Genomic DNA, 44,260 nt, shown 5'->3' with positions numbered 1-44,260 from the left:
AGCCAGACCATCAGCGAGCCCCGGCGCTTCAGGGCTGCATTGTAACTCGACCAGTTCGTGGTCCGGAAATCAGCGACAGGCTTGCTCATGGCGCCAACCTAACCCGCTGACTCACAAACATGAATCCGTAATCCGACGGGGTAGTGAAACAAAGCCGGGCTGGGAGTGTCAATCCTGACGGCTGTCTGTGCGGGAATCCGCCTTGACGGGCGCTGCTCCGCCGAGGTGGAGTCCGGTCTTGCCAATGTCCGCGTTTGCGCATTCAGATGCCGATGATCCGAGGAAAGTCCATGACCCAACGCAAACGCCCGGCCCCCGCGCCGGAGGAGGGCCGTGCCCCGCGCCCGGTCGAGATCTGCGCCGCGCTGGCGACCGGCGGCCTGCTGACATTCATGCTGTTCAGCAACAGCACGATGGCCGCTTATACGACGCCGCTTTTCTCGTCGCTGGTGGCGCATGGGGTGGGGACCGTCGCCGCCGCGGTTGCGCTGGTTCTGATTGGGGCCCTCTGGCGGCCCGGAGCCTCGTCCAAGGGTGTGCGCGCGCCGCTCTGGGCCTATCTGGGCGGCGTGTCCGGGGCGCTGACGGTCATGCTGACCTCGATGACGGCGAATTCTCCGCTCGCGCTGACGGGGACACTGGCGCTTGGCCTTGTCGGGCAGGTGGTGCTGGCGCTGGTCTTCGACCGCTTCGGGGTGATGGGGCTGCGGCGCATGCCCACGCGCAACGATCTGATGTCTTTGGGCCTGATCGTGGCGGGAACGCTGCTGATCATCTTTTCGCGGGGGTAGGGGATGGCAACGGTTGTCCTGCTGGCCTTTGTCGCCGGCATGCTGGTGACGCTTTCGCGGCAGATCAACGGGCGGCTGGCGGCGGCGACCTCGGCGCTGACCTCGTCGTTCTGGAACCATGCCGTGGGTCTGGGGGTGCTGGTGGCCTATACGCTCGTCGCCGGGCGGTTCTGGCCCGAGGGAGCCGCCGCCGCGCCCTGGTATGCCTGGGCCGGAGGCATCGCCGGCGTGGTCTTTGTTGCCGGTGGCAGCTGGGTGATCCATCGTCTGGGGGCGGCGCTGACCAGCGGTCTTCTGGTCGCCGGACAGATGCTGTCGGGCGTGATGATGGACCTGATCCGCGGGACCGAGGGCAGCGGCCCGATGCGGTTCGCCGGTGTGGCGCTGATCCTTCTGGGCGTGTGGATGAGCCGGCGGGGCGGATCCCGGCGGGAATGACCCGGCGGCGGAGGCGATCGCGCCTTTCGCCGCGGATTTCCGGTGATAGGCTGGGCCGGGCAGGCCGTCCCCCAAGGCCCCCGGAACCATGACCGTGAAAGAGACCGACCCATGACCCCGCTGATCCCCGCCAAAGACAAACTGCGCCTGTGCTTTGCCCATGCCGCCTTCGACATGAAACCGATCTTCGACGGCTTCGGCCGGGGGATCGAGACGGTTCAGGTCTTCAACCGGGACGATCTGCTGGCCTGCCTGCCCGAAGTCGATGTGCTGGTGATCTCGGCCCTGTGGAAGAACGACCTGCTGCCCGTCGCGGGGCGGCTGAAATACCTGCAGTCGATCAGCTCGGGGATGAACCAGTATGATCTGGCGGCCTTCCGCGACAGGGGCATCTATGTGTCGAGCGGGCAGGGGGTGAACCGGAATGCCGTGTCCGAACATGCCTTCGGGCTGATCCTGTCGCTGACCCGCCGCCTCGCGCTGGCGCGCGACAATCAGCACAAGGCATTCTGGCGCCCCGATCAGACCGATCCGATGCAGCGCGAGGATGAACTGCCGGGCAAGACCCTGCTGATCGTCGGTCTGGGCACCATCGGCGACCGCATCGCGCGTCTGGCGAAGGCTTTCGACATGAAGGTGATCGGCGTCCGCCGCGATCCCGCGCATGGCGCGGGCGCGGCGGATGAGGTCCACAGCTTCCACGACCTGAAGGTGCTGATCCCCCGGGCCGACGTGGTGGTGCTCAGCTGCCCGCTGACGGAGGAAACCCGCAACCTGATGGATGCCGGGGCGATCGGATTGCTGAAGCCCACGGCCTTTTTCATCAACGTGGCCCGCGGCGGCTGCGTCGAGGAAGAGGCGCTGATCGCGGCGCTCAAGGCCGGGCGCTTCGCCGGGGCCGGGATCGACGTGACGGCGGTCGAGCCGCTGCCCGCCGACTCGCCCCTGTGGTCGATGCCGAATGTGATCCTGACGCCCCATGCGGCGGGCGAGACGCGCAAATACGAACGGAACGTTCTGGAGATCCTGACCCGCAATCTCGACAGGCTGTGGGCGGGGGACGATGCGCTGGTGAACCGGGTGGCATAGGCCACCCGGCCCCAGTCCGGCGCGGACTCAGTCCAGCGCGGTTTCAGTCCAGCGCCGCCGGGCCAAGCTCGGGATACAGGTCCCCGGGGCCTGGATTGGCGGGATCGGTCGCACCGCCGAAGTGATGCAGGATCCCCCAGACGGCGTTGAGCGCGGTCTGCACCGCGCCTTCGACCCAGGCGGGGGTCCAGCTTATCCCGTCGCCGGCAAGGAAGATGCCCCTTTGTCCGGGCGGCAGGGCGTCTTGCATGAAATGGCCATACATCCGGTGGTTGTAGCGGTAATGCCCCGGCAGCGCGCCCTTGAAGGCGCCAAGGAAATTCTCGTCCGTTTCCCAGCTGACGCAGATCGGATTGCCGCGGATATGGCCGGCGATGTCGACGCCCGGATAGATATGGCCAAGCGCCGCCAGCGCCAGATCCACGCGCTTTTCGGCGTCATGCGGCAGCACCTTCAGCGCATCGGTCATCCACGAATAGGACAGGCAGATCACCCCCGGCCGGTCCGGCCCGTTGTCGAAGAAATAGGTGCCGCGCGTGATCCGGTCGGTCAGCGTCATCGACAGCAGCGGCCGCCCCGTCGCCGGATCGATATCGTTCCAGAACGGACGATCCACCATGACGAAGGTCTTGGCCGCCTGCATGTAGCGCGTGCGGTCGAGCGCCATCCACAGCTTCTGGTCGAACAGATCCTCGTCTGTGGCGATCGAGGTGGTCAGCAGGTGGCTCTGGCAGGTCACCAGAACCGCGTCATACAGATCGGTGCGGCCCCATGTGTCGGTCACCGCGATCCGGCCCGAGGCGTCGCGCCCGATCCGCGCCACGCGCGAGCGCGTCGCCCCGCCGTTCAGGTCGGCCAGCGTCGTGCGCCCCCAATGCGCGCAATCCGCCGGATGCCGCCACAGCCGGTGCAGGACGTTTTCCACCCCGCCCTTGATATACCGCTGATTGTCGTCGAGCCCGCACAGGTTCACCCGCAGGATTTCCAGCATCGAATTCGGAAAGTCGCTGTCCCAGCCGCCGGTGCCGAAGCCGACCTGACCGAAGACCTCGCGGTGGCGGAAGCTCAGCGCGCGGAAGGCTTCGGAGGAGGTGATGAAGTCGTAGAAGGTCCGCTCGTCCCATGCGGGCACGAGCCGGTCCCAGATCGCCTTGACCGCCTTGGCGTCGCGCGCCCGCATCGCCGCTTGAAGGTCGGAAAACCGCGCGCCTTCCTCGAGCGCGGCGTCATAGGCGCGGGCGACCTCGCGATACAGTTCGGGCAGATCGTCGAGGCAGCGGGCGAACAGGCTTTCGCCTTCGAGGTCGATGACGGTCGATCCCGCTGCCTTGGTCAGCGGGTTCGGGAAGGGGGCGCTGTCGCAGCCGGTCAGATCGACGTAATGCCAGAAGCCGCGGGAAGACACCGGGAACCGCATCCCACCCAGTTCGGCGATGATATCCTCGGTGCCCTCGAAGACCTCCGACCGCAGCCGCCCGCCGAATTTGGCCGATTCATACAGCACCGGGCGCAGGCCGAGTTTCATCAGCTCGTGCCCGGCGATCACCCCGGCGGCGCCTGCGCCGATCACCGCCACCTCGGCCCCGTGCCGTCTGGCCGGGATCGCGCCCAACCCCGCCGGATGGCTGATCCAGTCGTCATAGGCGAAGGGGAAATCGGGTCCGAAGGCGGAAAGGTCGGTCATCTGTGGTCCAGTCGTTGAGCGCCCCGGCGAAGGCCGGATCGGATGGACCCAAGCGCGAAACGCGGTCCTGCGCAAGCCTTGGCCTGTTTGGGCGGCGCGGCTGCGTCCTTCTGTCCGGTCCGATCGGTTGCATTGGTTAAGGAATGATGAAATCATGACGTCACTGTTTCAGGGGATGATGCATGGCGAAAGACAGGAAATCCCGGGACGGCGAGGACAAGAAGAACACCTCGCTGCGGCTGGAGGCGAAGACGCTGAAGGCCCTGAAGCTCCGCGCGATCGAGGATGACACCAGCGTGCAGAAGATCATCGAGACCCTCGTCGAGGATTACCTGCGCAAAGCCCGAAAGAAGGACTGATGTCTGATACCGAAGCCACGCGCTATCATTTGCCGACCGGTGCGGCGGGCCTGCTGACGGATGGGGATATGGGCGGGCTGCGGCCCGTCGTGACGCTGGCCGAAGCCGTTCCCTTCACCGTTCTGGACTGTTTCGACCAGAGCCTGCGGGAGGCGGGGCTGCTGCTCTTCGCCGCGCGGGACCGGCTTGACCTGCTGCTGCCGGACGGGCGGGATCTGTCCCAGACCGGCGCGGCGGGCTTTGTCGGCGACCTGCCCGAAGGGCCGGTGCGCGACGTGCTGGCCGGGATCGTCTCGCCGCTGCGGCACCTGCTGCCGGTCGGCTCGGGCGAGCTGCGCGAGGGCACGCTCGCGCTGCTGGATGACGAGGGCAAGACACAGGCCCGCGCGCTTTTACATCTGTTCGCCGGCACCGGCGGAGCGGATGTGCTGCTGGCCACCCCGCGCGGCCTGCGCGGCTATGATGCGGCGCTGATCCGGCTGCGCGAAAGGCTCATCGCCTGCGGTGGCGCGGCGGTCGAGGGCGATGCGCTCTACCGCGCGCTGTTTCCGGATTTTCCGCTCTACACCAACAAACCGGCGCTGCGGATCGCACCCGACGAAACCGCGTTCCAGACCGCCCGTGCGATCATCGCCAGCCTGATCCCGGTCCTGCGCGCGAACGAGCCGGGGATCATCGCCGATCTCGACACCGAATTCCTGCATGACTACCGCGTCGCGCTGCGCAAGATCCGCTCGGTTCTCAGCCTGTTCCGCGGCGTCTTCGACCCTGACCAGACCATGCGGCTGAAGACGCGGGTCTCGGCGCTGATGACGCCCACCGGGCGGCTGCGCGATCTGGACGTCTACCTGCTGGAACGCGAACAGATCGAGGATCTGCTGCCCGAGGGCCTGTCCGGCGGGCTGGATGCGATGTTCGACCTGTTCGCCGCCGAACGCGCCACCGCGCAGGCCCGGCTGGCGAAACATCTGCAAAGCGGCCGCTATGCGCGGGAAATCGAGGCGCTGCGCAAGATCTTCTCGGGTGGCAAGGCGCTGCGGCGGGGCGCGCATGCCGATATTCCCTCGCACGATCTGGCCTGCAAGCTGATCTGGAAACGCTACCGCAAGATCTGTCGGATGGCCTCGGACATCGGGCCGGATACGGCGGATACCGAGATCCACCAGCTCCGTATCCATTGCAAGAAGCTGCGCTACCTGATGGAATTCTTCGGCCCGGCCTTTCCGGCAGATGCCTTCGCGCCGCTGCTTAAATCACTGAAAAAGCTTCAGGATTCTCTCGGCCTGTTCAACGATTATTCGGTCCAGCAGGCCAGCCTGCGCGCCTTCGTCTCGGATCTCGGCGATCACCAGCCGCATGGGATCGCGATCGCGCAGAGCGTCGGTGCCCTGATCGCCGTGCTGCACCGGCGGCAGATCGAGGAACGTGACCGCATCATCGGGAGTTTCGAGACATTCAGCAGCCCGCAGGTGCGGCGGGCATTCCACGACCTGTTCCACCGGGAGGATGCCCCGTCATGAAAATCATCGCCTGCTATTCCAACAAGGGCGGCGTGGGCAAGACCGCGACCTCGGTCAACCTCGCCTATGCGCTGGCGGCGCGGGGGAAGCGCGTCTTGCTGTGCGACCTCGATCCGCAAGGCGCCTCGGGGTTCTATTTCCGGGTGAAGCCCTCGAAAAAACTGACCGAGGCGGATTTCTTCGAGGATGTCGAGAAATTCACCAAGGCGATCCGGGGCAGCGATTACGACAACCTCGACATCCTGCCCGCGAACATGACGTTTCGGGATTTCGACGTGTTCCTGTCGCGGATGCGCAACAGCCGCTCGCGGCTGAAAAAGGCGCTGAAGGCGGTGAAGGGCGATTACGACGTGATCGTGCTCGATTGCCCGCCGAACATCTCGACGCTGTCGGAAAACGTGTTCCGCGCGGCGGATGCGGTGCTGGTGCCGGTGATCCCCACCACGCTGTCGCAGCGGACCTTTGAGCAACTGCTGGATTTCTTCCACGACCACGACCTGCCGGTGAAAAAGCTGCACGGGTTCTTTTCCATGGTGCAGGGGGTCAAGACCCTGCATGGCGAAACGATGGAGGCCCTGCGTTCCGCCCATCCCAAGCGGTTCCTGACGGCGCAGGTGCCCTTCGCCTCGGATATCGAGCGGATGGGCGTGCATCGCGCCCCGGTCATGGCGACGGCGCCGGGCAGCGCCGCGAGCCATGCCTATCAGGCGCTTTGCGACGAATTCATGGCGCGGGTGGAGGAATGACCGTGCCGCTGGAAATCGAACGCAAATTTCTGGTGAACACGGCTCCGCCGCTTGGCAAACTGAAGGCCGTGCCGGTGCGGCAGGGCTATCTGACCTCGGCCGGGGATACGGTGGAAATCCGCGTCCGGCAGATGGGCGCGGCGTGGTTCCTGACGCTGAAATCCGGCGGCACGCTTTCCCGCGCGGAATATGAGGTGCCGATCGACCGCGCCCAGTTCGACACGCTCTGGCCCGCGACCGAGGGGCGGCGGATCGAGAAGACCCGCCATACAGGGCGGCTCGACAGCGGCGAGCTGTTCGAGCTGGACCTGTTCGCGGGCGCCCATGCCGGGCTGATGCTGGTCGAGGTCGAATTTCCCTCGACCGCCGCCGCGCAGGGCTTCGTGCCGCCCGACTGGTTCGGGGCGGATGTCACCAGCGACGGGCGCTACAAGAACAAGGCGCTGGCGGGCTGATCACCAGCTCCGCAATGGCCGCAGCAGCGAGGTCTTCTTCGCCATGTGTTCGTTCATGCGGCCCAGAAGCTGGTCGAGTTCCTGCATCGCCTCGAACAGATACGGCCCCTTGTTCAGCATCACGCATTCGGCGCGGGCGGCCATCGCCGCATCGGTCATTTCCCCGCGCGAGGGCGTGCCGGTCTTGAGATAGCTTTCCAGAACCTGCGTCGCCCAGATCACGGGGATCTGCGCCGCCTCGCACAGCCACAGGATTTCCTCCTGCATCTCGGCCAGACGGGCAAAGCCGATCTCGACCGCCAGATCCCCGCGCGCGATCATGATCGCGGTGGGCTGGCGCCCGGCGGCGCGCACCAGCATGTCGGGCAGGTTGCGCACGGCGCGTGAGGTCTCGATCTTCAGCACGAGGCCAAGAGCCTGCCAGTCGTCCGGGCGCTCGGCGGCCAGCGCCTCTTGCAGCGCCTCGACATCCGCGACGCTCTGCACGAAGGAAAATTCCACCGCATCGGCATGGCGCGCGACAAAGCGCAGCGCGGCGCGGTCGTCTTCGGTCAGGGCGGGGGTGTCGAAATCGGTTTCGGGGAAGTTGATGCCCTTTTCGGGCTTCAGCTTGTAGCCCTTTTCCGGGCAGGTGCCGACCTCCACCACGATGCCCCAGTCTTCGCGGCGCGCGACCCGGGTGCCCAGCTTGCCGTCGTCGAGGAAGATGCGCTGCCCGACCCCGGCCGCCTCCAGCGCCTCGGGCAGGGTGCATTCGATCGCGGCCAGCGATTTCGGCGCCTCGTTGAGCCGGCCGGGCAGGGTGATCGCCAGTTCGTCCCCCGCCGCGACGCGCTTGAGCCCCTTGCGGTCGCGCGGCGCGCCCGTGCGGATCTTCGGCCCGGCAAGGTCCATGAAGATCTTCATCCGCTGGCCGGTCGCTTCGGCCGCGGCCTCGACATGGGCGATCATCTTTTCCCACGCGGCCTCGTCGTCATGGGCGCAGTTGATGCGCACGGCCTCGGCCCCGAGTTCGGCAAGCCGCAGCAGGAAGCCCGCATCCTCCGCCGCCGTCGAGGGCAGCGTCACCAGCAGCCGCACCGGCCCATGCGGCGACAGCGGCCCGAAAATCGCGTCGCTCCGCGCGGCGATGCGCGCCTCGCCCGCAAAGAAATCCGCGGCGGGAACGGGGGTGAAGGCATCATGCCCCGCCGCCGCCCGCAACAGGTGCCGGATCGACTCGATCGCTGGCATCACCCGGCTTTCGGCCCGGCCAAGCGACGACAGCCCGAAGCGCATCAACTGCCGTTGCAGCGGCCGGATGTCGTGGCGGCGCAGCGCCAGATACTGGCCGAAGTTCTGCGCGCTCGGCGCGAAATCGTCGCGTTGGATCCAGTCCTGCCAGCGCCGCGTGGCGGCCTCGGCGCCCGCCGTCACCTCGGCGCGCAGGGTTTCGATGTCGTGCAGCAGCGTCTCGATATCCGGTTCGGCCATGATCGCCTCCTTCTCCTGCCCCGCAGATATCGCCACCGGATGACAGCCGCGTGACCGTGGGGTGTCGGGATACTGTCTTCCCTCCCTTGCCCCAACGTCCATCGGCTGCCAAGGTTGCCGGGTTATCTTGCGACCGGAGGAAATATGACCCAAGCGACCCATCCCGCCGCCGTGTCAGAGGATCCTGTCGCAGACCCCCATGCCCGTCCCGCCGAAGAGGTGCTGGCGGATCTGTCCTCCTCCCCGCAGGGGTTGACGGGCGACGAGGCCGCGCAGCGGCTGGCGCGCTTCGGTCCCAACGCCCTGCCCGAGGGACGGCGCAGGCATCCGGTGATGCGGTTCCTCTCGCAATTCAACAATGCGCTGATCTATTTCATGCTGGCCGGCGCGCTGGCGGCCGGGGTTCTGGGCCATGCGGTCGACGCGGGGGTGATCCTTGCGGTGGTGCTGGTCAATGCGATCGTCGGCTTCTTGCAGGAGGGCAAGGCCGAGGATGCGCTGGCCGCGATCCGCAACATGATCGCGCCGAAGGCCAGCGTGCTGCGCGACGGCGAACGGATCTCGGTCCCGATGGCGGATCTGGTGCCGGGCGATGTCGTGCTGATCGAGGCGGGCGACCGCGTGCCCGCCGACCTGCGTCTGATCCACGCGCGCAGCCTGCTGATCGATGAGGCGATCCTGACCGGCGAATCCGTCGCCAGTTCCAAGATGACGGCGCCCGTCGCCGCCGATGCGGCGCTTGGCGACCGCAAGCCGATGGCCTTTTCCGGCACGCTGGTCGCGGCGGGGCAGGGCGCGGGTGTCGTCGTCGCGACCGGGCTGCACACGCAGATCGGCCAGATCAGCCGGATGCTGGGCGAGGTCGAGGAACTGACCACCCCCCTCCTGCGGCAGGTCAACAGCTTTGGCAAGCGCTTCACGCAGGTGGCCTTCGTCGGGGCGGCGGTGCTGTTCGCCTTTGCCGTGACGCTGCGGGGGTTCGCATGGGACGATGCGCTGACCGCCGTCGTCGCGCTGGCCGTCGGGCTGGTGCCCGAGGGGCTGCCCGCCGTCATCACCATCACGCTCGCCATCGGGGTGCAGCGCATGGCCGCGCGGAACGCGGTGATCCGCCACCTGCCGGCGGTGGAAACGCTTGGCGCCACCTCGGTCATCTGCTCGGACAAGACCGGGACGCTGACCCGCAACGAAATGACCGTGCGCCGGGTGATGACCTCGGGCGGGCTGCTGACGGTCGAGGGCGCGGGCTATGATCCCGGCCCGCATCAGGTTGCGGCCGATGGCCCCGCTGGAACGCTGATCCGGGCGGCGCTGCTGTGCAACGACGCCCGGCTGCGCCCGGACGGCGGGCACTGGCTGGTCGAGGGCGACCCGATGGAAGGGGCGCTGGTGACGCTGGCGATGAAGGCCGGACTGGTGCCCGAGGCGGAGCGCGCCGCATGGCCCCGGCTCGACCAGATCCCTTTCGACGCGACATGGCGCTTCATGGCGACGCTGCACAGGCTGCCCTCGGGCGAGGCTGTCGTGCTGCTCAAGGGCGCGCCGGAACGCCTGCTGGAAATGTGCGACCGGCAGGAGGGGCTTGCAGGCGCGGAGCCGCTCGACCCGGCGTATTGGGAGGCGCAGATCGCCGATGCCGCGGCCGAGGGCGAACGGGTGCTCGGCTATGCCATGCGCCGGATGCCCGGCGATGCGACCTCGGTCGATTTCCCGGATGTGGCCGGGGGCCTCGTGTTCCTCGGCCTCACCGGCTTCATCGATCCGCCGCGGTCTGAGGCGATCCGCGCCATCGCCGAATGCCATTCCGCCGGGATCGGGGTGCGGATGATCACCGGCGACCATGCCGCGACCGCCGCCGCCATCGCCCGGCAACTGGGGCTGGCAAAGGACCCGCATGTGCTGACCGGACAGGATCTGGACGCGCTCGCCCCCGAAGCGTTCCGCGCCGCCGTGCGCGAAACGCAGGTCTTCGCCCGCACCAGCCCGGAACACAAGCTGCGCATCGTGCAGGCCCTTCAGGCCGACGGGCTGATCGTCGCCATGACCGGGGACGGGGTGAACGACGCGCCCTCGCTCAAACAGGCGGATGTGGGGATCGCCATGGGCATCAAGGGCACCGAGGCCGCCAAGGAAGCCGCGCAGATGGTGCTGATGGACGACAATTTCGCCTCGATCGTCGCGGCGGTGCAGGAAGGCCGCACCGTCTACGACAATATCCGCAAGGTCGTGTCCTGGACCCTGCCGACGAACGGCGGCGAGGCGCTGACCGTGATCCTGGCCATCCTTGTCGGATTTTCCATGCCGATGACGCCGGTGCAGATCCTGTGGATCAACCTGATCCTCGCGGCGACGCTCGGCCTCGTGCTGGCGTTCGAGCCGACCGAGCCCGGCGTCATGCGCCGCCCGCCGCGCCACCCAGATGCGGGGCTGCTGTCGCGGTTCCTCGTCTGGCGGATCTTCTTCGTCTCGGTCCTGTTCATGGCGCTGTCGCTGGGGCTTTTCTTCTGGGCGCTCGGGCAGGGGCGCGATCTGGACACGGCGCGGACGATGGTGGTCAACCTGATCGTGGTGCTGGAGATCTTTTACCTGTTCAACGTGCGCTACCTGCACATGAGTTCGTTCACCCTGACCGGGGTGAAGGGCACCGGGCCGGTTCTGGGCGCGGTGGGGATCGTGGTGGTGGCGCAGATCGCCTTCACCTACCTGCCGGTGATGAACGGGCTTTTCGGTTCGCGCCCGCTGACCCTGCTGGACGGGGTGGTGATCGTGGCGATCGGCCTCGTCTCGCTCGTGGTGCTGGAGGTGGAGAAGCATTTCCTCCGCGACCGGTTCGATTGAGGGGAAGCCGGTCTTGCCAGCACCCGCCCGGTTCTGTCACATATCGCGGATGCGTGACCGCGCCCCCTTCCGCCGCTTCGGGCTGATGCTTCTGGCCCTGCTCGCCCTCGCCTTCGCGACGGGCGCGCGCGCCGCGCCGGATCCGGCCGAGCTGCGGATGGAGGCCTATCTGCTGTCGGGTGGCTCCGTCGCCGACCTCTGCGCGCAGGACGGGTCGGACCCCGCCCATGCGGCAAGCTGTTCGCTGTGCCATCTGATCGCATCCGGCACGCTGCCGGACGGGGGACCGTCGCTCGTGGCCGTCGAACTGCACGTGTTGGCGACGGTCCTGCTGCCGCAACTGCGACGCGCCGCGATGCGCCTGCGCGATCCGGCGACGCCGCCAACCGGCCCGCCCGCGACCTGAAGAGAAATTCACCCTCTTCCCGCGCCATCCGGCGCCTCTTTCAGGTTATTCCCATGTCCCATATCTCTGATCTGCCCCGCAGCGCGGCGGCAACCGGCGGCGCGCTGCGCCCCTTCCTGCTGCGCCTGCATTTCTACATCGGCCTGTTCGTCGGCCCCTTTCTGTTCATCGCCGCGCTGACCGGGCTGCTTTACGTCCTGACCCCGCAGATCGAGGAAAGGATCTACGCCGAGGCCCTGTTCACCGACAGCACCGGCCCCGTACACAGCCTGACCGAGCAGGCTGAAGCGGCACGCGCTCATCTGGACCGGGACCTGAACGTTTCGGCCATCCGCCCGGCCCCTGCGCCGGGGCAGACCACACGCATCCTGTTCTCCGATCCCACGCTCGGCCCGTCCGAGAACCGGACGGTCTTCGTCGATCCCGTGACGCTGGCGATCCGCGGCGACATGACCACCTATGGCACCAGCGGCATCCTGCCGTTTCGGATCACGCTGGACTATCTGCACCGCAACCTGCTTCTGGGCGACTGGGGGCGGTATTACAGCGAACTGGCGGCCTCATGGCTCTGGGTCGTGGTGCTGGGGGGCGTCGCGCTCTGGGCCACGGGGCCGAAACGTCGCCGGCCGCTGCGCAGGATGCCCCCGGCGCAGCGCCGCCACTGGATCCATGCGACGGTGGGGGTGACGGCGGGGATTGCGCTCCTGTTCCTGTCGGTCACCGGGCTGACATGGTCGCAGGCCGCGGGCGCGCGGATCGACGGGCTACGCAATGTCCTCGGCTGGACGACGCCCTCGGTCAGCCTGTCGCTGAGCGGCGAGACGGCCGAGCACCATCACCACGCCCCAGATCTGGCGACGCGCGAGGATCGTCTGAACCAGCTCGACGCCGTGGCAGCCGCCGCCCGCGCGGGCGGTATCGATTCGCCTTTCATGGAGATCCGCCTGCCCAAGCCCGGTCAGGCCTGGATGGTGCGCGAATACGACCGGAGCTGGCCCACACAGGTCGATACCCTGGCCCTGGCGCCGGATACGCTGGAGATCACCGACCGCGCCGATTTCGCCACCTTCACCCTGATCCCCAAACTGATCCGCTGGGGGATCGACGCCCATATCGGCATCCTGTTCGGCCTGCCCAACCAGATCCTGATGGCGCTGGTGGCGGCGGCGCTGATGGTCACGATCGGCTACGGCTATGCGATGTGGTGGAGGCGCCGCCCCGCCGTCACCCAACCGCTGAGCGCGGTCTGGCTGCGGCTGTCGGTGCCGGCACGAGTCTGCTCCGTCACACTCGCCGCCGCCTTCGGCTGGGCGCTGCCGATGCTGGGGCTGAGCCTCATCATCTTCCTCGCCATCGACATGGCGCGATGGTCCGCCGCGCGCAGCCGTTCATAGGATGCTCCAACATCCTCCATGACCATCTGTTGTCCTTCATTCTTCCATAAATATCCCGGGGGTGAATTTGCGCATCAGCGCAAAGAGGGGGCAGCGCCCCCTTTCTCCCTCACACAGATGCGCAAACGTCGGATCGATTCGGGAGCGCCATCACACGACCCGAAGGTATCGCCCTCCGGAATCATTGGGCCGAGCCTGTATGAAAACTCGGTTCCGGCGACACAGAGGAGAACGTTGTTCCCTTCGACAGCCTATAGGTCCACCTAGGCGCGCGTTATCTGCGTCACTCCGCCACTTCTGGCGAGTTTTCTTCCAAGTCATTGTCATAAAGACGAGTTTTGACAGACCCTCGGCCTTCCGCCTGCGTTCGTGCGGACCAAAGGATACCCTTGGCATATACCGAAAATGCACATGGCCGCCCCTGTCAGGAGGCGGCCATGACTCTTTGACAACCGGCCGGGAACGGTGCCCGACCGGATCCGCGCCGTGCCGGATCAGCCGGCGGGCAGAAGCTTCTGCTTCGGCCCGGAAATCCGCGGCTTTCCGGGTTCCTCGACATCGAGCGTGATCTTGTCGTCCTTGACGCCGATCCGCACGGTGCCGCCCTTGGTCAGCTTGCCGAACAGCAGTTCCTCGGCCAGCGGCTTCTTGACATGTTCCTGGATCACGCGGCCAAGCGGACGCGCGCCCATCTTGTCGTCGTAGCCCTTTTCGGCCAGCCAGTTGGCGGCTTCCGGCGCCAGCTCGATATGGACGTTGCGGTCGATCAGCTGGGCTTCCAGTTGCAGCACGAACTTGTCCACCACCTGCAGGATCACCTCGCGCGGCAGCGGCGCGAAGCTGACGATCGCGTCCAGACGGTTGCGGAACTCGGGCGTGAAGATCCGCTCGATCGCGGCCGTATCCTCGCCCTCGCGCCGGTCGCGGCCAAAGCCGATCGCGGCCTTCTGCATGTCCGACGCCCCGGCGTTCGAGGTCATGATCAGGATCACGTTGCGGAAATCCACCTGCCGGCCGTTATGGTCGGTCAGCTTGCCGTGGTCCATCACCTGCAACAGGATGTTGTAGACATCCGGATGCGCCTTCTCGATCTCGTCCAGCAGCAGCACGCAATGCGGATGCTGGTCCACGCCATCGGTCAACATGCCGCCCTGGTCAAAGCCGACATAGCCCGGAGGCGCCCCGATCAGGCGGCTGACGGCGTGCTTCTCCATATACTCCGACATGTCGAAGCGCAGCAGCTCGACGCCGAGCGAGCGGGCAAGCTGGTTCGCCACCTCGGTCTTGCCGACACCCGTGGGACCGGCGAAGAGGTAGTTGCCGATCGGCTTTTCGGGATCGCGCAGCCCGGCCCGGGACAGCTTGATCGCCGAGGACAGCTCTTCGATCGCCTTGTCCTGACCGAAGACCACGCGCTTGAGCGACTTTTCCAGATCGCGCAGCACTTCGGCATCGTCCTTCGACACGTTCTTCGGCGGGATACGGGCGATCTTGGCCACGACGGCCTCGATCTCCTTTTCCCCCAGCGTCTTGCGCCGCTTGGACGGAGCCAGCAGATGCTGCGCCGCGCCGGCTTCGTCGATCACGTCGATCGCCTTGTCGGGCAGCTTGCGGTCGTTGATGTAGCGCGAGGACAGTTCCACCGCCGCCTTGATCGCGTCATTGGTGTAACGCAGATCGTGATGTTTTTCGAAATAGGGCTTCAGCCCCATCAGGATCTTGACGCTGTCGGCGACCGAAGGCTCGTTCACGTCGATCTTCTGGAACCGGCGCGACAGGGCGCGGTCCTTTTCGAAATGCTGGCGATATTCGCGGTAGGTGGTCGAGCCCATGCAGCGCAGCTTGCCGCCGGCGAGCGCCGGTTTCAGCAGGTTCGAGGCATCCATCGCCCCGCCCGAGGTCGCCCCCGCGCCGATGACGGTATGGATCTCGTCGATGAACAGGATCGCGTCGGGATGATCCTCCAGTTCCTTCACCACGGCCTTCAGCCGTTCCTCGAAATCGCCGCGGTAGCGGGTGCCCGCCAGCAGCGCGCCCATGTCGAGGCTGAAGATCGTCGCCTTGGACAGGATCTCGGGCGTCTGGCCGCGCACGATCTTCAGCGCGAGGCCCTCGGCGATGGCGGTCTTGCCCACGCCCGGATCACCCACCAGAAGCGGGTTGTTCTTGCGGCGGCGGCAAAGCACCTGGATGCAGCGTTCAACCTCTTCCTCGCGTCCGATCAGCGGGTCGATGTCGCCCTTCTGCGATTTCTGGTTCAGGTTGACGCAATATTTTGCCAAAGCGGATTCCTTCGATTCCCCCTGCGTGGCCTGCTCCTGCTGTTTCTGTTCCTCTTCCGCGCCGACGACGGGGCGCGGTTCGCCGAAGGCCGGGTCCTTCGCCACGCCATGAGCGATGAAATTCACCGCATCATAGCGCGTCATGTCCTGTTCCTGCAGGAAGAACGCGGCATTGCTTTCGCGTTCGGCAAAGATCGCGACAAGGACGTTCGCCCCCGTCACCTCGGTCCGGCCCGAGCTTTGCACATGGATCGCCGCGCGCTGGATCACCCGCTGGAAGGCGGCGGTGGGCACGGCTTCGGATCCCTCGACCTCGGTGATCAGGGTCGAAAGATCGTCGTCGATGAATTCCGTCAGGGTCTGGCGCAATTCATCCAAGTTCACTCCGCAGGCACGCATGACGCGACTGGCGTCCGGCTCGTCAATCAATGCGAGCAACAGGTGTTCGAGCGTCGCCAGTTCATGTTTGCGGGCATTTGCAAGCGCAAGCGCCCCATGAATGGCTTGTTCGAGCGTGGTCGAGAACGACGGCATCTGATGCTCCTTTCTTCGGCGCGGGGCCTCCGGCCGATCATGGCCTCATGACGATTAAAGTTTGGTGGATTTCGTTTTGCTTCAAGTGCTGCATGCGCAAAAACCGTTCACATCTGACATTTCGCTTAAAAATTCGCCGGATATTGCGGCGTTTACGTCGGTCATGGGGCAGGTCTCGCGGCGGCGGGGGTTCCGGCCTCGGCGGCGATCTCCGCGGGTGCGTGCGACAGCAGCAACGCCACAAGGTCGGTGCGCGAGACGATTCCCACCAGATGGCCGGCCCGCGTCACGGGGATGGCGCGGGCGCGATGGTCGGACAGCCTCTGCAGCAGATCGGACACCGGATCCTCGGGCGAGACGGGGGTGATCCCGTGGCCCATCAGGCTGCGGGCCTCGGGTTCCGGGGGCGCGGCGCGCAGGCCCAGACCGGGGCGTCGCGCGGCCGCCAGCTCGCGCGCGAGACGCGCCATCGCCGGGCGTTCGTCGACGAGGCCGAGCAGATGCCCCTCGCTGTCCGTCACCGGCAGGCTTTTCACCCCGAGCGCCACCAGCTTGCGCACGATCTCGGTCAGCGGGGTCTCGGGGGCGATGGTTGCGGGCGCGGGGGTCATGATGTCGCCGACCCGCGTGCCGATCAGCAGGGCATGGGCGGCGCGGCTTTGCGCGGCGTCGATCATGCGGCCCAGATCCGCCGCGCCGATGTTGGCCGACTGGTCGAAATCGACCAGCAGCGACGCCAGTTCCGCATCGGTCAGGCGCTGACGCGGACGGTGCAGCGGCCCCTCGCGGGTCGGAATCACCGGACGGGCGGGGTAATGTATGCCGAACGTGCGGTTCCACACGATCGCCAGAACGATCAGCGCCAGCGTCACGATGCCGACGGGAAACAGCACGAAATCATAGCCCACGGGGCGGCCGGCCTCGACTTCCAGCGCGCAGAACAGCGCCATTCCGGCGGCCGGCGGGTGCAGGGCGCGCACGGCCAGCATCGCGGCGATCGCCAGCGTGACGGCGATTCCGTCGGCATAGGGTGCGGGCACCACCTTCAGCACCGTGATTGCCACCCCGGTCGAGACCACCATCCCCACCAGCGCCGACCAAGGCTGCGCCAGCGGCGAATTCGGCAGCACGAACAGCAGCACCGACATCGCGGCGAAGCCCGATACCAGAAACAGCCCGGTTTCCCGTGCATGCGGCAACAGCCGCAGGGCGACCGCGCACAGCAGGATGGCGATCCCCGCCCCAAGCGCGGACCGCACGATGTCCACCGCGTGGCGCCGTCCCATCTGCGGTCCGAAGCGGCGCAGCACGGTGCGCCAGCCCTCCGCGGGCTGATGAAGGCTGTTGTGCATCGCCGCGCCTCAGAACCTGTCCTTGCGCGCGCGGGCCTCGGTAAAGGTCTCGAGCGCGCTCGCCCCGGGCGAAAGGCCGAGAGCCGCCTTCAGCGCCGGATCCCCGCCACGCAGGAAGGGGTTGGTCGCCAGTTCCCGTTCCAGCGTCGCGGGCAGCGTCGGTTCCCCCTTGGCGCGCAGGATCCGGACCTCCTCCATCCGGTTCAGCAGTTCGGAGTGCATCGGTTCCAGACTGAGGGCAAAGCGGCCGTTGGCCTCGGTATATTCATGGCCGGAACAGATCCGCGTCTCGGGCGGCAGCGCGGCCATGCGGGTCAGCGTGTCGAACATCTGGACGGGGGTGCCCTCGAACAGGCGTCCGCAGCCCCAGCTCATCAGGCTGTCGCCGGAAAACAGCAGGCCGGGGCCGGGGAGGTAATAGGCGATATGCCCGACCGTGTGGCCGGCGGCGTCCAGCACCTCGGCCGCATGGATGCCGACGGGGAAGCTGTCGCCCGGTTCCACGGGATCGGTCAGCGGCGGCAGCCGGTGGCTGTCGCGCCGCGCGCCCACCACCCGCGCGCCGGTGGCCTGCGACAGGGCCTCCACCCCGGCGATGTGGTCTTCGTGGTGATGGGTGATCAGGATATGGGTCAGCTTCCAGCCGCGCGCCTGCAGCGCGTCCAGCACCGGCACCGCATCCGGGACGTCGATCACCGCCGTGGTGTCGGTCGTCTCGTCATGGATCAGCCAGGCGTAATTGTCGGAAAGGCAGGGGATGATCTGCAAATCGAGGGTCATGGCGTTTCGCGGCCTTTGGTCTATGGTGGCACGAGCATCGCCGAAGGAGGACCGGCACGCAATGCACCTCGACGTGGTTGACCTGCGCAATTTCTATTACCGGACGCAACTGGGCCGCGCGGCGCAGAAGGCGATCCGCGACCGGCTGACCGGATTGTGGCCGCCGACGCAGGCGCTGAACGCCGGACTGACGGTGGCGGGATACGGTTTCGCGGTGCCGATGCTGCGGCCCTATCTGGAAAACGCGCGGCGGGTGATCGGGCTGATGCCGGCGGAGCAGGGGGTGATGCCCTGGCCCGCGGGAATGCCCAATGTCTCGCTGCTGTGCGACGAGCTGCACTGGCCGCTGGAAACCGGGATGGTCGACCGGCTGGTGGTGCTGCACGGGCTGGAGGCCTCGGACAATCCCGACCTGCTGCTTGAGGAATGCTGGCGGGTGCTCGGCCCCGGCGGGCGGGCGGTGCTGATCGTGCCGAACCGGTCGGGCCTCTGGGCCCCGCGCGAGACGACACCCTTCGGCTTCGGCCGTCCTTATACATTGTCGCAGCTCGATACGCAGGTGCGCCGGATCGGCTTCGTGCCGGAACGGCATGAGGCGGCGCTCTATATCCCGCCCTCGCATCGCCGGTTCTGGCTGCGTTCGGCGGCGATGTGGGAACGGCTCGGCGCGCGGCTGCCGGGGCTGCTGGCGGCGGGGGTGGTGCTGCTCGAGGTCTCGAAACAGGTGCAGGCGCCGCGCCGGCCGGGGATCGGCGTCAGGGTGCGCCGGCCGCTTTCCGTGCTCGACGGCGTCGCCGGCCCGGTGGCGGGGCGGATGTCGCGGCGCTGACGCAACGGCAGCCCCATCCGCCCGGCGGGAATCACCGCGCCGCCGCGCCGCGCCGCCGTTTTGGCCCGTCGCGGGGCATCGCCGCGACAGCCGCGGCAACTTGACGCAGGCTGGCGGCATCGGCGATTGTCAAGATGTGCCCTTGGCCGCAACCGGGCCGGAAAACAGGCCTTTCTCTTCACATTCTCTTGTCCAAGACGGTTGCGAGGGGGGGGGCGCTCTGTTACATGCAGGCCTGATAAATTCTGGTGCATGGCAACTATGCGCCGTCTCAAAGGGGAACCTTCGTCCGGCCCGCGCGGCTGCAGGCGGAGGCAGAACATCGGAAGGGTGGACGTGTCCGAACCAGCTTCGATTTCCGCAGCCATTGCCGGTCGCTATGCGACGGCCATTTTCGAACTTGCGCAGGAGGGGCGGGGCCTCGATGCGCTCGAAGCGGATGTGAAGGCGCTAGGCGAGGCGCTCGCCGCCTCGGCCGATCTGCGCGACCTGATCGCCTCGCCGATCTATACCCGCCCGCAGCAGGAAGCGGCGATCGAGGCGGTCGCAAAGCCGATGGGCCTGTCGCTGCCGATGCAGAACGGGCTTGCGCTGATGGCGACCAAGCGGCGGCTGTTCGTGCTGCCGCAGTTGCTGAAGCAGCTTTCGGCCCTGATCGCCGAGGCCAAGGGCGAAGTCACCGCAGACGTGACCTCGGCCGCGCCGCTTTCGGCGGAACAGCAACAGGCGTTGTCCGCCGCGCTCGCGCAGAAGAGCGGAAAGATCGTGAAACTGAATGTCGCCGTCGATGAAAGCCTCATTGGCGGCATGATTGTCAGGCTTGGATCGCAAATGATCGATACGTCGGTCCGCGCGAAACTCGCCTCCCTCCAGAACACCATGAAAGAGGTTGGATAATGGGCATCCAAGCGGCTGAGATTTCTGCTATCCTCAGGGAGCAGATCAAGAATTTCGGGCAGGATGCCCAGGTGGCCGAAGTCGGCCGCGTCCTGTCGGTGGGCGACGGCATCGCCCGCGTCTACGGGCTCGACAATGTCGAGGCCGGCGAAATGGTCGAATTCCCCGGCGGTATCCGGGGCATGGCGCTGAACCTTGAAACCGACAACGTCGGTATCGTGATCTTCGGCTCCGACCGCGACATCAAGGAAGGCGACACTGTCAAGCGCACCAAGGCGATCGTGGACGTTCCGGTCGGCCCGAAGCTCCTGGGCCGCGTCGTCGACGCGCTCGGCAACCCGATCGACGGCAAGGGCCCGGTCGAATTCGTCGAACGCCGCGTGGCCGACGTGAAGGCGCCGGGCATCATCCCGCGGAAATCGGTGCATGAACCGATGGCGACCGGCCTGAAATCGGTCGATGCGATGATCCCGATCGGCCGTGGCCAGCGCGAGCTGATCATCGGCGACCGCCAGACCGGCAAGACCGCGATCGCGCTCGACACGATCCTGAACCAGAAGTCCTACAACGAGGCCAATCCGGGCTACAAGCTGCACTGCTTCTACGTCGCCATCGGGCAGAAACGCTCGACCGTGGCGCAGCTGGTGAAGAAGCTCGAAGAAGCCGGCGCGATGGAATACACCACCGTCATCGCCGCGACCGCTTCGGACCCGGCGCCGATGCAATACCTCGCGCCCTATGCGGCGACCGCGATGGCGGAATATTTCCGCGACAACGGCCAGCACGCACTCATCATCTATGACGACCTTACCAAGCAGGCCGTGGCCTATCGCCAGATGTCGCTGCTGCTGCGTCGTCCGCCGGGACGTGAAGCCTATCCGGGCGACGTGTTCTACCTGCATTCGCGCCTGCTGGAACGTTCGGCCAAGCTGAACGAGGATTTCGGCTCGGGCTCGCTGACCGCGCTGCCGATCATCGAAACGCAGGCGGGCGACGTGTCGGCCTATATCCCGACCAACGTGATCTCGATCACCGACGGGCAGATCTTCCTCGAAACCGAGCTGTTCTATCAGGGCATCCGCCCGGCCGTGAACACCGGCCTTTCGGTGTCGCGCGTCGGTTCGTCCGCGCAGACCAATTCGATGAAGTCGGTCGCCGGCCCGGTGAAGCTGGAACTGGCGCAATACCGCGAAATGGCGGCCTTCGCGCAGTTCGGCTCGGACCTCGACGCCGCGACGCAAAAGCTGCTGAACCGCGGCGCGCGCCTGACGGAACTGATGAAGCAGCCGCAATACGCGCCGCTCACCAACGCGGAAATCGTCGCGGTGATCTTCGCCGGCACCAACGGCTTCCTCGACTCCGTTCCGGTGAAGGACGTCAACCGCTGGGAAGCGGGGCTGCTCGCCTATCTCCGGTCGAGCCGCAAGGACGTTCTCGACTGGCTCACCAGCGAAGATCCGAAGATCAAGGGTGACGCTGCAACCAAGCTGAAGTCCGCGATCGAAGAATTTTCCAAGACCTTCGCTTGACCGGCCTGAAAGGACAGGGACATGCCCAGCCTTAAGGACCTGAAAAACCGCATTGCGAGTGTCAAGAACACGCGCAAGATCACCAAGGCCATGCAGATGGTCGCGGCGGCGAAACTTCGCCGCTCGCAGGAAGCCGCCGAAGCCGCCCGGCCCTATGCCGAGCGGATGAACGCGCTGATGTCGAGCCTCGCGGCTTCGGTCGGGGGGGCGGACCATGCGCCGCCGCTGCTGGCCGGAACCGGGTCGGACAAGACCCACCTGCTGGTGGTGATGACGGCGGAACGCGGCCTCTGCGGCGGCTTTAACGCGAATATCGCGAAGCTGGCGCGCCATCGTGCCCAGGAGCTTCTGGCTCAGGGCAAGGTGGTGAAGATCCTCACCGTCGGCAAGAAGGGCCGCGACGCGCTGCGCCGCGACCTCGGCGATCATTTCGTCGGCCATATCGACCTGAGCAGCGTCAAGAAGATCGGCTACACCAACGCCCAGTCGATCGGCAAAGAGGTGCTCGCGCGCTTCAAGGCCGGCGAATTCGACGTGGCGACGATCTTCTTCTCGCGTTTCCAGAGCGTGATCAGCCAGGTGCCGACCGCACGGCAGGTCATTCCCGCCGTGTTCGAGGGCGAAGCCGCCGTCGTTCCGGCCGAGTTCGACTACGAGCCGAGCGAGGAGGACATCCTCGATCACCTGCTGCCGCGCGGCGTCTCGACGGCGATCTTCACGGGGCTTCTGGAAAACAACGCCTCGTTCTTTGGCGCGCAGATGACGGCGATGGACAACGCCACCCGCAACGCGGGCGACATGATCAACAAGCTGACGGTCGTCTACAACCGTTCGCGTCAGGCGGCGATCACCAAAGAGCTCATCGAAATCATTTCGGGCGCCGAGGCGCTCTGACGGAACCGGAGATAAACAATGGCAAGCAAAGGCAAAGTGGTCCAGATCATCGGTGCCGTCGTCGACGTGCACTTTGAAAGTGACCTGCCGGCGATCCTGAACGCCCTTGAAACCACCAACCAGGGCAAGGTGCTGGTGCTCGAAGTCGCACAGCATCTTGGCGAAAACACCGTCCGCACCATCGCGATGGACGCGACCGAGGGCCTCGTGCGCGGGGCCGAGGTCACCGACACCGGCGCGCCGATCACCGTTCCGGTGGGTCCGGCGACGCTCGGCCGTATCCTCAACGTCATCGGCGAACCCGTTGACGAAAAAGGCCCGGTCGACCGCACTGAGGTGCGCGCGATCCACCAGCCGGCCCCCGATTTCGAGGACCAGTCGACGGAATCGCAGATCCTCGTCACCGGCATCAAGGTCATCGACCTGCTGGCCCCCTACGCCAAGGGCGGCAAGATCGGCCTGTTCGGCGGCGCGGGCGTGGGCAAGACGGTTCTGATCATGGAACTGATCAACAACATCGCCAAGGTCCACTCGGGCTTCTCGGTCTTCGCCGGCGTCGGCGAGCGGACCCGTGAAGGCAACGACCTCTACGGCGAAATGATCGAATCGGGCGTCATCAACCTCGAAGACCTGTCGCAGTCCAAGGTGGCGCTGGTCTACGGCCAGATGAACGAGCCGCCCGGAGCCCGTGCGCGGATCGCGCTGACCGGCCTGACCATCGCGGAACAGTTCCGCGACACCTCGGGTTCGGACGTGCTGTTCTTCGTCGACAACATCTTCCGCTTCACGCAGGCGGGGTCCGAAGTGTCGGCGCTGCTCGGCCGTATCCCCTCGGCCGTGGGCTATCAGCCGACGCTGGCGACCGACATGGGCGCGCTGCAGGAACGCATCACCTCGACCCGCAAGGGCTCGATCACCTCGGTGCAGGCGATCTACGTTCCGGCCGACGACCTTACCGACCCGGCGCCCGCCGCGACCTTCGCCCACCTCGACGCGACGACCACGCTGTCGCGTGCGATCTCGGAACTCGGCATCTATCCGGCCGTGGACCCGCTCGACTCGACCTCGCGTCTGATGGACCCGAAGATCATCGGCGAAGAGCACTACAACGTGGCACGCTCGGTCCAGCAGATCCTGCAACGCTACAAGGCGCTTCAGGACATCATCGCCATCCTCGGGATGGACGAGCTGTCGGAAGAGGACAAGCTGACCGTGACCCGCGCGCGCAAGATCCAGCGTTTCCTGTCGCAGCCGTTCGACGTGGCGAAGGTCTTCACCGGCGCCGACGGCAAGCAGGTTCCGCTGGAAGACACGATCAAGTCGTTCAAGGCGGTTGTCGCCGGTGAATACGACCACCTGCCCGAAGCCGCCTTCTACATGGTCGGCGGGATCGACGAAGTGATCGCCAAGGCCGAAAAACTCGCCGCTGCGGCGTAAGGGGGACCTGATGGCCGATACGATGCAGTTCGACTTCGTGACGCCCGAGCGGAAACTCGTTTCCGCTCAGGTGCGCGAAGTGCGGATACCGGGCGCCGCGGGCGACCTGTCCGCGATGCCGGGCCATGCGCCGCTGATCACCTCGCTGCGTCCGGGTTTTGTCACCGTGGTCGCCGCCGACGGGGCCGAGACCGAATATGGCGTGACCGGCGGTTTCGCCGAAATCACGCCCGAGGGTGTCAACCTGCTGGTCGAGCACGGCGTGCCGCGCGCGGAACTGACGGTGGAACTGGTCGATGCCTATGTCGAGGAAGCCCGCAAGGCCCTTGACGAGGCGCCGCCGAACGTGGTCGACGCCGCAAGCAAGCTGTTGTCCGATATGGAAGCCATGGGCACCCGTATCAACGGCTGAAGCGGATCGCAGAAATCGGAAAGCCCCGGCCTCGCCGGGGCTTTTTCATGTTCGGCCGACGGCATCGGTTCCCCGGAAAACCGGCTGCCTCACGCGCTTTTCATCGCGCAGGCGGGCTCTCGCCGCTCGTCCTCCGCCGTTTCGGCGGCGGGCCGCGGGGCGTTTCGCGCGATCGGGGATTGCGGTTGCCGCATCGCCGGACACGTGAAAGCGTGAGGGACCCGTCCATGAATGGACCAGTCGAAGGAGAGAACTTTGTTCAATCAGCGTTTCAGGATCGCCACCGCCGCGGCTTTCACGGCTCTTGCGGCAACCGCCGCGTCGGCTCAGGTAGCCGCGACCGCCGATGAAGTCGACGATGTCGTTGCGGCGGCCAGAAACCAGCTGGCCGTCCTGGAGTATTGTCAGGCGCAGGGGCATATCGACGGCAAGGCGATCGAGGTGCAGAACCAGCTTTCCGCCACGCTCCCGGCGGCGACGGATACCGCCAAGGTGGCGTCCGCCTATGAAAAGGGGAAGTCGGGCACGATCTCTGTCATGGGGAACGAGACGAGCCTTGCCGATGCGGCGGCGACGCGCGGCACGACGGAAGAGGCCCTTTGCCAGCAGATCGCCTCGGCGGTCGAAGAGGCGGGCACCCAGACCAACTGATGCCCGACCACCCGTGAGACGACAAGAAAACGCCGGCACGATGTGCCGGCGTTTTCGGTTTCGCAAACAAAGCGCGGATCAGGCCGGCTTGTTGTCTTCCTGCGCGTGGTGGTGCAGGTGCAGCTCGTGCCCGCCCAGAACCTTGTGCAGCTGCTCGGTGTCGAGACGTCCTTCCCAGCGGCTGACGACGACGCAGGCGACGGCATTGCCGATGAAGTTGGTCAGCGACCGGCATTCCGACATGAAGCGGTCGACGCCGAGGATCAGCGCCATCCCGGCGACCGGCACCGACGGCACGACCGACAGCGTCGCGGCCAGCGTGATGAAGCCCGCGCCGGTGATGCCCGCGGCGCCCTTGGACGACAGCATCGCCACCAGCAGCAGCAGCAGCTGTTCGCCAAGCGACAGGTCGATATTCGTCGCCTGCGCGATGAACAGCGCGGCCAGCGTCATGTAGATGTTGGTGCCGTCGAGGTTGAACGAATAGCCCGTGGGAACCACCAGACCGACGACCGGACGGTCGCAGCCCGCGCGCTCCATCTTCTGCATCAGGTTCGGCAGCGCGGATTCGGAGGACGAGGTGCCCAGAACCAGCAGCAGCTCGGCCTTCAGGTAGCGGATCAGCTTGAAGATCGAGAAGCCGTTCAGCGCGCAGACCGCGCCGAGGATGCCCAGCACGAAGATCAGCGAGGTCACGTAGAACGTGCCCACCAGCATCGCGAGGTTGATCACCGAGGCGATCCCGTATTTCCCGATGGTGAAGGCGAAGGCACCGAAGGCGCCGACCGGGGCGGCCTTCATCAGGATCGCCACCATCTTGAACATGACGGCCGAACCGGCTTCGCACAGGTTGACGAAGGGCTTGGCCTGTTCGCCGATCAGGATGCACGACACGCCCGTCAGGATCGAGACGAACAGCACCTGCAGGATGTCGCCCTGCGTCAGCGCGGACACCACCGTCGTCGGGATGATCGCCATCAAAAAGCCGGTGATCGTGGTTTCATGCGCCTTTTCGGCGTAGCTGGCGACGGCGCTGTTGTCGAGCGAGGCCGGGTCGATGTTCATGCCCGCGCCCGGCTGCACCACGTTCGCCACGATCAGCCCGACGATCAGCGCGAGGGTCGAGAAGAACAGGAAATAGCCGAAGGCCTTGCTGACGACCGAACCGACGCCCTTGAGCGAGCCCATCCCCGCGAGCCCGGTGACGATGGTCAGGAAGATCACCGGGGCGATGATCATCTTCACCAGCTTGATGAACCCGTCGCCAAGCGGTTTCATCGCCTCGCCGGTCTGCGGGAAGAAATGGCCGATCAGCGCGCCGGCGACGATCGCCAGCAGGACCCAGAAATACAGATGGCGATAGAACGGCCGATGCGGAAGATGTTCCGCCCCGTAATGTTGAATGTGCATGTGACTCCTCCAGCCCATGGAATGGCATTGCGGGGAGAATATGCTTTCGGAATTTCTTGTCGAAATATTGTTACGCAAAGCTTAACGCATTGTTTTGCAATGTATCCGGCCCATTTTGTGCGGAAAAACTGTTTCATTTTCCGCACAGTATTGCGGGGGGAGTGTGGCAAGGTATACATGTTTGCCGAACGGGCAGGGCGGATGGCGATGGCTCAGGGCGGATTGAAGGCGGTATTGAGACTCGGGTCCCCGGCCGGATTGTCGCGCCGGATGCGCCGGATCCTGATCGCCGCGGGGGTGCTGGCGCTCTTCGCGGTGGTGCTGTTCGAGACCTATCACGTCTCGTTCCAGCGCGGAAAGGCGCGGCTGTCGGACGAGGCATCGGCGACGGCGCAGGGGCGGGCGATGACGCTGTCCTCGGAGCTCGCCAAGCAGCGGGCGGTGGCGCTGATCCTTGCCGACGACCGCGACGTAATCGAGGGGCTCAGCGCCCCCACCCCCGTGCGCACCGATCTGATGTCGCGCAAGTTCGAGGATCTGCGCGCCCAGACCGGCAGTTCGGTGATCTATGCGGTCGATACCACGGGGCTGGCGCTTGCCGCCTCGAACTGGCGCGACGAGGACAGCTTCATCGGCTCGAACTACGGCTTCCGGTTCTATTTCACCGGCGCGATGACGACGGGGGAGGCGTGGGAATATGCGCTCGGCAATGTCAGCCTGCGGCCCGGGCTGTATCTGTCGCGGCGGGTGGAGGCGAACGGCCAGCCGGTGGGCGCGATCATCGTCAAGGTCGAATTCGTCGAGATCGAGGCAAGCTGGCGCGGCGCCGGTGTGGATACGGTGGCGGTCGATCCGGGGGGGCGGGTGACGCTGACCTCGACCCCCGACTGGCGCTTTCTGCCCGAGCCGGATTTCGGGCCGGATCGGCTGGTCGTCTCGCGCCCGGTGGGGGGCAGCGACTGGCGGCTCGACATGGCGGTGCCGCTGGCGCCGGTGCGGCAGGAGGCGCTTGGCATGACGCTGATCGCGGCGCTGCTGGCGCTGCCGCTGGGGCTGATCGCGGCCTTGTGGCGGCAAAGGCTGCACCGCCAGCACCTGCGCCGCGCGGCCGAGGCGCGCTACCGCAACGATCTGGAACAGGAGGTCGCCGCGCGGACCCGCGATCTGTCGGAAGAGATCGGCGAACGCAAGGCGGCCGAACGGCGGCTGGCCGCGATGCAGGCGCGGCTGGTGCAGGCGAACAAGCTGGCGGCGCTTGGCCAGATCACCGCGGGCGTCGCGCATGAGGTGAACCAGCCGCTGGCGACGATCCGGCTGCTGGCCGAGAACGGCGAGGCGATGATGCCCGATCCGAAAGCCGCCCCGGAGGTGCGCGAGAACCTTGGCCTGATCGTGCAGATGACCGACCGGATTGCGCGGATCACCTCGGAACTGCGCGGCTTTTCCCGCAAGGCGCGGGGCGAGCGCGAACCCGTGCCGCTGATCGAGGCGTGGGAGGCGTCGCTGCTGCTCTCCGCCAGCCGCCGGGCCGAGGATCGCGTGCCGATCCGCGCGCCGCGCATCCCGCCCGGTCTGCTGGTGATCGGCGAAAAGGTGCGGCTGGAACAGGTGATGGTGAACCTGATCCAGAACGCGCATGAGGCGCTGGCCGGCACGGCGCAGCCGGAAATCCGCGTGACCCTCTCGCATGGTCGGCGCGAAACGGATGGCGCGCAGGTGGTGACGCTGACCATCGCCGACAACGGGCCGGGCCTCTCGGCCGAGGTGGCGCAGAACCTGTTCACCCCGTTCCTGACGACGAAGCGCGAGGGGACGGGGCTGGGTCTTGTGATCTCGCAGGGCATCATGCGCGACTTCGGCGGCAGGCTGTGGGCCGATCCGCCGGCACCGGGGCAGGGCGCGCGCTTTCATCTTGAACTGCTGGTGGCGGTATGACGCAGAGGCTGATTTCCACGGTTCCCGACATTTTCGAGGCGCCGGGCCTCGTGCGGCTGGTCGAGGACGACGAGGCGCTGCGCGCCGCGCAGGTGCAGGGGCTGAAGCTGCGTGGCTTCGAGGTCGAGCCCTTTGACGGGGCCGAGGCGGCGCTGGCCGGGCTGACGCGCGATTACGAAGGGGTGATCCTGTCGGATGTGCGGATGCCGGGGATGGACGGGCTGGAATATGCGCGCCGGGTGCGGGCGATCGACGCGGAACTGCCGGTGATCCTGCTGACCGGGCATGGCGATGTGGAAATGGCGGTGGGGGCGCTGAAGGAAGGCGCCTACGATTTTCTTGCGAAACCCGTCAGCGGCGATCTGCTGAACGCGACGCTGCGGCGCGCGCTCGGGGCGCGACGGCTGGTGCTGGAGAACCGCGCCTTGCGGATGATCGCGCCCACCGAGGAAGGCGACGGCCTGCCCGGTCACAGCCCGGCGATGGTGCAGTTGCGCGAATCCGCCGCACGGGTGGCCGAGGCCTGTCTGGACACACTGATCACCGGAGCCTCGGGCGTGGGCAAGGAACGTCTGGCGCGGGTGCTGCACCGGCAAAGCCCGCGCCGCGCCCGCGCCTTCGTCCATGTCAATTGCGCGGCCATCGCGCCCGAGCGCTTCGATACCGAGTTTCTGGGCACCGCCTCGGGCTGGGGCGGGGTCGGGCGCACCATCGGCCGGATCGAAAAGGCGCATCGCGGCATGCTGTTTCTGGACGAGATCGACGCCCTGCCGCTCGACCTTCAGGCGCGGTTGCTGAACGTCATCGAAACCGGCGAGATCTGGCCCGTCGGCGCCGATGCGCCGCGCCCGGTGGATCTGTGGGTCGTCGCCTCGACCCGGGCCGATCTGCCGGATCTGGTGGCGCGTGGGGCCTTCCGCGCCGATCTGCGCTACCGGCTGAGCGGGCTGGTCCTGCATGTGCCAAAGCTGCGCGACCGGCGCGAGGATGTGGCCTTGCTGTTTCGCCAGTTCGTCGCCGAAACCGCCCGCCGGCTGGATCGCCCCGTGCCGCCGCTGACCCCCGCGATGCGCGCCCATCTGGAAAGCCACGACTGGCCGGGCAACCTGCGCGAACTGGCGCAATTCGCCGAACGCCATGTGCTGAACCTCGAGGCTGAGCGGGCGGCCGCGGAAGAGGAGGCCCGCCCCCTTGCCGACATGGTGGCGGATTACGAAGCCGCGCTGATCCGCGACGCGCTGCGGCAGGCCAACGGCAATGCGACGCAGGCGATGGCGCGGCTGAAGCTGGCGCGCAAGACCTTTTACGACAAGCTCACCCGCCACGGCATCGTGCCGCGCGATTTCCGCAAGCCGGACGGGCTTGCCTGAGTGCGTGTGATAATATAACAAATCCTCGGAATCATTTCGGGGTCCGCCATGCCGTCTGCCTCCTGTCCTCCGCACCCTCGCCGGTCCGGGCTGAAACGCAATCTCGCGTCCTCCCTGCGCAAGCGCTGGCGCGGGGATCCGATGGCGGCGCATGACCGGCTGCCGGAACCGGCGCGGAACTGGTGCGCGCGGGCGGTGCTGCCGTGGTCGGCGGCCTCGGTCGGCCGGATCTGGGCGCGGGCGATGGCCGAGACGGGATCGGAGGAAGCGGCGCTTGCACGGCTCGACGCCGTGCAGGATGCCATGCTCGCCCGGGATCGGCACTCGTCAATTCCTTCCATATCGGAAATTATCATCTGACATCTGGCCGGATAATCATTCGCTCGGCAAGGGTGCATATTGTCCGCAGAGATCGCGGCCATCATGGCGCGAGGAGGATGACATGAGCCAATCGACATTCGGCATGGGCCGCGTCGCCCTGACCGTGAACGACATCGCCACCGTGGGCGATTATTACGAAAAGGCCATCGGCCTTGCCCGCCTGTCGCGGGACGGCGAAACGGCGACCTATGGCGCGGGGGACCGGGTGCTGCTGGAACTGCGCGCCGACCCCGCCGCCCGCCGCCGTTCGGCGCGCGAGGCGGGGTTGTTTCACACCGCTTTCCTGCTGCCCGCGCGGGCCGATCTGGGCCGCTATACCCGGTTTCTTGCGGAAAACCGCATTCCCGTCGTCGGCGCGTCCGACCATGCGGTCAGCGAGGCGATCTACCTGACCGATCCCGAGGGCAACGGGATCGAGGTCTACGCCGACCGTCCCGCCGCCGACTGGCAATGGAAGGACGGTTCGGTGCATATGGTGACCGAGGCGCTTGATATCGCGGGTCTGGTCACCGCGGCGGGCGACAGCCCTTGGCAGGGCGCGCCCGAGGGCTCGGTCGTCGGCCATGTGCATCTGCAGGTCGGCGCGCTGCCCCCGGCCGAGGCCTTTTATCACGGGCTCCTCGGGCTCGACATCACCACGCATTATCCGGGCGCGACCTTCTATTCGGCGGAGGGCTATCACCACCATGTGGCGACGAACCTGTGGAACAGCCGGGGCGCGGGGAAGCGCGATTTCCCCTCGACCGGGCTTGCCGAGATGGAAATCCACCTCGACCCCACCCGCGCGGCGGCGATCCGGGCGCGGCTGCCCGATGGGCAGGCAGCCGGCGTTGACGGCGCAGGCCTGACGCTCGAAGATCCCTGGGGCACGCCGATCGCCCTGAAAAGCCTTTGACGGAACAGCCGGCGGGAACGGAGAAGACCATGCTTGTGGACGGAAAATGGATCGGGGACTGGCAGCCCGTGCAGGCGACGGACGCCAAGGGCGGCTTCGTGCGGCAGATCTCGGGGTTTCGCAACTGGGTGACGCCGGACGGCGCGCCCGGCCCGACGGGCGAGGGCGGCTTCAGGGCCGAGCCGGGGCGCTATCACCTTTATGTCGCGCTGATCTGCCCCTGGGCCTCGCGCACGCTGATCGGGCGGCGGCTGAAGGGGTTGGAAGAGGTGATTTCGCTGTCCGTGGTGGAACCCGCGCTTGGCGATCAGGGCTGGCGCTTCGGCGATTTCCCGGGCGCGACCCGCGACACGGTGAACGGCGCGACATGGATGCACGAGATCTATACCAGGGCCGATCCGCATTACACCGGCCGCGCGACGGTGCCGGTGCTGTGGGACAAGGAACGCGGCACCATCGTCAACAACGAATCCGCCGACATCCTGCGAATGTTGAATTCGGGCTTCGGTCCACTCGCGCGCAACGACATCGACCTTTACCCCGAGGATCTGCGCGACCGGATCGACGCGCTGAACGACCGGATCTATCCGGCGCTGAACAACGGCGTCTACCGCACCGGCTTTGCCACCACGCAGATCGCCTATGAGGAAGCCTTCCGCGACGTTTTCGCCACGCTCGACATGCTGGAGGAGCAGCTCTCCCAAGGCGGGCCGTTCCTGTTTGGCGCGCGGCTGACGGAAACCGATGTGCGGCTGTTCGTGACGCTGGTGCGCTTCGACGCGGCCTATTACGGGCTGTTCAAATGCAACCTGCGCCGGATCGCCGATTATCCGGCCCTGCAGGCCTACATGATGCGCGTTCTGGACGTGCCGGGCGTGCGCGAGACGGTCAGCATCGACCATATCAAGCGCGGATATTACTCGATCAAGGCGCTGAACCCGCCGGGGATCGTGCCGGTGGGACCGGATCTGCCGGGGCTCGATGACGTGGCCCGGCGTCTTGCGGCGGAGGAATGACGATGGCCGATCAACTGGTGATCTTTCTGCATGGCGTCGGCGCGCGCGGGGCCGATCTGGCGGGGCTTGGCCCGCTGTGGCAGGCGCGCCTGCCGGGCACGGTCTTCGCGGCGCCGGATGCGCCGTTTCCCTTCGATCAGGGCGGGGCGGGGTATCAGTGGTTCTCGCTGCGCGGGATCACCGCGGAAAACCGGGGGAAGCGTATCGCCGTTGCCCGGCCCGAGTTCGACGCGCTGATCGCCGGGATCATCGCCGAGAACGGGTTCGAAGGGCGGCTCGACCATGTGGCCCTTGTCGGCTTTTCGCAGGGCGCGATCATGGCGCTGGATGCGCTGGCCTCGGGGCGCTGGCCCGTCGGCGCGGTGCTGGCCTATTCCGGGCGGCTGGCGACGCCCGGGCCGCTGACCCCGGCGATCGGAACGCCCGCGCTGCTGATCCACGGCGATGCCGATCAGGCCGTCCCCTGCGCGGAAAGCATTTCGGCCGAGGAACGCCTCTGCGCGGCGGGTGTGCGGGCGGAACTGGTGGTCGAGCCCGGCCATCCCCACGGCATCTCGCCGCAGGGCGCGTTGCGGGGCGTGGCCTTCCTCGCGCGGGTCTTCGGCGTTTCGGGGCTGGAACAGCCGCCGCTTCGGGTCTAGCTTCGGGCAAACGCCCCTGCCGCGAAGGACGCTATCCTGGACCGTCTCGATGCCGACCGGATGTTCGTCGCCGTGCTGGATACCGGCAGCTTCGCCGAGGCCGCGCGGCGGCTTGGCGTGTCCGGCGGGCAGGCGTCGAAGCTGATCTCGCGGCTCGAATCCGATCTGGGCGTGCAACTACTGAAACGCACGACCCGCGCCCTGTCGCCGACCGAGGTGGGGCAGGCCTATTACGCGCGGCTGAAGGGCATCCTTGAGGATTACGACGCGCTTGAGGCCTCGGTGCGCAACGCCTCGGGCGCGCCCGCCGGGCGGCTGCGGCTGAGCGCGCCGATGTCCTTCGGCACGATCCGTCTGGCGCCGCGGCTGCTGGATTTCGCGCGCGCCTTTCCGGACATCCAGCTCGATGTCAGTTTCAGCGACCGGACGGTGAACCTGATCGACGAGGGATTCGACATGGCGGTGCGGATCGGCGCGCCCGCCGACAGCAGCCTGATCGCCCGGCGGCTGTGCGCGGTGCGGGTGGTGGTGGTCGCCGCGCCCGATTATCTGGCGCGTCAGGGAGTGCCACCGGAACCCGCCGATCTGGCGACGCGCGACTGCATCATCGACACGAACTTCCGCGATCCGGAGAACTGGCGCTTTCACCTGCCGGGCGGGGGGGTGACGGTGCCCGTCTCCGGCCGGCTGCGGTTCTCGAACGGCGAGGCGACGCTGGCCGCGGCCGAGGCGGGGCTGGGCATCGCCCGCGTGCCCAGCTTCATCGCCGGCGATGCCCTGCGCGCCGGGCGGGTGCAGGCGCTGTTTCGCGGGACCGAGGATCCTTCGCACAGCCTCCATGCCGTTTACCCCGCGGCGAAACATCTGGCGGTCAAGGTGCGGGCGCTGGTGGATTTTCTGGCGACCTGCTACCGGGGCGAACCGGAATGGGATCGGGGCTGGTAGCGGAATGGCGCGGATGATGAGGGGGCTGGATCGCGTGCTCTTCGCGCTGATCGCGGCGGGTGGCGCGGTCTGGGCGGGGCTTGCGATGTTCGTGCAGCTCGCGCCGCCGCTCCGGTGGCTGGGCTGGGCGGCGCTGGCCGTGGCGCTGATTGTCGCGGCTATGCTGCGCCGCCGGTCGCGTATGGCGGGCTGGCTCGTGCTGGCGCTGGCGGCGGGCGCGGTGGGGCTGTGGTATCAGACGATCCAGCCGCGCGCCGACCGGGATTGGGCCGCCGACGTGGCCCATGGGGTCACCGCGCGGGTGCAGGGCGATACCGTCACGCTGTCCGACATCCGCGATTTCCGCTGGTCCGCGCCCGACCGGGCCGAGGAACGCTGGATCAGCCGCAGCTACGATCTGAGCCAGTTGGAAACCGTCGACATGTTCACCTCGGTCTGGTCCAATCCGGCGATCGCGCATGTGCTGGTCAGCTTCGGCTTCGCGGGCGGCGATCACGTGGTCTTCTCGGCCGAGATCCGCCGCGAACGGGGCGAGGTGTTCAACGAACTCGGCGGCTTCTTCCGCCAGTTCGAGCTGGTGCTGATCGCTGCGACGGAACAGGATATCGTGCGGCTGCGCACCAATTACCGCAAGGAGGAGGTCAGCCTTTTCCCGGTCTCCCTGACGCCCGATCAGCGGCGCGAGATGTTCATGGCCTATGTCGGCCTTGCCGGGCGGCTGGAGCAGCGCCCGGAATTCTACAATACGGTCACGGCGAACTGCACCACGGTCGTCTGGCGGATCGCGCGGATGGTCTATCCGGAGCTGCCGGTGGGCGGCGGGCTGGTGCTGTCGGGCTATCTGCCGGATTATCTGAACCGGCTCGGCCTGCTGGGCGGGCAGGGCAGTCTGGCGGAGCGCCGCGCCGCCGCCCGCATCGACGCCCGGGCGCGGGCCGCGACGGAGGAGGACTTCTCGGCCGCGATCCGGGTGCCCTGACGCCGTGCGCGTCTCGGAAACGGGCAGGGGAAGTCCTTCGGCTGGGAATGGATCGGGCGGCCTTCCAGCGGAAAGATGCTTGGCTGGACCCGGGACCTGTCAGCGAAAGAGCGTCCCGCCCGATGTTGAGGGGGCAAGGGGGCCAGCCCCCTCGCGCGTGTCCCCCATTCGGCGGGGCATCCTTCCACTGGAAGGCTGCCTGATCCGCCTCATCCCCCGGGATATTTAGGGAAAGATGAAGGGGATGAGGCGCATTCAGGTGGTTCTGGAATACGTCCGCGGGCGCCGGGGAACGGCCGGAATCCCCGTGCCGGACATGAAAATGGCGGCCGGTGGCCGCCATTCGTAGGAAGGGATGTTACTCGCCCGTCGTATAGGCGGTGGTCGAGTAGGGGTCTTCCGGCGGCGCCAGTTTCGGCGCCTGCGCGCCCTGCAGCGGATCTTCCTGACGCTGCACCGAGCCCTCGAAATGCGCGCCCGATTCGATCGCGATGGTCTTGTGGATGATGTCGCCCTCGACCCGCGCGGTCGAGGTCAGCCGGACCTTGAGCCCGCGCACGCGGCCGACGACGCGGCCATTGACGATGATGTCATCGGCGATGATCTCGCCGCGGATGGTGGCGGTTTCGCCGACGGTCAGCAGATGGGCGCGGATGTCGCCCTCGATCGTGCCTTCGACCTGGATGTCGCCGCTCGTGCTGATGTTGCCGGTGATCGTCAGATCCGAGGAAAGGACCGAAACCGCCGGTTTCGCACGGGGTGCCACGGGATAATCCGAGCCGTGACCATAGGACCCTGCATCGGTCTTGTCGGCTTCCGGGGCGGCCTTGGGGCCGGGTTCATGGATTTTGCTCTTAGAAAACATTCTGTGCAGCCTTGATGAAGGTCATCGGATTGATCGGTCGGCCGTCAACCCGGATTTCATAGTGCAGATGCGGCCCGGTGGACCGTCCCGTATTGCCACTATCACCAATCACGTCGCCGCGCGACACCTTTTGTCCGATTTTGACCTTGATGCGCGAGAGGTGGCCGTAGACCGTGCTGACGCCGAACTGATGTTGCAGCCGGATCATCTGACCATAGCCGTTTTCCCAGCCCGCGTCGATCACGGTGCCGTCGGCGGGCGCCTTGACCTTCATGCCGACCGGACCGGCGAGGTCGATACCGGCATGCAGCCGGCCCCAGCGATAGCCGAAGGGCGAGGTGAACCGGTATCCGCCGTCCAGCGGCATGCCGAAGGGCAGCCGGTCCACCGCCATCCGATACATGTTCATCTCGTCCAGCCGGTCGAGGATCGCCGAGGCACGCATGTCATCCTGCGAATATTCGGCCATGTTCTTCGAGGACAGCGCGATCGGCATCAGCGGGCCGCCGGTGCCGCTGTAGCCCTTGCGGATCTGGCCGAGGATCGATTCCGGGTTCATCCCCGCGTTGCGGAACATCTTGTCGAGCGGCTTGAGCGAGATGTTCACCGCCCCTTCGAGCGTGGTGAAGATCTGGTCGTTGCGTTCTTCCAGCAGGCGTTTCTGCAAGGCGACCTGATCGGCCTCGACGCGGGCCTGCCGCGCATCTTCGGCGGCGGCGTCGCGCTGCGCCGACGTATCGTTGAGCGCATCCGCCAGCATCTCGACCGTGCCCGCCATGTCGTCGGCCTGCGCCGAAAGCGTGCTGGCCGTGCCGTCCTCGCCGCCCTGGGCCTGCGCCAGCAGGTCGCGCGCCTCGTCGCGCTCGGTCATGGTGCGGCGCAGCGTCGACTGGATCACGTCGATGCCGGTTTCAAGCTCGCGCCGCCGCTCCTCCGACGTCAGAAGCTGCGACTGCATCTGCGACACCTGTTCCAGCGCGACCTGGAACCGCTTCTGCGCGGCCGTCGCCTCGTTCGCGCGGGCGTCGCGTTCATGCGCCAGGGTGATCAGCCGCTGTTCAAAGGCCGATCGCGCGATCGCCGCCTGTTCCCGCGTCGATCCCGACGAAATACTGTCGATGAACAGAAGCGAGGTCGCCAGCATCGCCCAGGCGAACAGCAGCCCGCCCACCGAATAGGCCGCCGCCTGCGTCAGCGGGCGCAGCCGCACGAAACGTGTCGTCGTGTCCGATTTGATGAAGAGCCGCTGTTCCGGGATCCATCGCTCGAGCAGGGCGTTGACACGGTCGATGGGGTTCACACGGTCGAGAAGTCGTCTGGGCACGCCGATAGTCCTGTGAAATGTCGGTCTGAGCGGGGCACCGGCGCCCCAGGCAGCGGATGACAGGTTGCCATCCCCGGGTGTGCATCGCCTTAACAAGCGGCCGCGGCGTCATGCAACACGTTTCGCCCGGCACCTGCCCCCATGCGCGGGAACCAGCAGGGGGTGCGCAGATTCCCGCCGATGAATATTTCGGAAAGGTGAAAGGGCGCTGCGTGGGACGCCGCGCCGCCCTGCTCCCATCATCTTTCCACAAATATCCCGGGGGTGAGCGCCAAAGGCGCGAGGGGGCTGGCCCCCTGCCGCCCTCGACGCCAGCCTCCCGATCAGTTCAGCGCATGCACCGCGGCGAGTACCTCTTCCGCATGGCCCTTGACCGAAACCGTCGGCCAGACCCACGCCACCTTGCCCGTGCCGTCGATCAGAAAGGTCGCCCGCTGGATGCCCATCGAGGTGCGGCCATACATCTTCTTTTCGACCCAGGTGCCATAGGCCGCGCAGACGGCGCCGTCTTCGTCCGACACCAGAGGTATGCGCAAGTCGTGCTTGGCGCAGAACTTTTCATGCTTCGCTACGGTATCGCGGGATATGCCGACAACCACCGCGCCCGCCGCCGCGAAATCGTCCGCAAGCCGGGTGAAGTCGATCGCTTCCAGCGTGCAGCCGGGCGTGTCGTCCTTGGGATAGAAATACAGGACCACCGGCCGTGGCCGCAGCGATGACAGGGTCAGGGTCGTGGATCCGGCCGCCCCCGCCACGGGAAGGGTGAAGTCCGGGGCCGTCTCTCCGGTGCCGATCATTTGCATCTCCTTGATTGCAGTCGCCCGGATAAGGTCTAAGACGGGGGAACGGAATTGCAAACTTCCGGTTAAGGAAATCAACACCAACGGCACGGGCAGGCCGCATGAAAGACACGGGCACCGGCGAATCCCGCCAGAATGGCGCGGCAGACCGCCGCCGCCCCCGGATGGGGGTGTGGATGCTTGTCGCGCTGCCCTTCGCGGCCCTGTTTTCCGTCTTCGCCTTTTTCGCTGTCACCCATCAGCCGATCCCCGTGCCGCAATGGGTTCTGACGCAGGTCGAGGCGCGGGCCAACACGCTCCTGTCCGGGCGGTTGCAGGTCGCGGTGCTGGGCCGGGCGGAGCTGGTGCTGGATGCCGGGCTGACGCCGCGGGTGCTGTTGCGCTCGGTCCGGCTGTCGCGCCCGGACGGGCAGCCGCTGGCGCTGCTGCCGGAACTGCGGATGGGGTTCTGGCCGGATTCGCTGCTCAAGGGGCAGGCGTCGCCACGTTCCTTCACCATCTCCAATGCGACGATCGTGCTGCGGCGGCTGGAGGACGGACGGATCGATCTCGATCTGGGGGATGAGGGGTCGTTTTCCGGGCTCGACTTCGCCAACGCCGCCGCCGTCTCCGAGGCGGTCGAGGCAGCCTTCGACACGCCGGCGCTGCGCGCGCTCGAACAGGTGACGGCCGAGGGCGTGCGGATCCGCATCGACGACCGCCGGCTCGACCGTATATGGGAGGTCAGCGACGGCCGCTTCCGCCTGACCCAGACGGCGGAGGAGATCGCGCTGTCGCTCGGCTTTTCGGTGGGCGAGGCGAACCATACCCCGGCCGAGATCTCGCTGTCCGCCACCACCTCGAAAACCGGGCCCGAGGCGGATTTCGTCGCCGCGATCAAAGGGATGCCCGCCGCCGATCTGGCGATGCAGTCGCCTTCGGTCGCGCTGCTGGGGCTGCTCGACGCGCCGATCTCGGGCGAGTTCCACACCGCGATCGACGATACCGGCGCGCTGACCCAGACTGAGGCGGTGCTGACCATCGGGCAGGGCGCGCTCCGTCCCGCCGAGGGGGCGCCGCCCGTGCCCTTCGACAGTGCGGTGATGACCCTCGACTACGATGCGGATGCGCAGAAGGTGGTGATGCGCGACGCCAGTTTCCAAAGCACGTCGCTGCGGTTCCGCGCCGAGGGGCAGACCTACCTGCGCGATTTCGCGGGCGGTCTGCCGCGCGAGGCGCTGGTGCAGCTGCGCCTGACCGGGATCGAGGCGGACCCCGAGGGCATCTTCGTCTCGCCCGCCCGGTTCGGCTTCGGCGCGGTCGAGGGGCGCGTGCGGCTCGACCCGTTCCGCGCCGAGATCGCGCAGATCCAGCTGGTCGACGAAGACAAGCGCATTTCCGCCAGAGGCACCGTTTCGGCGGCGGCGGATGGCTGGCGCGTGTCGGTCGATGCGGCGGTGGACCAGATCGACCAGCACGACCTGCTGGCGCTGTGGCCGCCGCGCCTTGTGCCGCCGACCCGCGCCTGGCTGGCCGAGAATGTGGTGACCGGGCAATTGCACAACGCCCATGCCGCGGTCCGCATCGCCCCCGACCGGGCCCCGAAATTCGAGTTGGGCTACGAATTCCGCGGCGCCGAGGTGACGGTGATCCGCACCCTGCCACCGGTGCGCGACGGGCGCGGCTTTGCCACGATCCACGACAACACCCATTCGCTGATGGTCGAGGAGGGCACGATCACCGCCCCTTCGGGCGGCGAGGTCGAGGTGGCGGATTCCGTCATGCGCGTGCCCGACATCACCGAAAAGCCGGCGCTGGCGGATATCACGCTGGTCACCCGCTCGGCGATTCCGGCGGCGCTGTCGATCCTCGACCAGCCGCCCTTTGAATTCCTGCGAAAGGCCGGCAAGGGCACCGATCTGGCCGAGGGCCGGGCCGAGGCGCATACCCGTCTGCAGTTCCGCATGGAACGGCACATCGCGCCGGAGGATGTCGATTTCGACGTGACGGCGCGGATGGAGGATGTGCGGTCCGACAAGGTGGTGCCGGGGAAGGTGCTGGCGGCGCCCGAGCTGATCCTGAAGGCCGACCGCACCGGCATGACGATTTCCGGCAAGGGCACGCTGGATGAGGTGCTGTTCGATGGGCGCTGGTCGCAGCTGTTCGGGCCGGAGCACAAGGGCCGGTCTCGCGTCGACGGTTACGTGAACGTCACGCCGGAAGCTCTTGAAAGTCTGCATGTAAACCTGCCGAATGGCATGGTCAGGGGATCCGGCTGGGGGCGGATCGGGCTCGATCTGGTCGAGGGGCAGCCCCCCACCTATGACTTCCGTTCCGACCTGCGCGGCATCGCTTTGTCGATCCCCGAAATCCACTGGTCCAAGGCCGCCGCCACGCAGGCCGATCTGCAATTGCGCGGCCATCTGGGAGAGCCGCCCACGGTCGAGGTGCTGAACCTCGACGCCCCCGGCTTGCAGGAACAGGGCAGTCTGGTCCTGTCGGCGAACGGGCTCGAACGGGCGAGCTTCGACCGGCTGGTGATCGGCAACTGGTTCAGCGGCGCGGCGGATCTGATTTCGCGGGGCAAGGGCGTCGCGCCGGATGTGCGGCTGCGCGGCGGCACGCTGGACCTGCGCCATGCGCCCTTCGGCGACGGGTCGGCCCCGGCCGGCGGCGCGGGCAGTTCGGGCAACGTATCGAACAGCCGGATCGACGTCTCGCTCGACCGTCTGGTGGTGTCGGACAGCATCGCGCTGACCACGCTGCGCGGCAATTTCACCGGGCGCGGCGGGTTCGCCGGGGATTTCGCCGCCCGGATCAACGGTTTCGCGCAGGTCGAGGGGATCATCGGCCCCGCCGCGAACGGCCGCACCGCGATCCGCATCACCAGCCCGGATGCGGGGGCCGTGCTCGCCTCGGCGAAGATCACCGACCGGACGGCGGGGGGCGATCTGGTGCTGACGCTCTCGCCCATCGGCCGGTCGAGCTACGAGGGCAACGCCACGGCGAACGGGCTGCGGGTGACGGATGCGCCGATCCTCGCCTCGATGCTGTCGGCGGTGTCGATCGTCGGGCTGGTCGAGCAACTGAACGGCGAGGGGATCGTCTTTTCCGACGTGGATGCCGCCTTCCGCTTGACCCCGGAGGGCGTCAGCATCACAAGCGCCGAGGCCACGGGCGTCTCCATGGGGGTGACGGTCAAGGGCAATTTCTACCCCGGCACGGGGCAGATCGACATGGAGGGCGTGGTGTCGCCGTTCTATCTGGTCAATGCGATCGGTCAGATATTCTCGCGCAAGGGCGAGGGACTGTTCGGCTTCACCTATTCCGTGCGCGGCCCGATCAGCGCGCCGCAGGTGTCGGTCAACCCGTTCTCGATCCTGACGCCGGGGGCGCTGCGCGACATCTTCCGCCGCGTGCCGCCGACGGTGCGGACGCAGTAGGGCCGGACGAAAACCGCGCAGGAGGCGCGCATGAAGCTTGAGGATTTCGATTTCGACCTGCCCGAAGGGCTGATCGCCACGCGCCCGGCCCGGCCGCGCACGGCGGCGCGGCTGCTGCTGGCCGAAGGCGATGCCATCCGGGATCTGCATGTCTCGGATCTGGTCGATCTGTTCCGGCCGGGCGACCGACTTATCCTGAACAATACCAAGGTGATACCGGCGCGTCTTGGGGGCGTGCGCGAACGTGACACCGGGCAGGGCCGGGTCAGCGCGAAGATCGAGGTGACGCTCCTGGAGCCCTCGGCCGACGGCTGCTGGTCGGCGCTGGCGAAGCCCCTGCGCAAGCTGAAGGAGGGCGAGACGATCCGCTTTTCCGATGCTTTGTCCGCCGAGGTGCGCGGGATTTCCGACGCGCAGATGAAGATCGCCTTCAACCTGACGGGCACGGATTTCGACGCCGCGCTGGCTGAGGCCGGGGCGATGCCGCTGCCGCCCTATATCGCCGCGCTGCGCGCCCCCGACGAGGCCGACAAGACCGATTACCAGACCGTCTTCGCCCGCCATTCCGGCGCCGTCGCCGCCCCCACGGCGAGCCTGCATTTCACCCGCGAACTGCTGGAGGCGATTCACGCCAAGGGCGTCGACTTCACCGAGGTCACGCTGCATGTCGGCGCGGGCACCTTCCTGCCGGTGAAGGTCGAGGACGTCGAAACCCACAGGATGCATTCCGAATGGGGCGAGGTGACCGAAGCCGCCGCCGCCGCGATCAATGCCACCAAGGCCGCCGGCGGGCGGGTGATTCCGGTGGGCACCACGGCGCTGCGGCTGATCGAAAGTGCGGCCGGCGCGGATGGCGTGATGCGCCCGTTCCGCGGCACCACCGACATCTTCATCTACCCCGGCTACCGCTTCCGCGTCACCGATGCGCTGATGACCAATTTCCACCTGCCGAAATCGACGCTGCTGATGCTGGTCTCCGCCCTGATGGGGCGCGAGAGGATCCGCGCGATCTATGCCCATGCGGTCGCGCAGGGATATCGTTTCTTCTCTTACGGAGACGCCTCGCTTCTGATACCGGATCGCGGCGAACCGTAGCTGTTTCGCAACGCGCATCCCTTTCGCGGAGTCTGACATGCTGACCGTTCTTCGCACCACCTGGCCCTTGCTGCTGGGGATCCTGCTGCTGCTGGTGGGCAACGGCATGCAGGGCACGCTGCTGGGGATTCGCGGCGGGATCGAGGGCTTCTCGACCTTTCAGATGTCGATCGTCATGTCGGGCTATTTCGTCGGCTTCCTGTTCGGGTCGCAGATGACGCCGATCATGATCCGCCGGGTCGGCCATGTGCGGGTGTTCGCGGCGCTTGGCAGCCTGATCTCGGCGATCCTGATCCTCTATGCGGCGATCCCCGACTGGCTGGCCTGGACGCTGATGCGGATGATCATGGGGTTCTGCTTCTCGGGTGTCTACATCACCGCCGAAAGCTGGCTGAACGCCTCGTCGACGAACGAGACGCGGGGGCAGGCGCTGTCGGCCTACATGATCGCGCAGATGGTGGGGATCATCACTGCGCAGATCCTGATCAACGTCGACGATCCGGCGGGCTACATGCTGTTCGTCATCCCCTCGGTGCTGGTGTCGCTGGCCTTCACGCCGATCCTGCTGTCGGTCGCGCCGGCGCCTGCCTTCGCCGAGGTCAAGCGGCTGAACTTCCGCAAACTCTACGAGGTCTCGCCGCTTGGCGTGGTGGGGATGTTCCTGATGGGCGGGGTGTTCTCGGCGCTGTTCGGCATGGCCTCGGTCTGGGGGACGCGGGCGGGGCTGACGGTGCCGCAGATCTCGGTCTTCGTCGGGGCGATCTATGTGGGGGGCCTCGTCGCCCAATATCCGATCGGCTGGGCCTCCGACCGGATGGACCGGCGCAAGATCATCTTCGCGGTGTCGGTGGTGGGCGCGCTGGCGATGTTCGCGGCCTTCGTCTTTTCGCCGGGGTTCTTCATGCTGTCGGTGCTGGGGGCGATCGCGGGCGGGGTGGCCAATCCGCTCTATTCGCTGCTGATCGCCTATACCAACGACTATCTGGACAAGGACGACATGGCGGCGGCCTCGGGCGGGCTGCTGTTCGTCAATGGCGTCGGCGCGATGATCAGCCCGCCGATCACCGGCTGGCTGATGGAGATGGTCGGCACAGACGGCTTTTTCCTGTTCCTTGCCCTGAACTTCGGCATGGGCGCGGCCTATGCGCTGTATCGCATGCTGCGCTATCCGAACCGGGTGGGGCAGTTCCCGGGCGCCTATGCGGTCATTTCGCCCTCGGCTTCGGCGCTGGCGGTGGACAAGGCGCTGCGCGCGGCGGATGGCGATCAGCGCGAATGACCGCCGAGGCCGCGCGCCGCCCTTGCCGCGCCCGCCGCTTGCTGCCAACCTGCGCGGTGGGAGGACGACATCATGACCGATCAAGGCGAAGAAGTCCTGCGCTACTGGACCGGGCTTGGCCCCGAGGGCTGGTATGCGGGCACCGGGGACATCGACACGGACATCCGCACCCGGTTCGAGGGGCTCTGGCGGCAGGCGCGGGAAGACGGGCTCGAGGGCTGGCTCGACACCCCGCAAAGGGCGCTGGCGGCGCTGATCGTGCTGGATCAGTTCCCGCGCAACATGTTCCGCGACCGGCCCGAAAGCTTCATGACCGATGCGCAGGCGCTGAGGCTGGCCGAACAGGCGATCGCGCGCGGGCATGACCTGACGGTGGAACCGCCGCTGCGGCAGTTCTTCTACCTGCCGCTGATGCACGCCGAGAATATCGCCGCGCAGACCCATTGCTGCGCGCTCTTCGCCGAACGCATGCCCGGCGAGAACCTGCGCCATGCCCGCGCGCACCGCGACGTCATCGCGCGGTTCGGCCGCTTTCCGTGGCGCAACGCGGCGCTCGGGCGGCAGGACACGGCCGAGGAACTCGCCTTTCTGGCCTCCGGTGGCTACGCTTCGGCATTGGCCGATTATCCCGCAGTTGCGGGGTAGAAACGAATAGTTTAACACCAAACCAGTTTTATCCGGAGGAAGAGCGATGGCCGCCAAGACTTTCGACATGATCGTGATCGGTTCTGGTCCGGGCGGCTATGTTGCCGCGATCCGGGGGGCGCAGCTTGGGCTGAACGTGGCCGTGGTCGAGCGCGAGCATCTGGGCGGCATCTGCCTGAACTGGGGCTGCATCCCGACCAAGGCGCTGCTGCGCTCGGCCGAGGTGTTCCACCTGATGCACCGGGCGAAGGATTTCGGGCTGAAGGCGGGGGATATCGGCTTTGACCTCGACGCGGTCATCGCGCGCTCGCGCGGGGTGGCGAAGCAGCTTTCGGGCGGCATCGGGCATCTGTTCAAGAAGAACAAGATCACCGTCATCATGGGCGAGGCGAGCCTGCCGAAAAAGGGCGTGGTCGCGGTGAAAACCGACAAGGGCAGCGAGGAGCTGACGGCGAAATCCATCGTCCT

At 66.9% G+C, this 44,260-nt stretch carries 39 protein-coding genes; 30 read left to right on the top strand and 9 right to left on the bottom strand.

Annotation, left to right across the window (positions count from 1 at the left end; genetic code table 11):
* Positions 1-290 precede the first annotated feature (290 nt).
* From D2T30_RS19675 to D2T30_RS19665, 3 genes are all read left to right on the top strand, one after another.
* Positions 291-791, top strand: coding sequence for a DMT family transporter (locus D2T30_RS19675; protein WP_128210242.1), 501 nt, complete (start codon positions 291-293; stop codon positions 789-791).
* Positions 792-794: 3 nt separating this feature from the next.
* Positions 795-1,229: a DMT family transporter gene (locus D2T30_RS19670; RefSeq protein ID WP_128210241.1), complete on the top strand. Its 435-nt coding sequence runs from the start codon at positions 795-797 to the stop codon at positions 1,227-1,229.
* A 111-nt stretch (positions 1,230-1,340) separates the two neighbouring features.
* Positions 1,341-2,318, top strand: a complete 978-nt coding sequence (locus D2T30_RS19665) for a D-2-hydroxyacid dehydrogenase (RefSeq protein ID WP_128210240.1) — start codon at positions 1,341-1,343, stop codon at positions 2,316-2,318.
* A 43-nt stretch (positions 2,319-2,361) separates the two neighbouring features.
* On the opposite strand, the gene D2T30_RS19660 is transcribed toward D2T30_RS19665, so the two are convergent.
* On the bottom strand, positions 2,362-4,002 hold the full coding sequence (locus D2T30_RS19660) for a flavin monoamine oxidase family protein (protein ID WP_128210239.1): 1,641 nt from the start codon (positions 4,000-4,002) through the stop codon (positions 2,362-2,364).
* 182 nt (positions 4,003-4,184) lie between these two features.
* On the opposite strand from D2T30_RS19660, the gene D2T30_RS23195 reads away from it, so the two are divergent.
* From D2T30_RS23195 to D2T30_RS19645, 4 genes are read left to right on the top strand one after another with little or no spacing between them, the layout of a single operon-like run.
* The gene (locus D2T30_RS23195) at positions 4,185-4,361 is read left to right on the top strand and encodes a hypothetical protein (RefSeq protein WP_164881830.1); all 177 of its coding nucleotides are present in this window, start codon (positions 4,185-4,187) and stop codon (positions 4,359-4,361) included.
* Complete coding sequence (locus D2T30_RS19655; protein WP_128210238.1) at positions 4,361-5,881, top strand: CHAD domain-containing protein; 1,521 nt, start codon at positions 4,361-4,363, stop codon at positions 5,879-5,881. The genes D2T30_RS23195 and D2T30_RS19655 overlap by 1 nt, the downstream gene beginning before the upstream one ends.
* Positions 5,878-6,627: a ParA family protein gene (locus tag D2T30_RS19650; protein ID WP_128210237.1), complete on the top strand. Its 750-nt coding sequence runs from the start codon at positions 5,878-5,880 to the stop codon at positions 6,625-6,627. The genes D2T30_RS19655 and D2T30_RS19650 overlap by 4 nt, the downstream gene beginning before the upstream one ends.
* Positions 6,624-7,082, top strand: coding sequence for a CYTH domain-containing protein (locus D2T30_RS19645; RefSeq protein ID WP_128210236.1), 459 nt, complete (start codon positions 6,624-6,626; stop codon positions 7,080-7,082). The genes D2T30_RS19650 and D2T30_RS19645 overlap by 4 nt, the downstream gene beginning before the upstream one ends.
* Here the strand turns inward: D2T30_RS19645 and D2T30_RS19640 are convergent, their stop codons facing one another.
* The gene (locus D2T30_RS19640) at positions 7,083-8,555 is read right to left on the bottom strand and encodes a pyruvate kinase (protein ID WP_128210235.1); all 1,473 of its coding nucleotides are present in this window, start codon (positions 8,553-8,555) and stop codon (positions 7,083-7,085) included. It abuts the gene before it with no gap.
* 144 nt (positions 8,556-8,699) lie between these two features.
* Here D2T30_RS19640 and D2T30_RS19635 point away from each other — a divergent pair, with 144 nt between their 5' ends.
* The 3 genes from D2T30_RS19635 to D2T30_RS19625 are packed head-to-tail and all read left to right on the top strand — an operon-like array spanning position 8,700 to position 13,193.
* Positions 8,700-11,393, top strand: a complete 2,694-nt coding sequence (locus D2T30_RS19635; protein WP_128210234.1) for a cation-transporting P-type ATPase — start codon at positions 8,700-8,702, stop codon at positions 11,391-11,393.
* A gap of 49 nt (positions 11,394-11,442) precedes the next feature.
* Positions 11,443-11,799: a hypothetical protein gene (locus D2T30_RS19630; protein WP_128210233.1), complete on the top strand. Its 357-nt coding sequence runs from the start codon at positions 11,443-11,445 to the stop codon at positions 11,797-11,799.
* Positions 11,800-11,852: 53 nt separating this feature from the next.
* Positions 11,853-13,193: a PepSY-associated TM helix domain-containing protein gene (locus D2T30_RS19625; protein WP_128210232.1), complete on the top strand. Its 1,341-nt coding sequence runs from the start codon at positions 11,853-11,855 to the stop codon at positions 13,191-13,193.
* 494 nt (positions 13,194-13,687) lie between these two features.
* On the opposite strand, the gene clpA is transcribed toward D2T30_RS19625, so the two are convergent.
* From clpA to gloB, 3 genes are all read right to left on the bottom strand, one after another.
* Positions 13,688-16,009: an ATP-dependent Clp protease ATP-binding subunit ClpA gene (clpA, locus tag D2T30_RS19620; protein WP_128182585.1), complete on the bottom strand. Its 2,322-nt coding sequence runs from the start codon at positions 16,007-16,009 to the stop codon at positions 13,688-13,690.
* 161 nt (positions 16,010-16,170) lie between these two features.
* Positions 16,171-17,361 carry an HPP family protein gene (locus D2T30_RS19615; RefSeq protein ID WP_128210231.1) on the bottom strand — a complete coding sequence of 397 codons (1,191 nt, stop codon included), beginning with the start codon at positions 17,359-17,361 and terminating at the stop codon, positions 16,171-16,173.
* A 9-nt stretch (positions 17,362-17,370) separates the two neighbouring features.
* Positions 17,371-18,141 (bottom strand): hydroxyacylglutathione hydrolase, encoded by a 771-nt coding sequence (gloB, locus tag D2T30_RS19610; RefSeq protein WP_128210230.1) that lies wholly within the window; start codon positions 18,139-18,141, stop codon positions 17,371-17,373.
* A gap of 61 nt (positions 18,142-18,202) precedes the next feature.
* Between gloB and D2T30_RS19605 the strand changes: the two genes are divergently transcribed.
* From D2T30_RS19605 to D2T30_RS19575, 7 genes are all read left to right on the top strand, one after another.
* Positions 18,203-18,970 carry a class I SAM-dependent methyltransferase gene (locus tag D2T30_RS19605; RefSeq protein WP_128182580.1) on the top strand — a complete coding sequence of 256 codons (768 nt, stop codon included), beginning with the start codon at positions 18,203-18,205 and terminating at the stop codon, positions 18,968-18,970.
* Between the two features lie 330 nt (positions 18,971-19,300).
* A complete protein-coding gene (locus tag D2T30_RS19600) occupies positions 19,301-19,867 on the top strand; it encodes a F0F1 ATP synthase subunit delta (protein WP_128210229.1) in 567 nt (188 codons plus the stop codon).
* The gene (gene atpA, locus D2T30_RS19595; RefSeq protein WP_128210228.1) at positions 19,867-21,396 is read left to right on the top strand and encodes a F0F1 ATP synthase subunit alpha; all 1,530 of its coding nucleotides are present in this window, start codon (positions 19,867-19,869) and stop codon (positions 21,394-21,396) included. The genes D2T30_RS19600 and atpA overlap by 1 nt, the downstream gene beginning before the upstream one ends.
* A 21-nt stretch (positions 21,397-21,417) precedes the next feature.
* Positions 21,418-22,290 (top strand): F0F1 ATP synthase subunit gamma, encoded by an 873-nt coding sequence (locus D2T30_RS19590; RefSeq protein WP_128182574.1) that lies wholly within the window; start codon positions 21,418-21,420, stop codon positions 22,288-22,290.
* An 18-nt stretch (positions 22,291-22,308) separates the two neighbouring features.
* The gene (gene atpD, locus D2T30_RS19585) at positions 22,309-23,727 is read left to right on the top strand and encodes a F0F1 ATP synthase subunit beta (protein WP_128182572.1); all 1,419 of its coding nucleotides are present in this window, start codon (positions 22,309-22,311) and stop codon (positions 23,725-23,727) included.
* A gap of 10 nt (positions 23,728-23,737) precedes the next feature.
* Positions 23,738-24,139 (top strand): F0F1 ATP synthase subunit epsilon, encoded by a 402-nt coding sequence (locus D2T30_RS19580; protein WP_128182570.1) that lies wholly within the window; start codon positions 23,738-23,740, stop codon positions 24,137-24,139.
* A 255-nt stretch (positions 24,140-24,394) separates the two neighbouring features.
* Entirely contained in the window at positions 24,395-24,790 is a 396-nt protein-coding gene (locus tag D2T30_RS19575) for a pore-forming ESAT-6 family protein (protein WP_241565124.1), read from the top strand.
* A gap of 78 nt (positions 24,791-24,868) precedes the next feature.
* Here D2T30_RS19575 and D2T30_RS19570 read toward each other — a convergent pair whose 3' ends face one another.
* On the bottom strand, positions 24,869-26,200 hold the full coding sequence (locus D2T30_RS19570) for a dicarboxylate/amino acid:cation symporter (protein ID WP_128210227.1): 1,332 nt from the start codon (positions 26,198-26,200) through the stop codon (positions 24,869-24,871).
* A 234-nt stretch (positions 26,201-26,434) separates the two neighbouring features.
* On the opposite strand from D2T30_RS19570, the gene D2T30_RS19565 reads away from it, so the two are divergent.
* The 8 genes from D2T30_RS19565 to D2T30_RS19530 all read left to right on the top strand — a co-directional run bounded on the left by D2T30_RS19565 (position 26,435) and on the right by D2T30_RS19530 (position 34,362).
* A complete protein-coding gene (locus D2T30_RS19565) occupies positions 26,435-28,135 on the top strand; it encodes a sensor histidine kinase (protein WP_241651347.1) in 1,701 nt (566 codons plus the stop codon).
* Positions 28,132-29,505: a sigma-54-dependent transcriptional regulator gene (locus tag D2T30_RS19560; protein WP_128210226.1), complete on the top strand. Its 1,374-nt coding sequence runs from the start codon at positions 28,132-28,134 to the stop codon at positions 29,503-29,505. The genes D2T30_RS19565 and D2T30_RS19560 overlap by 4 nt, the downstream gene beginning before the upstream one ends.
* Positions 29,506-29,553: 48 nt before the next feature.
* Positions 29,554-29,865 carry a DUF6525 family protein gene (locus tag D2T30_RS19555; protein WP_164884370.1) on the top strand — a complete coding sequence of 104 codons (312 nt, stop codon included), beginning with the start codon at positions 29,554-29,556 and terminating at the stop codon, positions 29,863-29,865.
* A gap of 82 nt (positions 29,866-29,947) precedes the next feature.
* Positions 29,948-30,781 carry a VOC family protein gene (locus tag D2T30_RS19550; protein WP_128210225.1) on the top strand — a complete coding sequence of 278 codons (834 nt, stop codon included), beginning with the start codon at positions 29,948-29,950 and terminating at the stop codon, positions 30,779-30,781.
* A gap of 29 nt (positions 30,782-30,810) precedes the next feature.
* Entirely contained in the window at positions 30,811-31,797 is a 987-nt protein-coding gene (locus D2T30_RS19545) for a glutathione S-transferase family protein (RefSeq protein WP_128210224.1), read from the top strand.
* Between the two features lie 2 nt (positions 31,798-31,799).
* On the top strand, positions 31,800-32,438 hold the full coding sequence (locus D2T30_RS19540) for an alpha/beta hydrolase (RefSeq protein WP_128210223.1): 639 nt from the start codon (positions 31,800-31,802) through the stop codon (positions 32,436-32,438).
* A 60-nt stretch (positions 32,439-32,498) separates the two neighbouring features.
* Complete coding sequence (locus D2T30_RS19535; protein WP_241651345.1) at positions 32,499-33,383, top strand: LysR family transcriptional regulator; 885 nt, start codon at positions 32,499-32,501, stop codon at positions 33,381-33,383.
* 13 nt (positions 33,384-33,396) lie between these two features.
* Positions 33,397-34,362 carry an Lnb N-terminal periplasmic domain-containing protein gene (locus D2T30_RS19530; RefSeq protein ID WP_241651344.1) on the top strand — a complete coding sequence of 322 codons (966 nt, stop codon included), beginning with the start codon at positions 33,397-33,399 and terminating at the stop codon, positions 34,360-34,362.
* A gap of 358 nt (positions 34,363-34,720) precedes the next feature.
* Here the strand turns inward: D2T30_RS19530 and D2T30_RS19525 are convergent, their stop codons facing one another.
* The 3 genes from D2T30_RS19525 to D2T30_RS19515 all read right to left on the bottom strand — a co-directional run bounded on the left by D2T30_RS19525 (position 34,721) and on the right by D2T30_RS19515 (position 37,348).
* Positions 34,721-35,227 carry a bactofilin family protein gene (locus D2T30_RS19525; protein WP_128182554.1) on the bottom strand — a complete coding sequence of 169 codons (507 nt, stop codon included), beginning with the start codon at positions 35,225-35,227 and terminating at the stop codon, positions 34,721-34,723.
* Positions 35,217-36,551, bottom strand: coding sequence for a M23 family metallopeptidase (locus D2T30_RS19520; RefSeq protein ID WP_241651343.1), 1,335 nt, complete (start codon positions 36,549-36,551; stop codon positions 35,217-35,219). Before D2T30_RS19520 ends, D2T30_RS19525 begins: the two co-directional genes overlap by 11 nt.
* Positions 36,552-36,874: 323 nt before the next feature.
* Positions 36,875-37,348, bottom strand: a complete 474-nt coding sequence (locus D2T30_RS19515) for a peroxiredoxin (RefSeq protein ID WP_128210220.1) — start codon at positions 37,346-37,348, stop codon at positions 36,875-36,877.
* Between the two features lie 104 nt (positions 37,349-37,452).
* Here D2T30_RS19515 and D2T30_RS19510 point away from each other — a divergent pair, with 104 nt between their 5' ends.
* The 5 genes from D2T30_RS19510 to D2T30_RS19490 form a co-directional block, all read left to right on the top strand.
* The gene (locus D2T30_RS19510) at positions 37,453-40,773 is read left to right on the top strand and encodes an AsmA-like C-terminal region-containing protein (RefSeq protein WP_128210219.1); all 3,321 of its coding nucleotides are present in this window, start codon (positions 37,453-37,455) and stop codon (positions 40,771-40,773) included.
* Positions 40,774-40,803: 30 nt separating this feature from the next.
* Positions 40,804-41,868 carry a tRNA preQ1(34) S-adenosylmethionine ribosyltransferase-isomerase QueA gene (gene queA / locus D2T30_RS19505; protein WP_128210218.1) on the top strand — a complete coding sequence of 355 codons (1,065 nt, stop codon included), beginning with the start codon at positions 40,804-40,806 and terminating at the stop codon, positions 41,866-41,868.
* Positions 41,869-41,905: 37 nt separating this feature from the next.
* Positions 41,906-43,147, top strand: coding sequence for an MFS transporter (locus tag D2T30_RS19500; protein WP_128182546.1), 1,242 nt, complete (start codon positions 41,906-41,908; stop codon positions 43,145-43,147).
* A 72-nt stretch (positions 43,148-43,219) separates the two neighbouring features.
* Entirely contained in the window at positions 43,220-43,792 is a 573-nt protein-coding gene (locus tag D2T30_RS19495) for a DUF924 family protein (protein WP_128210217.1), read from the top strand.
* 46 nt (positions 43,793-43,838) lie between these two features.
* The coding region (locus D2T30_RS19490) for an FAD-dependent oxidoreductase (RefSeq protein ID WP_128210216.1) at positions 43,839-44,260 on the top strand (422 nt) is incomplete at its 3' end.

Origin of the sequence: Paenirhodobacter populi, assembly GCF_004022215.1 — a bacterium.
Lineage (GTDB): Bacteria > Pseudomonadota > Alphaproteobacteria > Rhodobacterales > Rhodobacteraceae > Rhodobacter > Rhodobacter populi.
The sequence above is the reverse complement of the archived record's forward strand: the minus strand, read 5'-3'. Positions and strand labels throughout refer to the sequence as shown.

Coding starts and splice junctions, on each gene's coding strand:
- D2T30_RS19675 (WP_128210242.1), top strand. CDS start 291: ATGACCCAACGCAAACGCCCGGCCCCCGCGCCGGAGGAGGGCCGTGCC.
- D2T30_RS19670 (WP_128210241.1), top strand. CDS start 795: ATGGCAACGGTTGTCCTGCTGGCCTTTGTCGCCGGCATGCTGGTGACG.
- D2T30_RS19665 (WP_128210240.1), top strand. CDS start 1,341: ATGACCCCGCTGATCCCCGCCAAAGACAAACTGCGCCTGTGCTTTGCC.
- D2T30_RS19660 (WP_128210239.1), bottom strand. CDS start 4,002: ATGACCGACCTTTCCGCCTTCGGACCCGATTTCCCCTTCGCCTATGAC.
- D2T30_RS23195 (WP_164881830.1), top strand. CDS start 4,185: ATGGCGAAAGACAGGAAATCCCGGGACGGCGAGGACAAGAAGAACACC.
- D2T30_RS19655 (WP_128210238.1), top strand. CDS start 4,361: ATGTCTGATACCGAAGCCACGCGCTATCATTTGCCGACCGGTGCGGCG.
- D2T30_RS19650 (WP_128210237.1), top strand. CDS start 5,878: ATGAAAATCATCGCCTGCTATTCCAACAAGGGCGGCGTGGGCAAGACC.
- D2T30_RS19645 (WP_128210236.1), top strand. CDS start 6,624: ATGACCGTGCCGCTGGAAATCGAACGCAAATTTCTGGTGAACACGGCT.
- D2T30_RS19640 (WP_128210235.1), bottom strand. CDS start 8,555: ATGGCCGAACCGGATATCGAGACGCTGCTGCACGACATCGAAACCCTG.
- D2T30_RS19635 (WP_128210234.1), top strand. CDS start 8,700: ATGACCCAAGCGACCCATCCCGCCGCCGTGTCAGAGGATCCTGTCGCA.
- D2T30_RS19630 (WP_128210233.1), top strand. CDS start 11,443: ATGCGTGACCGCGCCCCCTTCCGCCGCTTCGGGCTGATGCTTCTGGCC.
- D2T30_RS19625 (WP_128210232.1), top strand. CDS start 11,853: ATGTCCCATATCTCTGATCTGCCCCGCAGCGCGGCGGCAACCGGCGGC.
- clpA (WP_128182585.1), bottom strand. CDS start 16,009: ATGCCGTCGTTCTCGACCACGCTCGAACAAGCCATTCATGGGGCGCTT.
- D2T30_RS19615 (WP_128210231.1), bottom strand. CDS start 17,361: ATGCACAACAGCCTTCATCAGCCCGCGGAGGGCTGGCGCACCGTGCTG.
- gloB (WP_128210230.1), bottom strand. CDS start 18,141: ATGACCCTCGATTTGCAGATCATCCCCTGCCTTTCCGACAATTACGCC.
- D2T30_RS19605 (WP_128182580.1), top strand. CDS start 18,203: ATGCACCTCGACGTGGTTGACCTGCGCAATTTCTATTACCGGACGCAA.
- atpA (WP_128210228.1), top strand. CDS start 19,867: ATGGGCATCCAAGCGGCTGAGATTTCTGCTATCCTCAGGGAGCAGATC.
- D2T30_RS19590 (WP_128182574.1), top strand. CDS start 21,418: ATGCCCAGCCTTAAGGACCTGAAAAACCGCATTGCGAGTGTCAAGAAC.
- atpD (WP_128182572.1), top strand. CDS start 22,309: ATGGCAAGCAAAGGCAAAGTGGTCCAGATCATCGGTGCCGTCGTCGAC.
- D2T30_RS19580 (WP_128182570.1), top strand. CDS start 23,738: ATGGCCGATACGATGCAGTTCGACTTCGTGACGCCCGAGCGGAAACTC.
- D2T30_RS19570 (WP_128210227.1), bottom strand. CDS start 26,200: ATGCACATTCAACATTACGGGGCGGAACATCTTCCGCATCGGCCGTTC.
- D2T30_RS19560 (WP_128210226.1), top strand. CDS start 28,132: ATGACGCAGAGGCTGATTTCCACGGTTCCCGACATTTTCGAGGCGCCG.
- D2T30_RS19555 (WP_164884370.1), top strand. CDS start 29,554: ATGCCGTCTGCCTCCTGTCCTCCGCACCCTCGCCGGTCCGGGCTGAAA.
- D2T30_RS19550 (WP_128210225.1), top strand. CDS start 29,948: ATGAGCCAATCGACATTCGGCATGGGCCGCGTCGCCCTGACCGTGAAC.
- D2T30_RS19545 (WP_128210224.1), top strand. CDS start 30,811: ATGCTTGTGGACGGAAAATGGATCGGGGACTGGCAGCCCGTGCAGGCG.
- D2T30_RS19540 (WP_128210223.1), top strand. CDS start 31,800: ATGGCCGATCAACTGGTGATCTTTCTGCATGGCGTCGGCGCGCGCGGG.
- D2T30_RS19535 (WP_241651345.1), top strand. CDS start 32,499: ATGTTCGTCGCCGTGCTGGATACCGGCAGCTTCGCCGAGGCCGCGCGG.
- D2T30_RS19530 (WP_241651344.1), top strand. CDS start 33,397: ATGATGAGGGGGCTGGATCGCGTGCTCTTCGCGCTGATCGCGGCGGGT.
- D2T30_RS19525 (WP_128182554.1), bottom strand. CDS start 35,227: ATGTTTTCTAAGAGCAAAATCCATGAACCCGGCCCCAAGGCCGCCCCG.
- D2T30_RS19515 (WP_128210220.1), bottom strand. CDS start 37,348: ATGATCGGCACCGGAGAGACGGCCCCGGACTTCACCCTTCCCGTGGCG.
- D2T30_RS19510 (WP_128210219.1), top strand. CDS start 37,453: ATGAAAGACACGGGCACCGGCGAATCCCGCCAGAATGGCGCGGCAGAC.
- queA (WP_128210218.1), top strand. CDS start 40,804: ATGAAGCTTGAGGATTTCGATTTCGACCTGCCCGAAGGGCTGATCGCC.
- D2T30_RS19500 (WP_128182546.1), top strand. CDS start 41,906: ATGCTGACCGTTCTTCGCACCACCTGGCCCTTGCTGCTGGGGATCCTG.
- D2T30_RS19495 (WP_128210217.1), top strand. CDS start 43,220: ATGACCGATCAAGGCGAAGAAGTCCTGCGCTACTGGACCGGGCTTGGC.